56 protein-coding genes, 1 tRNA gene and 1 pseudogene are annotated in these 56953 nt (G+C 49.1%); 7 read left to right on the top strand and 51 right to left on the bottom strand.

What is annotated here, in order from left to right; all coding sequences use genetic code 11:
- Positions 1–85: 85 nt before the first annotated feature.
- From H8S44_RS07400 to H8S44_RS07315, 18 genes are all read right to left on the bottom strand, one after another.
- On the bottom strand, positions 86–652 hold the full coding sequence (locus H8S44_RS07400) for a hypothetical protein (protein WP_186871909.1): 567 nt from the start codon (positions 650–652) through the stop codon (positions 86–88).
- Positions 653–744: 92 nt separating this feature from the next.
- Entirely contained in the window at positions 745–924 is a 180-nt protein-coding gene (locus tag H8S44_RS07395) for a FeoB-associated Cys-rich membrane protein (protein ID WP_186871908.1), read from the bottom strand.
- Positions 921–1196 (bottom strand): Fur family transcriptional regulator, encoded by a 276-nt coding sequence (locus tag H8S44_RS07390; RefSeq protein WP_243167514.1) that lies wholly within the window; start codon positions 1194–1196, stop codon positions 921–923. Before H8S44_RS07390 ends, H8S44_RS07395 begins: the two co-directional genes overlap by 4 nt.
- A 186-nt stretch (positions 1197–1382) precedes the next feature.
- Entirely contained in the window at positions 1383–1793 is a 411-nt protein-coding gene (locus H8S44_RS07385) for a flavodoxin (protein ID WP_158365277.1), read from the bottom strand.
- 93 nt (positions 1794–1886) lie between these two features.
- Complete coding sequence (locus H8S44_RS07380) at positions 1887–2456, bottom strand: DUF3793 family protein (protein WP_186871907.1); 570 nt, start codon at positions 2454–2456, stop codon at positions 1887–1889.
- Positions 2456–2734 (bottom strand): DUF2325 domain-containing protein, encoded by a 279-nt coding sequence (locus tag H8S44_RS07375; RefSeq protein WP_186871906.1) that lies wholly within the window; start codon positions 2732–2734, stop codon positions 2456–2458. The genes H8S44_RS07380 and H8S44_RS07375 overlap by 1 nt, the downstream gene beginning before the upstream one ends.
- A 353-nt stretch (positions 2735–3087) precedes the next feature.
- Positions 3088–4350 carry a zinc-binding dehydrogenase gene (locus H8S44_RS07370; RefSeq protein ID WP_186871905.1) on the bottom strand — a complete coding sequence of 421 codons (1263 nt, stop codon included), beginning with the start codon at positions 4348–4350 and terminating at the stop codon, positions 3088–3090.
- Between the two features lie 30 nt (positions 4351–4380).
- The gene (locus tag H8S44_RS07365; protein WP_186871904.1) at positions 4381–5559 is read right to left on the bottom strand and encodes a PHP domain-containing protein; all 1179 of its coding nucleotides are present in this window, start codon (positions 5557–5559) and stop codon (positions 4381–4383) included.
- A gap of 25 nt (positions 5560–5584) precedes the next feature.
- Positions 5585–6457, bottom strand: coding sequence for an SDR family NAD(P)-dependent oxidoreductase (locus H8S44_RS07360; RefSeq protein ID WP_186871903.1), 873 nt, complete (start codon positions 6455–6457; stop codon positions 5585–5587).
- Between the two features lie 277 nt (positions 6458–6734).
- Positions 6735–7127 carry a heavy-metal-associated domain-containing protein gene (locus H8S44_RS07355; RefSeq protein ID WP_186871902.1) on the bottom strand — a complete coding sequence of 131 codons (393 nt, stop codon included), beginning with the start codon at positions 7125–7127 and terminating at the stop codon, positions 6735–6737.
- Between the two features lie 130 nt (positions 7128–7257).
- Positions 7258–9423: a ferrous iron transport protein B gene (feoB, locus tag H8S44_RS07350; protein ID WP_186871901.1), complete on the bottom strand. Its 2166-nt coding sequence runs from the start codon at positions 9421–9423 to the stop codon at positions 7258–7260.
- A 73-nt stretch (positions 9424–9496) separates the two neighbouring features.
- Positions 9497–9718, bottom strand: a complete 222-nt coding sequence (locus tag H8S44_RS07345; protein ID WP_186871900.1) for a FeoA family protein — start codon at positions 9716–9718, stop codon at positions 9497–9499.
- An 80-nt stretch (positions 9719–9798) separates the two neighbouring features.
- Positions 9799–10023: a FeoA family protein gene (locus H8S44_RS07340; RefSeq protein ID WP_178038680.1), complete on the bottom strand. Its 225-nt coding sequence runs from the start codon at positions 10021–10023 to the stop codon at positions 9799–9801.
- Between the two features lie 380 nt (positions 10024–10403).
- Positions 10404–10979: an SMC-Scp complex subunit ScpB gene (gene scpB, locus H8S44_RS07335; protein WP_186871899.1), complete on the bottom strand. Its 576-nt coding sequence runs from the start codon at positions 10977–10979 to the stop codon at positions 10404–10406.
- Positions 10980–10982: 3 nt separating this feature from the next.
- A complete protein-coding gene (locus H8S44_RS07330) occupies positions 10983–11786 on the bottom strand; it encodes a segregation and condensation protein A (protein WP_186871898.1) in 804 nt (267 codons plus the stop codon).
- A gap of 2 nt (positions 11787–11788) precedes the next feature.
- On the bottom strand, positions 11789–12592 hold the full coding sequence (locus tag H8S44_RS07325; protein WP_186871897.1) for a metallophosphoesterase: 804 nt from the start codon (positions 12590–12592) through the stop codon (positions 11789–11791).
- 60 nt (positions 12593–12652) lie between these two features.
- Entirely contained in the window at positions 12653–13855 is a 1203-nt protein-coding gene (locus tag H8S44_RS07320) for a D-alanyl-D-alanine carboxypeptidase family protein (protein ID WP_186871896.1), read from the bottom strand.
- Positions 13856–14184: 329 nt separating this feature from the next.
- Positions 14185–15573, bottom strand: coding sequence for a citrate/2-methylcitrate synthase (locus H8S44_RS07315; RefSeq protein ID WP_186871895.1), 1389 nt, complete (start codon positions 15571–15573; stop codon positions 14185–14187).
- Between the two features lie 171 nt (positions 15574–15744).
- On the opposite strand from H8S44_RS07315, the gene H8S44_RS07310 reads away from it, so the two are divergent.
- Positions 15745–16218, top strand: a complete 474-nt coding sequence (locus H8S44_RS07310) for a pyridoxamine 5'-phosphate oxidase family protein (RefSeq protein WP_186871894.1) — start codon at positions 15745–15747, stop codon at positions 16216–16218.
- An 11-nt stretch (positions 16219–16229) separates the two neighbouring features.
- Here H8S44_RS07310 and H8S44_RS07305 read toward each other — a convergent pair whose 3' ends face one another.
- The 10 genes from H8S44_RS07305 to H8S44_RS07260 form a co-directional block, all read right to left on the bottom strand.
- Positions 16230–17825, bottom strand: a complete 1596-nt coding sequence (locus H8S44_RS07305) for a xylulokinase (protein ID WP_186871893.1) — start codon at positions 17823–17825, stop codon at positions 16230–16232.
- A 161-nt stretch (positions 17826–17986) separates the two neighbouring features.
- Positions 17987–18886, bottom strand: a complete 900-nt coding sequence (locus tag H8S44_RS07300) for a mechanosensitive ion channel family protein (RefSeq protein ID WP_243167513.1) — start codon at positions 18884–18886, stop codon at positions 17987–17989.
- On the bottom strand, positions 18883–21210 hold the full coding sequence (glgB, locus tag H8S44_RS07295) for a 1,4-alpha-glucan branching protein GlgB (RefSeq protein WP_186871892.1): 2328 nt from the start codon (positions 21208–21210) through the stop codon (positions 18883–18885). The genes H8S44_RS07300 and glgB overlap by 4 nt, the downstream gene beginning before the upstream one ends.
- 48 nt (positions 21211–21258) lie before the next feature.
- Complete coding sequence (locus tag H8S44_RS07290; RefSeq protein ID WP_186871891.1) at positions 21259–22053, bottom strand: Cof-type HAD-IIB family hydrolase; 795 nt, start codon at positions 22051–22053, stop codon at positions 21259–21261.
- Entirely contained in the window at positions 22050–24038 is a 1989-nt protein-coding gene (ligA, locus tag H8S44_RS07285) for an NAD-dependent DNA ligase LigA (protein WP_186871890.1), read from the bottom strand. The genes H8S44_RS07290 and ligA overlap by 4 nt, the downstream gene beginning before the upstream one ends.
- Positions 24039–24053: 15 nt before the next feature.
- The gene (locus H8S44_RS07280; protein WP_186871889.1) at positions 24054–24818 is read right to left on the bottom strand and encodes a pseudouridine synthase; all 765 of its coding nucleotides are present in this window, start codon (positions 24816–24818) and stop codon (positions 24054–24056) included.
- A 133-nt stretch (positions 24819–24951) separates the two neighbouring features.
- Entirely contained in the window at positions 24952–26286 is a 1335-nt protein-coding gene (gene gdhA, locus H8S44_RS07275; RefSeq protein WP_186871888.1) for an NADP-specific glutamate dehydrogenase, read from the bottom strand.
- A 202-nt stretch (positions 26287–26488) separates the two neighbouring features.
- Positions 26489–26923: a hypothetical protein gene (locus H8S44_RS07270; protein ID WP_186871887.1), complete on the bottom strand. Its 435-nt coding sequence runs from the start codon at positions 26921–26923 to the stop codon at positions 26489–26491.
- 74 nt (positions 26924–26997) lie between these two features.
- Complete coding sequence (locus H8S44_RS07265) at positions 26998–28032, bottom strand: SH3 domain-containing protein (RefSeq protein ID WP_186871886.1); 1035 nt, start codon at positions 28030–28032, stop codon at positions 26998–27000.
- Positions 28033–28235: 203 nt separating this feature from the next.
- Positions 28236–29126, bottom strand: a complete 891-nt coding sequence (locus tag H8S44_RS07260; protein WP_186871885.1) for a DUF5688 family protein — start codon at positions 29124–29126, stop codon at positions 28236–28238.
- Positions 29127–29357: 231 nt separating this feature from the next.
- Between H8S44_RS07260 and H8S44_RS07255 the strand changes: the two genes are divergently transcribed.
- Positions 29358–29430 (top strand) — tRNA-Arg (locus tag H8S44_RS07255).
- A 41-nt stretch (positions 29431–29471) separates the two neighbouring features.
- Here H8S44_RS07255 and H8S44_RS07250 read toward each other — a convergent pair.
- Complete coding sequence (locus tag H8S44_RS07250) at positions 29472–30107, bottom strand: DedA family protein (protein WP_186871884.1); 636 nt, start codon at positions 30105–30107, stop codon at positions 29472–29474.
- 196 nt (positions 30108–30303) lie between these two features.
- Between H8S44_RS07250 and H8S44_RS07245 the strand changes: the two genes are divergently transcribed.
- Complete coding sequence (locus H8S44_RS07245; RefSeq protein ID WP_186871883.1) at positions 30304–31110, top strand: SseB family protein; 807 nt, start codon at positions 30304–30306, stop codon at positions 31108–31110.
- Between the two features lie 131 nt (positions 31111–31241).
- On the opposite strand, the gene ychF is transcribed toward H8S44_RS07245, so the two are convergent.
- The 8 genes from ychF to H8S44_RS07205 all read right to left on the bottom strand — a co-directional run bounded on the left by ychF (position 31242) and on the right by H8S44_RS07205 (position 38066).
- Complete coding sequence (gene ychF, locus H8S44_RS07240; protein ID WP_186871882.1) at positions 31242–32339, bottom strand: redox-regulated ATPase YchF; 1098 nt, start codon at positions 32337–32339, stop codon at positions 31242–31244.
- A 75-nt stretch (positions 32340–32414) separates the two neighbouring features.
- Positions 32415–33611: a tyrosine-type recombinase/integrase gene (locus H8S44_RS07235; RefSeq protein WP_006858658.1), complete on the bottom strand. Its 1197-nt coding sequence runs from the start codon at positions 33609–33611 to the stop codon at positions 32415–32417.
- Between the two features lie 107 nt (positions 33612–33718).
- Positions 33719–33967, bottom strand: coding sequence for an excisionase (locus tag H8S44_RS07230; protein WP_006858659.1), 249 nt, complete (start codon positions 33965–33967; stop codon positions 33719–33721).
- Positions 33968–34374: 407 nt separating this feature from the next.
- The gene (locus tag H8S44_RS07225) at positions 34375–34632 is read right to left on the bottom strand and encodes a helix-turn-helix domain-containing protein (RefSeq protein WP_032509957.1); all 258 of its coding nucleotides are present in this window, start codon (positions 34630–34632) and stop codon (positions 34375–34377) included.
- Positions 34613–35053 carry an RNA polymerase sigma factor gene (locus H8S44_RS07220; protein WP_118523597.1) on the bottom strand — a complete coding sequence of 147 codons (441 nt, stop codon included), beginning with the start codon at positions 35051–35053 and terminating at the stop codon, positions 34613–34615. The genes H8S44_RS07225 and H8S44_RS07220 overlap by 20 nt, the downstream gene beginning before the upstream one ends.
- A 456-nt stretch (positions 35054–35509) precedes the next feature.
- Positions 35510–36025: an immunoglobulin-like domain-containing protein gene (locus tag H8S44_RS07215; protein WP_118530746.1), complete on the bottom strand. Its 516-nt coding sequence runs from the start codon at positions 36023–36025 to the stop codon at positions 35510–35512.
- Between the two features lie 56 nt (positions 36026–36081).
- Entirely contained in the window at positions 36082–37404 is a 1323-nt protein-coding gene (locus tag H8S44_RS07210) for a HAMP domain-containing sensor histidine kinase (protein ID WP_055039177.1), read from the bottom strand.
- Positions 37392–38066, bottom strand: a complete 675-nt coding sequence (locus tag H8S44_RS07205) for a response regulator transcription factor (protein WP_022215892.1) — start codon at positions 38064–38066, stop codon at positions 37392–37394. The genes H8S44_RS07210 and H8S44_RS07205 overlap by 13 nt, the downstream gene beginning before the upstream one ends.
- Positions 38067–38289: 223 nt before the next feature.
- Between H8S44_RS07205 and H8S44_RS07200 the strand changes: the two genes are divergently transcribed.
- The 4 genes from H8S44_RS07200 (at position 38290) to H8S44_RS07185 (ending at position 41266) form a co-directional block, all read left to right on the top strand.
- On the top strand, positions 38290–38649 hold the full coding sequence (locus H8S44_RS07200; RefSeq protein ID WP_025578915.1) for a helix-turn-helix transcriptional regulator: 360 nt from the start codon (positions 38290–38292) through the stop codon (positions 38647–38649).
- A 244-nt stretch (positions 38650–38893) separates the two neighbouring features.
- Positions 38894–39223 (top strand): plasmid mobilization protein, encoded by a 330-nt coding sequence (locus tag H8S44_RS07195; RefSeq protein ID WP_118408367.1) that lies wholly within the window; start codon positions 38894–38896, stop codon positions 39221–39223.
- Positions 39184–40530: a relaxase/mobilization nuclease domain-containing protein gene (locus H8S44_RS07190; protein WP_118530745.1), complete on the top strand. Its 1347-nt coding sequence runs from the start codon at positions 39184–39186 to the stop codon at positions 40528–40530. Before H8S44_RS07195 ends, H8S44_RS07190 begins: the two co-directional genes overlap by 40 nt.
- 73 nt (positions 40531–40603) lie before the next feature.
- Positions 40604–41266, top strand: coding sequence for a hypothetical protein (locus H8S44_RS07185; protein WP_182426774.1), 663 nt, complete (start codon positions 40604–40606; stop codon positions 41264–41266).
- Between the two features lie 131 nt (positions 41267–41397).
- Here the strand turns inward: H8S44_RS07185 and H8S44_RS07180 are convergent, their stop codons facing one another.
- The 14 genes and pseudogenes from H8S44_RS07180 to H8S44_RS07115 form a co-directional block, all read right to left on the bottom strand.
- Positions 41398–41763 carry a cysteine-rich VLP domain-containing protein gene (locus H8S44_RS07180; protein WP_118408363.1) on the bottom strand — a complete coding sequence of 122 codons (366 nt, stop codon included), beginning with the start codon at positions 41761–41763 and terminating at the stop codon, positions 41398–41400.
- Positions 41760–41972, bottom strand: coding sequence for a transposon-transfer assisting family protein (locus H8S44_RS07175; RefSeq protein WP_005933795.1), 213 nt, complete (start codon positions 41970–41972; stop codon positions 41760–41762). The genes H8S44_RS07180 and H8S44_RS07175 overlap by 4 nt, the downstream gene beginning before the upstream one ends.
- On the bottom strand, positions 41969–42913 hold the full coding sequence (locus tag H8S44_RS07170; RefSeq protein ID WP_118523592.1) for a hypothetical protein: 945 nt from the start codon (positions 42911–42913) through the stop codon (positions 41969–41971). The genes H8S44_RS07175 and H8S44_RS07170 overlap by 4 nt, the downstream gene beginning before the upstream one ends.
- 3 nt (positions 42914–42916) lie before the next feature.
- Entirely contained in the window at positions 42917–46744 is a 3828-nt protein-coding gene (locus H8S44_RS07165; RefSeq protein ID WP_118530744.1) for an antirestriction protein ArdA, read from the bottom strand.
- A gap of 130 nt (positions 46745–46874) precedes the next feature.
- Positions 46875–48965, bottom strand: a complete 2091-nt coding sequence (locus H8S44_RS07160) for a DNA topoisomerase 3 (protein ID WP_118530742.1) — start codon at positions 48963–48965, stop codon at positions 46875–46877.
- A gap of 66 nt (positions 48966–49031) precedes the next feature.
- Positions 49032–49700, bottom strand: a complete 669-nt coding sequence (locus tag H8S44_RS07155) for a hypothetical protein (protein WP_055222878.1) — start codon at positions 49698–49700, stop codon at positions 49032–49034.
- A gap of 67 nt (positions 49701–49767) precedes the next feature.
- Positions 49768–49956, bottom strand: a complete 189-nt coding sequence (locus H8S44_RS07150) for a transposase (protein ID WP_011861109.1) — start codon at positions 49954–49956, stop codon at positions 49768–49770.
- Positions 49953–50681: a DUF4366 domain-containing protein gene (locus tag H8S44_RS07145; RefSeq protein WP_182426773.1), complete on the bottom strand. Its 729-nt coding sequence runs from the start codon at positions 50679–50681 to the stop codon at positions 49953–49955. Before H8S44_RS07145 ends, H8S44_RS07150 begins: the two co-directional genes overlap by 4 nt.
- Entirely contained in the window at positions 50671–50940 is a 270-nt protein-coding gene (locus H8S44_RS07140; RefSeq protein ID WP_118530738.1) for a DUF4315 family protein, read from the bottom strand. The genes H8S44_RS07145 and H8S44_RS07140 overlap by 11 nt, the downstream gene beginning before the upstream one ends.
- A 31-nt stretch (positions 50941–50971) precedes the next feature.
- Positions 50972–53047, bottom strand: a complete 2076-nt coding sequence (locus H8S44_RS07135; RefSeq protein WP_408609367.1) for a C40 family peptidase — start codon at positions 53045–53047, stop codon at positions 50972–50974.
- A gap of 10 nt (positions 53048–53057) precedes the next feature.
- Positions 53058–55493 carry a VirB4-like conjugal transfer ATPase, CD1110 family gene (locus H8S44_RS07130; protein WP_118530736.1) on the bottom strand — a complete coding sequence of 812 codons (2436 nt, stop codon included), beginning with the start codon at positions 55491–55493 and terminating at the stop codon, positions 53058–53060.
- Positions 55441–55845: a PrgI family protein gene (locus tag H8S44_RS07125; RefSeq protein WP_118530734.1), complete on the bottom strand. Its 405-nt coding sequence runs from the start codon at positions 55843–55845 to the stop codon at positions 55441–55443. Before H8S44_RS07125 ends, H8S44_RS07130 begins: the two co-directional genes overlap by 53 nt.
- Positions 55846–55866: 21 nt before the next feature.
- The gene (locus H8S44_RS07120; protein WP_002610323.1) at positions 55867–56736 is read right to left on the bottom strand and encodes a VirB6/TrbL-like conjugal transfer protein, CD1112 family; all 870 of its coding nucleotides are present in this window, start codon (positions 56734–56736) and stop codon (positions 55867–55869) included.
- Positions 56737–56752: 16 nt separating this feature from the next.
- Positions 56753–56836: pseudogene (locus tag H8S44_RS07115) on the bottom strand (Maff2 family mobile element protein); the annotation flags it as partial.
- Between the last annotated feature and the right edge of the window lie 117 nt (positions 56837–56953).

The following is a 56953-nucleotide window of genomic DNA, read 5'->3' as shown; positions in this document are numbered from 1 at the left end:
TTATTCGGGTGCACAAAAATACCCTCCTTACTGGTTGTCCAGTAAAGAGGGTACATATCACTTGCCGGAAGGGATTTTATGAAACTTAATTTTCCAAAGCCTTATAACTTTTTGACAGGAAAATGATGTACATGATACCTGCCACCAGACCCAGGATCACGGTAATGACACTGCCTGCGACCGCCAACACTGTTCCCAGAACAGGAATCACGGCCAGAATTGTCAAAATAATATCCACCACATAGCAGCCCAGATTGATCTTCCATACGGAACGTCCCGTATCTGCCACATCCTGGCGGTTATGGCTCTCCATCACCTCCGCCACAGACAGGCAGACCGCCCGGACAATCAGAAGCGCCAGAATATCATTTACAACAGAAAAAACCGTAGCAAAAACTCCCGTGCCAGCCAGATTACCGATTACCCTTATGACCATCTGTACAATAGTAAGTGTAAAGGCTGTTTTGCAACCTTCAATGTCTTTTCCTGCACTGTTCAATCCGATCAGTGACATAATTGCAAATACAAATACTCCGATCAGGCCGATTACTCCGATGAACGGAATCATCATAAGTACCACGCAGATAATAGCGCCTACCTGGGCTGTGAACATTTTTTTGAGGCCGGATGCGGCGTTTTCATACTGAAACATAATAACTCCTCCTTTTTCTTCAATTTCTTTGAGTATATCATGTTTTTCGACGTTTTTCCAGCTTTAATAGTCGCGTCCGCACTGCTTCCGGCTCACTTTTTCGGCTTCGCCGGAGCACCGCATCCACAGCTTCCACCGCAGCTTCCGCCGCAACCCGCACACATACTGCAGGTACTTCCGCAGGTCTTTTTATTATGTATCAGAGTTCTGATACAGTAAGCCGCAATGATTACCACGATTGCTACTACGATGATGTCTGCCAACATACTCATGCACCTTCTTTCAAGCTTCCGATTCGATACATATTTCTCCGATCAATGACTCCGGCTTCTTCCAGAGTCTTGATCATACGGTATACAGTGGCGATGCCGACTGTATGATCTTTTTCTCTTACCTGATAATAGATTTCTTTGCAGCAGGAACAGTCATTCTCCAGAATGGTGCTGATAATCAGCTTTCTCTGCTTTGTAATCCGGAATCCCTGCTCCCGCAGACGACCGAGAATCATCTCCTGACTCATATTCTTCCATTCCTCTCCTGACATTTTATCTCCTATCTCATGTGCCTGCAAGGTTTTTCTGGAATGCAGTTTATTGATAATAACTCTCAATTTCTTTTTTCCAACACTTATTAAAACACACCCATAGAAGTTTGTCAATACTAATTGTTTGTTTTGACTAACTTTGTGATATAGCAGAAGGGTCCTTTCGGACCCTCCGTTTTTACGATTTTATACCAGCTTTTTCGCAAGTTCTGCCAGATTTGCCTGGTCCTCGTCGCCCGGCTCGTTGTTGGCAATGACGGTGCCGACCACTTCTGCTCCGGCCTCTTTCATGCGCTCTTCCCATTTGCGCATCCACTCGCCGTCGCCCCAGTCGTAGGAACCGAACAGCGCTACCTTTTTACCGGATACGGATTTCTCCAGTTCTTCTACGAACGGCTCTACCTCGCCCTCGTCCAGCTCCTCGTCGCCCATTGCGGATGCGCCCAGCGCGAAACTGTCCTCGCCTGCCAGGTCTGCCGGGGATACGGTGGACAGCTCGCATACCTCTGCTTCGCCTCCTGCGTTCTTGATCTCCTCGCCCAGCATCTCTGCCATTCTCTCTGTGTTTCCTGTGCTGCTCCAATATACTACTTTCATGATACTCCTCCTGATTTTCTTTCCTCTTATTTTTTATAATTTCTATAAAAAGCTGTTGCAGCCTTCTATGCGTCTTGTACGCGTTCTCGCGCTTTATGCGGCCGCCTGCGCCGCGCAGCATTCCCGGAAGCTTACACCTGCCGCCAGCATGGTGGTGAGCGCCGTCTTCAGTTCGTCGTAAAGCCGAAACAAGGCTCTCGCCTGCTCCACATCTCCGTAGACCTTCCAGTAGCCGCTTTCCAGGGCGTCCTTTCCCTGATGTTCGATGAAGCCCTTAATATCCGCCAGGGGATATTCCAGAAACAGACCGATTTCATGGGGAAATGTGCTTCCGTGCTTCTGATAGCTCTCGTACCGCTCCGCCAGCAGTTCCAGCTGCTCCTCCAGGATTTGTCCACCATAGCCGTGTTCCTTCAGAAAGTTCTGATGCCCTTCCCGCTGCAGATACTGTTCCAGACGCTCTCTGTCGTAAAAGAGGATGTGGCAGTATTTTTTACAGCCGCAGAGCTTCACCCAGGAAATGCCGCTGCCTGTCAGTACCTCCGGCAGCGCGTCCATCAGTTCCCGTCTGGCCGCCACCAGATTGGCTGCTTTTTTATGACAGAACACCGGCGCACAATGGTTGGCCAGAAGCTTCTCCAGTTCCTTTCCTGCCCCGGCCATTAGCAGTAGCTCCCGAGAATCTCTTCCAGCGCCGCCTGGCTGCTGGTGTGGCATCGAATCACTTCAATGTTATTCTTCTTGGCTTCCTCCAGGGCACATTTGACCATTTTATGGGATACGGTGTTCGTGAACAGCACAAACAGATCCGGTCTGCCCACCTGCTTTTTCAGATCGCCTGTCATCTGGGTAAATACCTTTGCCTTACATTTATGCGCCTTACAGATGTCATGGTACTGACGCACCATCCGGTCGTGTCCTCCGATAATCACAATACTCATACGCATGCCCTCTCTTTCCTGCTGTAATTGTCCTGGCTTTGTTGGTTAGTGTCTGCTAACTCTTCATCTTTTAAAAAGAATCCATTCCAAGGATTCCCTTATGTTGGTTTTATTATGTACTCAAAACATTTTCCATCTATCTGCTTTGAATGATTTTTTAGTTAGTTTTATCTAACTTATGTAATTATCCTATCATACTTACAGAAATAGCGCAAGGGGATTAATTGATACTAATTCTCAATAAACTATCATTTTCTCACAGTTATTGAAAAATCCTATCGGCAACACTCAGAATCAAATTCCGCAAAAAGAGCGCATCCCACAGGAAATGCGCTCTCTGTCTGTATTTTTCTTTAGATAGCCGGTGCGTGCTCCAGCAGATACTTTTCTGCCTCTGCGTTCCACAGGCCGTTGGTCTTGGCTACGATCTTTGCCAGCTCCGCGAACATGGGATCCTCTTTGCCCTTCTCCTCGAAGTCCGCGATGGCGGTCAGGGGCAGGGAGATATGGGTATAAATCAGTTTCTTTCCGCCCGGTACCTTCGGCAGATTCAGGGTGGTCTCTCTTGCCACGTTCAGGCCGCCGATATGGGTCACCAGGATGGCCGGATCCAGCTTGCCCTGTCCGATCATGGAAAGACACTCTTTCATATCGTCCGTATTTCCACCGGAGGTTCCGACTACGTGCGTTCCCGCATAGTGAACATTGTAGAAGTTAAAAGGCGCGGAGAAAGCCGGGTTGGAGGGGCCTGCGAAGAAGTTCAGGCAGCCGTCCTGTGCCAGAATGCTGTCAGCCAGCTCTACAACCGGTGCAACCGGTGCGAATACCAGCACGTCGTTGAAGCCTTCGCCATCGGTGAAGTCCATCATAAACTTATGGGCGTCCTCTACCTTGCCTGTGTTGGCATATACCAGCTTGATACCCTTCTTAGCTGCCTCTTCCGGCGGAAGCACCTGTGCCGCGCGCTCCAGTCTCGCGTCGTCGATATCGGTAACTACCAGGAGAGACGGACATCTGTCGCAATGTGTGATGTAATCGATAGCAGCCAGTCCCATGGGGCCTACGCCTGCCAAAATCGCCATCTTGCCGCCCTCTACGATTCCCATATCATGCTCATATTTTCCTCTGGTTGCATGATACATGGCGTGGAAGGTACCTGCTACGCAGGACAGGGGCTCTGTCAGAGAGCCGCCGAAGAAGTTGTCGCTGTCGAAATGAAGCAGACAGCCCATCTCCATGACCTCATTCGGAATAATAATGTAAGTAGCGTCGCCGCCGATATACTCATAGGAATATCCCGGAGCTGCCAGGCTTCCCTTGTAGTTCAGAGCCGGCTGGATAGAGAATTTCTCACCCTCCTTGAACTCATGGGCCCACTTGGCTCCAACCTTTACCAGGTCGCCGCAGAACTCATGGCCGATGATAACCGGGTGCTCTTTGATGTTTTCCGGAACACGCTTGTGGTCCTCGCCCTGCATAGCCGCCTTATAGGAAGACATACAGATACTGTCAGATACAACTCTTGCCAGAATCTCGTCGTCCTTAATCTCCGGAAGCTCATACTCGTCCAGACGTAAATCTTCTTTTCCGTAAAGTCTTAATGCTTTTGCTTTCATAGTTCTTCTCCTTTTATGAAATCTATGGGGTTAATCTACTTTCTCTCGTTCAATCAGTTTCCAGGTGGCGTCCACCAGATGCTTAAACCGGGGCTCCTCCAGCTGTTTACAAATCATACTCTGACGGGAGGAATTCACATCCTCGCCGGAGATCTCCGTCATGCCGTAGTCCCGGCACAGTTTCTGAAGTCTGTCGATCTGCTCCTCTGTATTCCGGGCCGGCATATAGGTAACGCCATGTACCCCCTCTTCTTTCAGCATTTCGAACAGCTCATCCAGGAAATCGTCCTCGAACTTCGCCGCCTTCTTATCACCCGTGACGGAATTCGTCACATCGCCCAGATAGGGATAGCAGAGAATCGCGCCCACCTCGTCGGCCAGCTTCACCAGCTCCGCAAAAGGCATGCACTCGTCGGTGGCCGGCACATAAATCTTTGATACCAGCTCCGCCTTCATGACGCCCAGCAGGTCATAAATCAGGTGCGGATTCTCCGGGTCGGAAAGCCGGACCCTCGCCGTATCATTCAGCGTGATGCCAAGCTCCTTCTCTACGAAATCCGCGCAACCGCCCTTGGGCGCTTTGCAGAGAATCTTCTGGCTTAACGCGCAGAGCAGATGGCGCTCCGTAATAGAGCCGCCCTTTGTAAACTGGGAAATGGGCACCACGTCCCGGTCGAAATCAATCGCAATGCCATAGGGCTTCATCAGCTCATTGATATTTGCCACCATCTTCCGGTTCCGCAGGTTTCTCTTTTCCCGTAAGGGAGCGAATACCTCATCCAGGCGCCGGAAGCCCGTTGCCGGAATACTGTGAATGGCCATATAACAGATCCCCGCCTGATCCGGATTGTTCAGCTTCCTGCCGGCCATCTTCGTGGCAGACAAATCTACTCTGCATTCCATACCGCAGGTGGTGCCGATACCGGCTATCTTACCTGCTTTCCGGAATTCCTCGGCTCCGGCAATACTGTCGTGATCCATGATTCCCGCAGTCTGAAGTCCTTCGTCCCGGGCGCAGTACACCGCTGCCGTAGGCGAATAGGGAGAAAAGGAATAAATCGTATGTATGTGATTATTGGCAAACTGAGGCTTTACTTCCGGCTTCTCTTTCTCGCTGCCCAGAAGAATGGCCAGATTGGCCAGGCGCTCTTCCGGCGTCGGCGCGTTCAGAAGCTTTAAGACCTCCTGCCGTTCCACAAATTTGTCCATAAAACCCTCCAAGTAAATCCGCTGTTTAGTTCAGCATGGTCTGGCCGCCGGTCACCGGAATCGCCTGACCTGTCTCAAACTGCTGCTCTACTGCATAGAACAGAGCCTTTGCCACATCCTTCGGGGTGCATCCTCTGTGAATCGGGGACTTGGAAAGGTAGTAATCCTTTACATCCTGTACAGTCTTCGCTCCCGGAACCTTGCCTGCGTTCAGATACTGTACAAAAAGTCCTCTTTCCGGATCGGACCACAGAGGACCGTCATAGAAGTTGCCCGGGCAGATGGAATTTACTTTAATATTCGCGGAAACCAGCTCCAGCGCAAAGCTCTGGGTCAGGCCGATGCCGCCGAACTTGCCGCCTGCGTAAGCGCTGTTGTTCTTGGATCCTACCAGACCGGACTTGGAATTAATCTGGATAATATCGAACCACTGCTCCGGATCTGCCTCATGCTGTGCCTTCATAATAGCAGAAGCATACTTGGCAGCGTTGAAATATCCGATATAATTTACTTTGGTTACAAATGCAAAAGCTGCCGGATCCATATCGTCCAGGCTGCCTGCCTTCAGAACGCCTGCATTGGATACGAAGATATCGATGCCGCCGAAATGCTCTACCGCATCGCATACCATCTGCTCCATGGAAGCCGGGTCAGATACATCCACCTTCAGACCTACCGCGCGATCTCCAAATGCCTTTGCCGCTTCCTTCGCCTGATCTACGTTCAGGTCTGCCAGGACCACGCTTGCTCCCTCATGGTACATCTCTGTCGCGATACCCAGACCAAAGCCCTGGGCTCCTCCGGTTACGACTGCGATCTTTCCTGCCAGACGGCCTGTGGTCTGCGGACGGTTATGAATGTTTTTCTTGGCATATTCCTTTGCTTCTTCCAGATTCATACTGAATTCCTCCTTTAATCTGTGTGATTTTCTTATATTTCTGATGATTCATCCGTGTTTTATGGTTTTATTATAGCATCATTTCAACATAAGTCAATATAAATATAAATAAATCCAACATAAAAGCAACACTTTTTTGAAAGCAAACAAAAAAGACGCTCCGGCAACAGTCTCGGGGACTACCTACAGAAACGTCTCTCTCTATAAAATCTTTCTGATAAAATCATCTGTCCGGATCCGGCAGGCTCGGCGGTGCGCCTTCTTATGACAAGCGGTTTTATCCCACAGTCACATCAGAAACCGTATATCCCAGCGGATCGATCCCGGCATGGAGCGCCTCTGTGATGGCGTCTGCGGACATCGCTTCCGGCAGATAGAAAATGGCCTGGGCTTTCACATGGGAGGCAGACAATCCTTTGGCCTGGGGAAACTGTTCCCGGATAGCGTCCTTGATATGAGCCTCACACATGCCGCACATCATACCGTCGATCCCGACGATAACCTCGGTAAGGCCTGCGGTTTTGGCGGATCGCTTCCGAGGCTTCGCATCGGCCTTCGGTTTTTCGGGCTTGAAGAAGCTGATGACGATGCGGACTGCCACCACGGCCAGAACCGCCAGCAGAATCAATACGATCTTATCGGTGCTGTTTACAGGGACATTTACATTCATAAAAACCACTCTTTCCTATTTTTCTGAAATACCATATGGGGGTATATTTTTTTGTAAAGGTTACGCCCGCTGTCTCAGACAACGAGCGCTACCTTATGGCTTATGATTTACTTATGTAATGGTTCTCTGTTTATGCGCCTGCCTTAGCCGCTTTTCCCTCAGAAACTTTCTTCTTGTTGGGATCCGGACGGAACAGCAGGTACAGCAGCACTGCCAGTACTGCCAGTGCTACGACTGTAAATACGTTGAATGCTACCTCGCCAATGGCCAGACCTACCAGCTGATATACAACCAGTGCTACGCAGTAAGCCATCAGGTTCTGGAACAGGATAGCGAACCAGAAGAACTTACGGTTGCCCATCTCCTTCGCCATGGAGGAGATAGCTGCCAGACACGGTGAATCGAACATGTTGAACAGCAGGAAGGATACTGCTGCGATTCCGCTGGGGAAGAATGCAGCAAATGCGTCGTGCATGGATACCTCGTACTCCTCCACCTCAACAGCCAGAGAGGACAGCAGACCCATGGTAGAAACGATACCCTCTTTTGCCACGAAACCGGACAGAGAGGAGGCAACTGCCTGCCAGGTACCGAAGCCCAGCGGAGCAAACAGCGGAGCAAGTACGCCGCCGATCACAGCCAGCAGAGAATCTGCGGAATCTACCAGTCCGAAGCTTCCATCTACGAAACCGAAGGAACCAAGGAACCACATCACTGCACAGCAGAGGAACAGGATAGTACCGGCCTTCTTGATGAATGCCCATACACGCTCCCATACGTGAAGCAGTACGCCCTTAACAGAGGGAACATGGTATGCCGGAAGCTCCATGACAAAGGGAACCGGGTCGCCGGCGAACATCTTTGTCTTCTTCAGAATGATACAGCAAACGATTACCATGATGATACCAGCGAAGTACATCACCGGAGCCATCCACCACGCGCCGCCCATCAGGAAGCCTGCAATCAGTGCGATAACCGGCAGCTTCGCGCCACAGGGAATCATGGTTGTGGTCATCATTGTCATACGACGGTCGCTCTCGCTCTCGATGGTTCTGGTGCCCATGATACCCGGAACACCGCAGCCGGAGGAAATCAGGAACGGAATGAAACTCTTTCCTGACAGACCGAAACGACGGAATACACGGTCCATGATAAACGCCACACGCGCCATGTAACCGCAGTCCTCAAGGATGGACAGGAACAGGAATACGATAGCCATCTGCGGAACAAATCCGATGGGAGCTCCCAGGCCGCCCAGGATACCGTCTACCACCAGGGAGATAACCCAGTCGGAAGCGCCTGCATTGGTCAACAGAGTCTCAGCGCCGCCCTGCAGCCACTCGCCAAACAGAACATCGTTGGTCCAGTCTGTTACCACCGTACCGATGGTGGATACTGCAATGTAGTAAACAAGGAACATAACAACCGCGAAAATCGGCAGAGCCAGAATACGGTTGGTTACGATCTTGTCAATCTTATCAGAAGTGGAAAGCTCACCGGCTTTGCGCTTTTTGGAAACGCACTCTTTTACCAATTCCTGGATGTACAGGTATCTCTGGTTCGTAATGATACTCTCAGCGTCGTCGTCCATCTCCTTTTCGCACTCTTTGATGTGCTCTTCCAGATGGTTCTTCAGATCAGCGGAAAGCTGAATGAGCTCCAGAGCCTTGGAATCCCGCTCAAACACCTTAATGGCATACCAGCGGAGCTCTGTGGCGTCTACCAGGCCCTGGATAGATTCCTCGATATGGGCGATGGCATGCTCTACGCTGCCGGTAAATACATGGGGAAGCTCTGTCTGCTTACCCTTCTTCGCTTCTTCGATACACAGCTCCGCTGCCTTCTTGGTCGCGTCGCCCTTCAGCGCACTGATCTCAATGACCTTGCAGCCCAGCTTCTTCTCCAGCTTTGCGATATCGATCTTGTCGCCGTTCTTTCTTACCAGGTCCATCATGTTAATGGCGATAACCATCGGCAGACCTACCTCAACCAGCTGTGTGGTCAGATACAGGTTACGCTCGATGTTGGTACCGTCGATGATATTCAGAATTACATCCGGCTTTTCCTGTACCAGATAGTTTCTGGTTACGACTTCCTCAAGTGTATACGGACTTAAGGAATAGATACCCGGAAGGTCCTGGATGATAACGTCCTTATTTCCTACCAGACGTCCTTCCTTCTTTTCTACCGTTACGCCAGGCCAGTTACCAACATACTGGTTGCTGCCTGTCAGATTGTTAAACAATGTTGTTTTGCCGCAGTTCGGATTTCCTGCAAGCGCAATTTTAATTGACATGTCTTCCCCTTTTCCTGATCCTTTCATCCTCTGGATCATAATTTGATTTGAAATGACGCTTCGTCCTTAAAACTTACTCCATCTCCAGGATATCCGCATCTGCTTTACGCAGTGAAAGCTCGTAGCCACGGACAGTTACCTCGATGGGATCTCCAAGCGGCGCTACCTTACGCACATAGAGCTCGGTACCCTTTGTGATTCCCATGTCCATAATGCGTCTCTTCAGCGCACCCTCTCCATGGATCCTCACTACTTTGGATGTGGCTCCTACCGGAACATCTCTTAAGGTTTTCATCTTTCCACTCCTCCTTCTGGCGATCATGTTGTATCTGTTCTTACCGAACGGTTACTTTCATGTTATCTTCACGCCGACCCTTAGGTCTGCGGTACAACCATCACTTTAGAAGCCATCTGACTTGTGATCGCAAGTCTGGACTCCTTCACGTTCACGATGATATTGCCATCTCCCAGCTGGGAAATGATAGTAATATGAGCGCCTGCTACAAATCCCAGATCTTCCAGATGTTTCTTGGCTTCTTCATTACCTCCGACTCTGGCAACCATAAGCTCATCGCCGGCCTTTGACATTGCTAATGGCATCATGATCGATCGCTCCTCTCTTCTTCTGTTCGTTTTATCTCTTTGAGCCCGCCTGGCACTTCTGCCCCGGACGCAGTTAGTTAATATTTACTAACATCGGGTTCTATTTTATCGCAATCAATTTTGATTGTCAATATCAATAAGAAATTTTTATTAGTTTATCCTAACCTTATAGGGACATTTTTTTCCTATTTGTAAGATTTGCCTCATTTTTCCCGTTTTTCCGGCCGTTTATCAGGAATAATCACCTCCACGGCCTCCTTTCCTGTATACAGGATCCGGAATTCTATCGGAATTTCCTATTCCATAAAAAAAGGCCGGAACCGGATATGCATATCTTCCTGTTCCAACCTCTTTTAAATCTGTCTTTTTCTGCTCTCTTAAACTGTGGTTCCAGCCTCTTCCTCCGCTGCTTCTTTAAAACCCTCCAGCTGCTCCGGCGTGGCCTGGGGCAGCTCTCCCACAGAGCTGACGCCGAAGCGGCGCAGGAACTCCTCGGTGGTTCCGAATAAAATAGGACGGCCCGGAGCGTCCATGCGTCCCACTTCCTCGATGAGGCCGTATTCTATCAGCTTATTTACCGCGTGATCGCTTTTGACCCCGCGGATTTTTTCTACTTCCAGACGTGTCACCGGCTGCTTGTAGGCCACGATGGAAAGGGTCTCCAGCAGTACTTCCGTCAGGATCTGCTTCTTCGGTTGCTTCACCACACGAATCAGCTCCTCATAATGCTCTCTCTTTGTACAGAGCTGCCAGGCACCTTCCAGCTCCGTCAGCCGGATACCCCGCTCCTCTTCCTCATACCGGAGCGCCATGCGCTTCAGGATATCTTCCATCTCCTGATTCTCCAGTTCCAGTGCCTCCGCCATTCTTTCTGTCTCCACGGAATCTCCCACCGCGAAAAGAATGGCCTCCACTGCAGCGCGGATCTCCGTCTCTGTTCTCTTCTCTTCCACTTTTTATTCCTCATGCTCCCGGGACTGTGCGTGTTCTTTTCCTTCTCCTGTCCCGGCTCCGTTTCCGGCTTCTATGTAGATCTCCCCGAAGGTTCCCTCCTGATGGACCGTAAGCTTTCCCACCTTCATCAGCTCCAGCACGGCCAGGAAGGTCACAATCACCTGCATTTTCCCGTGTCTGCCTGAATTCTGCAAAAGCTTCCGGAAGTTTGTCCGGGGGCTTCTGGTCAGCTCTTCTTCCACGTAGGTCATCTTGTCCTCCAGACTGACCTCTTCCTTTTCGATCTCTCCGAACTTGCTCCGCACCGGGTCGATCTTATCCTCCGACCGGCGCAGCACCGCCTGAAACACTTCGTTCAGCCGTCCCAGGGTCAGATCCCCAAGAAGCTCCTCCAGATTCACCGGTGCTTCATAGGCTTCTACCTCTGGCGGAATCTCTCCTGCCCGGTATAGGCTCTGACCAGCCATGGTCTGACGTTCCTTCAGCTCTGCCGCCATACATTTATACAGCTTGTACTCCAGCAGGCGTTCCACCAGATCGGCCCGCGGGTCGATCTCCTCACCTTCCTCGTCCACCTCGGCCGGGAGCAGCATCTTCGCCTTGATCTCAAGCAAAGTGGCCGCCATGACCAGGAACTCGCTCATGACGTTCAGATCCTTCCGCTCCATGGCGCGGATATACTCCATGTACTGATCGGTGATAGTTACGATCGGAATATCGTAAATATCGATTTTATTACTCTCTATCAAATGCAAAAGAAGATCCAGCGGACCTTCAAACGCAGGCAGCTTTACGGGAATTCCCATCTTTACTCTCCCTTCAGGCGGATCACCGACAGCTCGGCCGGATTGAAAATCCGGATATTTACTGTGTGGGTTCCCAGTCCCCGGCTCACCACCAGATCCTTTCCAAACTTCCGGAAATGGCCCGCATCATATCGGGGAAACAGCTTCACCTGGGGCGTGATTACGCCTCCGATGCCCGGTATCCGGATGATGCCTCCGTGCAGATGGCCCGAAAGGGTCAGATCCGCTCCCCACAGGGCGTAGGAGTCAAAGTAGACCGGATTATGTGACAGCAGGATATTATAGCGACCCTCATCCGGCTTTCCCAGGGCCCTGTACAGGTCTTCCTTCCGGAAAATGGCCCTGCAGAACTTCTTATAATAGGGCTCCGGCAGCTCATATCCGAAGATCTCCATCTTCAGCCCCCGGATCTCAAAGTCTACGCTTTCATTTTCCAGCAGGGTCACACCGTATTCCTTCAGCTTCGCCGTATATCGCTCATACATGGTTCCGTAATGCTCCGGGTGAAGCCGGAGACGGTACTCATGGTTTCCGTTTCCATAATAAACCGGAAGCTCTGCCTCCCGCAGACGGCGCATCAGCTCCAGAGCCGGAGTAAAGTCCGCCCCGGGGCGCCCCACCAGCAGGTCTCCTGCCACCAGAACCGCGTCCGGCTTCTGTGCCAGAACCGCCTCCGCCAGCCGCTCATTCCCGGGCCCGTAGCTGAAGTTATGCAGATCCGCCAGCATCACGAACACCGGTCCGGCCGCCCCGGCCGGAAGCTTCGCTGTATTCACTTCATATTCAAATACTCTAAAATCAGACATGAAAACAGACTACCATATTTTTACGAAAAATGCAATGGCACAGCGCCGATTCTCCTTCGCTCACAGCAGCCAGTATCCAAAGCTCTTCTTCACGTAATGCAGGTAGTCGGCCCGGTCTATGGAGGTTTTGGCGGTGATTTCCACGGTTCCGATTTCCTGGCCGTCCAGGTAGTAAACCAGCTTTCCGATCTGCTGATCCTGTTCCACCGGCGCTTCCAGTTCTTTTTTTGCGTACCATTTTTTCTCAATACCGGCCAGATCCTGGCCACCGGTGCTCAGATAGGTAAAGGGCGCTCCGTACTCTCCCTCCACGGTCTCTTCCACGCCGCCTCGCACCGGCACGGTCACCAGGGGCAGCTCTTCTTCCTCCCGGTACAGACTGCATTTGGCGTAACCATAGTTTAAGAGGGCTGTGGCGTCCGCAAAACGGCCTTTGGGATCCGGAGCAGCCATGATGACGGCGATCAGCTCGATTCCGTCCTTTTCCGCGGTGGCTGAGACGCAGAATTTTGCCTGGCTGGTGGATCCGGTCTTAAGTCCGGTGGCGTAGGGGTACTGTCGGATCAGCTTATTGGTGTTAGTCAGGCCGAATTCTTCGGTGCCCCTCCTGGTGGTGTGGGTGATATTTTCCATCCAGATAGTGGAATAATTATGAATCTGAGGATATCTGGTGATCAGTTCCCGGGACATGAGGGCGATATCGTAGGCGCTGGTCACATGACCCTCGGCGTCCAGACCGCAGCAGTTGACAAAATGGGTGTCCTTCATGCCCAGTTCCTGCGCCCGTTCGTTCATCATTTCCACAAAGAGGCTTTCGGTCCCGGCCACGTATTCGGCCATGGCCACGGAGGCGTCGTTGCCGGAAGCCACGGAGATACATTTGATCAGAGTGTCCACGCTCTGGGTCTCGCCCGCCTCCAGGAAGACCTGGGAGCCGCCCATGGACGCGGCATATTCCGAGGTGGTGACTGTATCCTCCAGGTGAATCTTCCCCTGGGCGATGGCGTCGAATATCAGAAGCAGCGTCATGATCTTCGTGACGCTGGCAGGAGGCAGCTTCTCATGGGCGTTCTTCTCCAGAACCACGGTTCCGGTGGATGCCTCCATCAGAATGGCCGAGGGCGCGGAGATTCCCAGCGTATCCGTTTCCGCCGGGGCAGGCTCTGCATCCGCAGTGGTCTGCACTTCTTCCGCGTACACACTCAAAACAGGGGATTGCAGGGCCAGAAGGACGGCTAAGAGAAGGGAGAGGAATTTTTTCATGGGGTCACATCCATGCACGAAATGATTAGTTTATTTTATGGGAGGTCGGGAGAAAATATACGCAATGTGCTGAGAGATTATACGTTCCGACCTTTTCCACCCGCCCACCTTGATAGCCTGCATCCCAGCCGTGACAATAAAATAGCGCTCAGGAACGGTAGCTGATTTTTCGTAGGGACGAGCGGGCTGGCAGCACCTGAAGGAGGCCTGTCTGAGGGCCTTCGGCCCGAGTTGGCCGGTCAGGTGCGTATAAGCCGCCCGCGAGGAGTAGAAAAATCTGCGTGTTCCTGAGCGCTATTTTATTGTCACGGCTGTACACAGCCTATCTCTTATTTTTCTTCTTCCTCCGCATAAGCCTTCTCTCTCTCATCCAGATCCAGATAAGGCACATGATGACCCACATACTTGTAGGCCGGACGAATAATCTTACCTGCATTAACGATCTCCTCGATCCGGTGGGCGCTCCAGCCGGAGATACGGGAAATGGCAAAGATCGGCGTAAAGAGCTCTTCCGGCAGGCCCAGCATACTGTATACAAAGCCGCTGTAGAAGTCCACATTGGCACAGACAGGCTTCAGCAGTCTGCGGCCGGACATGAGGCAGTCTCCTGCAATGCGCTCCACGCGCTCATAGAGATTGAACTCTTCCTCCAGACCCTTTTCCTCGGAAAGCTTTCTCGCATATTCTTTCAAAATTACCGCACGGGGGTCAGATTCCGTATAGACCGCATGGCCCATTCCATAGATCAGGCCTGCCCGGTCAAAGGCCTCTTTTCGCAGAATCCGCTGAAGATAAGACTCAACCATGGTCTCATCCCGCCAATTGGTCACATGGGCCTTGATATCCTTGAACATCTCCTGTACCTTCAGGTTCGCACCACCGTGCTTGGGTCCTTTCAGAGAGCCAAGAGACGCTGCCACTGCGGAATAGGTATCTGTCCCTGTAGAAGAAACAACATGTGTGGTAAACGTGGAGTTGTTACCACCGCCATGCTCTGCGTGAAGCACCAGGGCCACATCCAGCACCTTGGCCTCCAGCTCTGTGTACTGTCCGTCCTTTCGTAGCAGGCGCAGGATATTCTCTGCCGTGGAGAGCTCCGGCTTGGGATTTCGGATAATCAGGCTCTTATTCAGATGATAATGACGATACGCATGGTAGCCGTATACGGAATACAACGGGAACTGGGCGATCAGCTGCAGGGACTGCTTCAGAATATTGTGGATGGAGATGTCCTCCGGGTTCTGATCATAGGAGTACATGGTCAGCACACACTTTTGCAGGGTGTTCATCATATTGGAGCTGGGAGCTTTCATGATAACGTCCCGCACGAAGGTTTCGGGAAGCTCCCGGTAGATACCAATCAGATCGATAAACTCCCGCAGCTGCTGTCTCGTGGGCAGTTTGCCAAACAGCAGAAGGTAGGTGGTCTCCTCGAAGGCAAACCGACGGTTGGCTTCGCCGCGGATCAGATCCTGCACATTGACGCCCTGAAAATACAGTTCGCCGTCGATGGGAACCCGCTCTCCGTCGATGTAACCGAAGGAAACCACGTCAGAAATCTCAGTCAGTCCGGTCAGGACGCCCTTACCGCCGGAATCACGCAGACCTCTTTTTACATCATAATCCGCATACAGCCGAACATCAATCTTACCGGAACGGCTGCTGTATTCTACCAGTTTGTTAAATTTCTCATCTACCAGCACATCGTCTTTCTTCATATTATATCCTCCTCGTTGTCTGCCACATAAGAACGTCTATCCTTTATAAGCGGACATTTTAATCTATTATAGCGGAAAAGTACTGGAATGGCAAGATGGAAAAAAGGCTTTTCAATTTCGCTGATTATTGTATAATAACAGTATCAAATCCCTTCAGGAGGTATTCTGTTTATGCGAAGAAAAGACCGTGAAATCACAGATTTTAATGAAATCATCGAAATTATTAAGAAGTGCGACGTATGTCGGATTGCCATGAACGACGGGGACTTTCCCTACATGGTTCCGCTGAACTTCGGACTGGACATACAAGACGGGCAGGCTTATCTCTACTTTCACGCGGCCCTGGAGGGCAAAAAGTTGGATCTTCTGAAAAAAGACAATCGGGTGACCTTTGAAATGGATTGCGGACACAACTTCATTCTCTATGAAGAACGCATGAGCTGTACCATGGGCTATGAAAGCGTCATCGGACACGGAACCGTCGAGTTCCTTCCCGAAGAAGAAAAACTCGACGGTCTGAAGATTCTCATGCGCCACTACCACGCAGAGGATTTTAAGTTCAATACCAAGCCTGTAAAGGTCACCACCGTTATGCGGATGACCATCCTGGACATGACCGGCAAACGCCGCAACAATATTCACTGAGTCCCTGCGTTTTAATTCAGGTGTTCCACCGCGGCCCGCTCGATGGCCAGGCCCTCCCGGTAGCGTTTCTGGAATTCATCGAAACCCTTGACATCCTCCGGATCCGGGGCAAGAGTTTCGCCCTTCTCGCCTGCGAATACCCGGTTGTTCAGGTAATCGCCCAGACTCTCGCCATCCTTCTTTTCTTTCATATAAGCTGCCAGCAGGGCAATACCCCAGGCGCCGCCTTCTCCTGCGGTCTCCATAACGGTAACCGGAACGTCCATAGCCGCCGCCATGATGCTCTGGCCCACGCCCTTCGTCTTGAAGAGTCCGCCGTGACCCATGACTTCGTCTGCCTGTACGCCTTCTTCCTTGAACAGGATATCCAGACCGGTTTTCAAAGCGCCCAGCGCTGTATACAGATGTGTTCTCATGAAGTTTGCCAGCGTAAGCTTCGCGTCCGGTGTGCGGACAAACAGCGGTCTTCCCTCTTCAAAGCCTGTCAGATGCTCGCCGGAGAAATAGTTGTATGCCAGCAGTCCCCCGCAGTCCTTATCTGCATCCAGGGCCTTGCGATACAGGGTACCGAACAGCTCGTTCATATCTACCTTCATGCCAAAGCTCTCGGCAAATTCCTTGAAAAGTCCGACCCAGGCGTTCAGATCAGAGGTACAGTTGTTGCAGTGCACCATACCTACCAGACTGCCGTCCGGCGTCGTTACCAGGTCAATCTCCGGATGAACCTTCTTTAAGTCATGCTCCAGTACGATCATGGCAAATACGGAGGTACCTGCGGATACATTACCGGTTCTCTGGGCTACGCTGTTGGTGGCCACCATTCCGGTACCTGCATCGCCCTCCGGCGGACACATGGGAATGCCGCTCTCCAGAGCCCCAGAAGGATCCAGAAGCTTTGCGCCTGCCTCTGTCAGCACGCCTGCCCGCTCTCCCGCATTCTGTACCTTCGGCAGGATTTCACGAATCTTCCAGCCAAAGCCCTTGTCAGCCACATTGTCCTGGAACTTATCCAGCATTTCCCCGTTAAACTGCTTGGTAGCCGTGTCAATCGGGAACATACCGGAGGCCTCACCTACGCCCAGGGTCTTCTCTCCGGTCAGCTGCCAGTGAATATAGCCTGCCAGCGTGGTCATAAAATCGATTTCCGGCACATGCTCCTCGCCATTCAGAATCGCCTGATACAGGTGAGCAATGCTCCATCTCTGGGGAATATTGTACTGAAACAGTTCGGTCAGCTCCCGGGAAGCCTCACCGGTAATGGTATTTCTCCAGGTACGGAAGGGAACCAGCTGCTTTCCATCCTTATCAAATACCAGATAGCCGTGCATCATGGCGCTGATTCCGATGGAGCCCACCCTGGTAAGCTCTGCGCCGTATTTTTCCTTCACGTCCTCTTTCAGGGAAGCGAAGCTGCCCTGCAGTCCCTTCCAGACCAGATCCAGGGGATAGGTCCAGATACCGTTGCGAAGCTGGTTCTCCCAGTCAAAATTGCCCACTGCGACAGCCTTGTAGCTTTCATCTACCAGTACCGCCTTGATACGGGTGGAACCCAATTCAATACCAAGGGATGTTTTTCCATTTAAAATAGCATCTTTTACTGTATTCACGCTCTTAGCCTCCACTATTATTCGTGTATTTGCCGTTTTCAAACGAACTTCTACTCTATTTATACATCAGTTTGCACAACTCATCAACGAGAAAAAAGAAAAGCAGTACAACTTTTCGCATAAAGTTGTACTGCTTTTTTATCTTACATTTTTCCTGTCCGCTACTGCTTCAGATTTACATCCAGCTGGTTAAAGGGAATCTCGATTCCGTTTTCATCAAAGGCTGTCTTTATCTTCTCCATCAAATCCCATCGGACGGTCCAATAGTCCTCTGCCCGCACCCAGCAGCAGATTTTCAGGTTCACCGCGCTGTCTGCCAGCCCGTCTACCACCACCATTTTATCCTGATCCTGCATAACGGCAGGCTGTTCCTCCAGAAGCCTCAGGCAGACCTCCTTTGCCAGCTTCAGGTTGGCGGTATAACCGATACCTACTACAATATCGATCCGTCTTTTTTCCTCGGCCGTCACGTTGATCAGGCTACTGTTGGAAAGCGTGCCATTGGGAATCACGACCTTTTTATTGTCTACCGTCAGTAAGGTAGTGTAAAACATCTCGATCTTGGTCACTTTTCCTTCCAAGTTGCCTGAGGTATAGATGATATAATCCCCTACCTTGAAGGGCTTGATCAGCAGAATCAGTACACCGCCCGCAAAATTGGAAAGGCTACCCTGGAAGGCCAGACCGATAGTCAGACCTGCGGACCCCACCAAGGCCATCACCGAGGTGGTATCCACTCCGATGCCGTCCGCCAGGAACATGATCAGCAGGAAATACAAAAGCAGCTTGATCAGGGAGTCCATAAACTGCATAACGCCCACGTCTGCCCCCGCCCGCTCCATGGAGCGGCGCACAATTTTGCGGACCAGCTTAATCAGTCTGCTGCCCACAAGGAATAAAAGAACGGTCAGCAGAAGCCGGATCCCGAAGCCGATAGCTACCGGAAGATATTTATCCAGATACTCCTGGGTTTTGCTGATCTGCTGAGTTACGTTTTCTATATTTTCGGTAATCTGTGTCGCAAGCTCCGGAGAGTCCGCAACGGTCGCTAAAAACATCATGCTTTCTTCGTACGTCCCTTTCCTGAAGTCGTTTTTGTAGTCGGTTTTTCAGCCTTCTTCGCTGCAGCCTTCTTTCCCGTCGGCTTTTTCTCCTTTACCGGCAGCTTATCCTCCGTACAGGTAAATACTGCGATTCCCATGGGCGGAACCGTAATCTCAATGGAATCCTCAAAGCCGTCGCACTCGGATTTCTTTGAGGTCTTCACACGCTTATTGCGGACATCGCTGCCGCCAAACTGCTCATGATCGCTGTTGAAGATCTCCTTATAACGTCCTTCAAAGGGAACGCCCAACTTATGCTTCTCATAGACCAGCGGGGAGAAGTTGCAGACCACAAGCAGTGTCTCCGCTTCCGCTTTCCGCAGGAATACCAGCATATTTTCATTGGCAGAAATATTATTGATCCACTGGAAGCCCTCGGGGATGCAGTCCCGCTCGTAGAGGGCCGGATGGGCCTTCACCAAAGCGTTCAGGGCCTTCACATAGCCCTGCATGTCGCTGTGATCCTGGTACTGCAGGAGATCCCAGTCCAGACTTTCCTTTTCATTCCATTCGTCAAAGGTGGCGAACTCCTGTCCCATGAAAAGAAGTTTCTTACCCGGATGCACAGCCATGAAGCCATAGGCCGCTCTCAGGTTGTTGAGCTGAGAATCCCGGTCGCCGGGCATTTTACCCACCATGGGGGATTTGCCGTGAACCACCTCGTCGTGGGAGAGGCTTAAGACGAAATTCTCGCTCCAGGCGTAGATAAAGCTGAAGGTCAGCACTCCATGATGATAACCCCGGAATACCGGATCATAGTGCATATAGCCCAGAAAATCATTCATCCAGCCCATGTTCCATTTGAAATCGAAGCCAAGCCCTTCCTGCTCCAGCGCTCCGGTTACCTTCGGCCATGCCGTAGATTCCTCTGCGATCAGGATAGCGCCGTCCTTTCGTTTCTTGTAGATGGAATTCAGATGCTTCAGAAACTCGATTGCCTCCAAGTTCTCCTTTCCGCCATAGATATTTGGCACCCACTCGCCCTCGTTTTTGCCGTAATCCAGGTACAGCATGGAAGCCACCGCGTCCATGCGAATGCCGTCGGCATGGTACTTTTCCGTCCAGAACAGCGCATTGGCGATGAGGAAGTTCTTCACCTGGGGACGGCCATAGTTATATAGGAGGGTTCCCCAATGGGGATGGGTTCCCTTACGCGGATCAAAATGCTCATAAAGGCAGGTGCCGTCAAAGCTCGCCAGACCAAAGGCATCCTTCGGAAAATGGGCCGGAACCCAGTCCAGAATCACGCCGATCCCCTGTCCGTGCAGGTAATCCATGAAATACATGAAGTCCTCCGGCGTGCCATAGCGGGCCGTAGGCGCATAATAGCCCGTTACCTGATAGCCCCAGGATTCATCCAGAGGATGCTCCATAATGGGCATCAGCTCCACATGCGTATAGCCCATTTCTTTTACGTAAGCGGCCAGCATCGGAGCCAGCTCCCGGTATGTATAAAACTCCCGACCGTTCTCTTCCTCCGGGTCCGGCTTCCGCCAGCTTCCCAGATGCACCTCATAGATCAGCATGGGCTCCTTTTTGTAATCTTTGCCTTTCCGCTGCTCCAGCCATTTTTCATCGGTCCAGGTAAAATCGCTGAGATCCGCGATCACAGAAGCTGTATCCGGCCGCAGTTCTGCCGCGTTGGCGTAAGGATCGGCCTTCAGCATGGGCAGACCCTGACGGGTCTTGATCTCATATTTATAGCAGGCTCCGGGCTTCAGTCCCGGGATAAACAGCTCGAAGATCCCTGCCTTTGGAATCCGGCACATGGGATGACGCCGTCCGTCCCACAGATTGAAGTCGCCAACCACGCTGACGCGTTCCGCATTTGGGGCCCATACGGCAAAGTAAATACCATCCACACCGTCTATGGCCATGGGATGGGCTCCCATTTTCTCATAAATGGTATAATGAATGCCCTGTTCAAAGGCTTCCAGATCCTTTTTTCCGAATACCTGAGGATGAAACCGGTAGCTGTCCTCCAACTCCTGTCGGTCCCCATTGTCATATTCCACCAGAAAGGTATAAGCCGGAACCGTCTTTCCCGGAATCAGTGCCGCGTAAAATCCGCCCTCATCCGCCTGCTCCATGGGGTACTCCGTGGCACCATCCGTTCCATGTACCTTTATGGTCACTGCTGTGGCTGTGGGCTGAAACGTCTGAATCAGGATGCTCCCCCTTACCCTGTGCGGACCCAGAATCTCCTGGGGTTTATCCTCCTCCGAGTAGACCAGTGCCTCGATCCGCGGCCAGTTCATCATTTCATACAGCTTCTTCTCCATACCTTTCTCCTCCTTATCCAATCCGCCGGCTACTTTTCTCCGGCGGCTTCAGATCAGTCCGTATCGCTCCAGTGCGTGCATCACACCGTCTTCCCACATGGGCTCTGTGGTGTAGGGGGCTCCCTTTAAAATGCTCTCTTCCGCATTGCCCATGCCGGTTCCATACTGTACATATTGTAACATTTCCATGTCGTTTGGGCCATCCCCAAATGCGTAAGTATTACAGAGGGGAATCTCCAGCTCCTCCAAAAGGATCCGGATGCCGTCTGCTTTTGAGATACCTTTGGGCATCAGTTCCGCAAAGGGCTGCCGCTCATAGCGGGCGATCTCAAAGGCCCGGTCAAGCTCCGGCAGCATGGCCTCAAAGGCCTCCGAATCAGGAATCTGTACCGTAATCTTGCAGGCCCGATCTGTCATGGGCTCCAGCTCCTTTAAGCGCTCCGGATACTCCTCCTTCAGCCGCTTCAGAATCCGAAACCAGGTAAAGGCCTCGCCCTCCATCCGACAGCTCAGATACTCCGGCCCCTCCAGGACCACGCAGCAGCCCGCCTTTTCCAGTCTGGGAATCATATTCAGCAGCAGACTGTTTGGCAGCAGCTCATTTCGCAGAATCTTCCCGCCATACTCCGCATAGGTGCCGGCTCCGGCGATGATCCCATCGTGCTCCAGCTCCAGCATTTCCGGAAACAGGGAAGCCACCGGGCGGCCTGTGCAGAGAATGACGCAGTGTCCGTTCTCCCGCAGCCGGTGCAGGGCTTCCCTGCTGCTGTCCGGCGTTCCCTTTCCAATCTCATAAATGGTTCCGTCCAGATCAAAAAATACAATCTTTTTCTCACTGCTCATAAATTCATAAACTCCTCTTCCGAAATCACCGGGATTCCCAGTTCCCGGGCTTTTTTATTTTTTGACGAACCGGAGGCGGTATCGTTGTTGATGAGATAGTCTGTCTTTCCGGTGACGCTTCCGGTCACCTTTCCGCCCCGCCTCTCGATCTCTTCCTTCAGCTCGTTCCGATTGGCATAACGGTTCAGACTACCGGTTACCACGAAAACCTTCCCCTTCAGATCCTGCTCTCCGGCCGTTTCTTCCTTTATAAGGGTCAGCTCCGAAAGCAACCGGTAAAACCGTTCCTTCTTTCCGGTATCCTGAAAGTACCCCACAAAACTTCCGGCGATGACCGCCCCGATGCCGTCGATGGCCGCCAGAGCCTCTGTATCAGCTGCCAGCACTGCTTCCACTTCATCCCCGAACTGCCTGCAGATCAGTTTCGCCCCCGACAGGCCGACATTCGGAATGCCCAGACTGTAAATGACCTTTGCAAGGGTGGTGACCCGGGCCCGCTCAATGCTGGCTGCCAGATTTTCATAGGACTTTTCGCCGAAGCCCTCCATCTCTACGATCTCCGCTCTGTGGGCATCCAGCTTGAAGATATCTGCAAACTCATGGATAAAGCCTCTTCCGATGAACTTCTCCAGAGACGCCTCAGACAGGCCCTCAATATTCAGAGCGTCCCGGCTGACAAACAGGGTAAAGGACTTGATTTTCTTGGCCTGACAGTCCGGATTCGTGCAGTACAGGGATTCCACGTCATTCACCTTCCGGATCTCTGTGGCTCCGCCGCAGACCGGACAGACCACCGGAATATCTCTTACGCCGCTCCGGGTTTTGTTCTCCGCAATCTGCGGGATGATCATATTGGCCTTATAGACCTCTATGGTATCCCCTACGCCCAGCTCCAGTCCCCGCATGATGCTGATATTATGGACACTGGCGCGGCTGACTGTGGTGCCCTCCAGCTCCACCGGTTCAAAGACGGCCACCGGATTAATGAGACCGGTTCTGGAAGGACTCCACTCGATCTCTGTAAGCCTGGTCTCCCGGATCTCGTCGGCCCATTTGAAGGCCATGGAATTCCGGGGGAACTTGGCTGTTCTTCCCAGGGACTCGCCGTAGGCAATGTCGTCGTACAGGGCCACCAGACCATCGGAGGGATACTCGTTCGTCTCGATGTGCTCCGCAAACCAGTCCATAGCTCCTGAAAGGGTCGCTCCCGTCACGATCTGATACTCCACCACGTCGAAGCCCTGTTCCTTCAGCCACAGGAACTGCTTCTCCCTGGAATTCTCAAAATCCACGCCTTCCGCCCGAACCAGGGCAAAGGCAAAGAAATGCACATTCCGCTTCGCGGTAATCTCATTATTCAGCTGACGCACGGACCCGCTGCAGAGGTTCCGGGGATTTTTATATTTGGCGTCCGCCTCTGGAATCTCCTCATTGATACGTTCAAATTCCCGATATCCGATGACTGCCTCTCCCCGGAGTACCAGTTCTCCCCGGAAAGGAATCCGTAAGGGCACATTTTTAAAGACCTTCGCATTGTTCGTAATGACCTCTCCCACCTCGCCGTTTCCCCGGGTGACCGCTTTAAAAAGCGCTCCGTCGCGGTAGGTCAGCACGATGGTCAGACCATCCAGTTTCCAGGAAAGAAGGGTACGGTGATCGCCGATCCATGCAGCAAGCGCCTCCCGGTCCTTGGTCTTGTCCAGGGAAAGCATGGGGCTTTCATGGCGCTCCTTGGGCAGCTCACTTAAAACCTCATAGCCCACATGAACCGTGGGGCTTCCTGCCAGAGTGGTTCCGGTCTCCCGCTCCAGAGCCGTCAGCTCATCGTAAAGAGCGTCGTACTCGTAATTGCTCATAATCTCCCGGGCTTCCTGATAGTAGGCCCGGCTGGCTGCGTTCAGTCGTTCCGTCAGCTCCCGCTGCCGCTTCTTCTTTTCTTCTGTTGAAAGATTCTGTATCTGAATATTCTGTTCTGTCTGATTCATCTGATTTCCCGCTTTCTAATTCCTGGAGTCCTTCAAAAGTTCTGTCAGCTCCTCCAGTTCCCCACCGTTGATCTTCCGCCAGGTGCCCGGCTTCATGCCCTTCAGTTCAATATTCAGAACTCTCACCCGCTTTAAAGACTCCACCTGATAGCCCAGGGTCTCGCACATGCGGCGGATCTGCCGATTCAGCCCCTGGGTCAGCACGATGCGGAAGCTGCATTTTCCCAGCTTCTCCACCTGACAGGGCCGCGTCACCGCATCCAGCAGTACCTCGCCCTTTTCCACCTTCCGGATCCGCACACCGAAGGCCATCTTTTTTAAGAAGGGCTCCGTCACCGGTTTGTTCACCCGCACCAGATACTCCTTCTCATGGTGGTTCGTGGAACGCATCATCCGATTTACCAGACTGCCGTCGTTGGTCATGAGAATCAGGCCTTCCGAATCCTTGTCCAGACGTCCGATGGGGTAAACGCGGCTTGGGTATCCCACATAATCCACGATATTGCGCTTTTCCCGCCTGTCTGTGGTGCAGATGACACCGGGAGGCTTGTATACAGCCAGAAGTATCTGCTCTTCTTTCTCTCCGCCCAGGATAGTATCACTCACCTGGACTCGCTGACCCGGACGGATCCGCTGACCGGTTCTGGCCGGCTCCCCATCCACCAGCACCTTACCGGCTTCTATCAGTCTGTCCGCTTCCCGTCGGCTGCATACGCCGGCTTCACTCAGATATTTATTTAAACGAATGTCTTCTGTATTCTTTTCTATATTCTCTCCCATAATCTCCTCCCGCCCGTGTTCTTTACGGGTTTTCGCCCGCTTTCCGCGAAAAAAACAGCAGTGGTGAATGAAACATTCACCACTGCCTATTATACTGGATATTTCCGTCAGAAGCAAGAAATACATCCTGTGATTAGCAAACGCCCTGGGCAAGCATAGCCTTCACGACTTTCTCAAAGCCTGCAATATTTGCGCCTACCACATAGTTCTTTGCGTAACCATAGCGCTCTGCTGCGTCTGCCGCATTGTGGAAGATATTTACCATGATGTTCTGAAGCTTTGCGTCTACCTCCTCAAAGGTCCAGTTGAGGCGCTCGCTGTTCTGAGACATCTCCAGTGCTGAGGTCGCTACACCGCCTGCGTTGGACGCCTTACCCGGAGCAAACAGAAGGCCATGCTCCTGGATATACTCGGTAGCCTCCAGAGTGGTGGGCATATTCGCGCCCTCTGCCACTGCGATGCAGCCATTTGCAACCAGTGCCTTCGCGTCGTCCAGCAGAAGCTCGTTCTGGGTCGCGCAGGGAAGAGCCAGGTCTACCTTTACGTTCCATACGCCGCGTCCCTCATGGTACTCAGAGTTCGGACGATACTTCTTGTACTCGGTCAGACGCGCGCGGTTCACCTCTTTGATCTCCTTCAGAGCTGCCACATCGATGCCTTCCGGATCGTATACCCAGCCGTTGGAGTCGCTGCAGGTCAGAACCTTGACGCCCAGCTGTGTTGCTTTTTCGATGGCGTAGATCGCCACGTTACCGGAACCGGATACGGCTGCGGTCTTGCCTGCGATATCAATGCCGTTGGCTTTCAACATCTCTTTTGTGAAGTACAGAAGTCCGTAGCCGGTAGCCTCTGTTCTTGCCAGGGATCCGCCGTAAGAAAGACCCTTTCCTGTGAGGACGCCCTCATAGAGGCCGGTCAGTCTTTTGTACTGTCCGTACATATAACCGATTTCTCTTGCGCCTGTTCCGATATCGCCTGCCGGAACGTCGGTATCTTTTCCAATATGTCTGTAAAGCTCTGTCATGAAGCTCTGGCAGAATGCCATGACCTCTCTGTCAGACTTGCCCTTCGGATCGAAATCGGAACCACCCTTGCCGCCGCCGATGGGAAGTCCGGTCAGGGAATTCTTGAAAATCTGCTCAAAGCCCAGAAACTTGATGATTCCCACATTTACGGACGGATGGAGACGAAGGCCTCCCTTGTAGGGTCCGATGGCGCTGTTGAACTGTACACGGTAACCTACGTTTACCTGAACCTGTCCCTTATCATCCACCCACGGAACCCGGAACTTGATCTGACGCTCCGGCTCAACCAGACGCTCCAGGATCGCTTCCTTGCGGTACTGCTCCTCATGAGCTTCCACCACCGGACGCAGAGACTCCAGAACCTCTTTCACTGCCTGATGGAACTCCGGCTCGCCCGGGTTCTTTGTAACGACTTTCTCGATGACCTCATCAACGTAAGACATTTGTGTTTCCTCCTCTAATCTTCCCTTTTCGTATACTTTTTTGCACCACTCTCTTTTTGAGCACAAAAAAAGGCGTACCAAAATAGAAACGCGCTTTACGCTTCTTTTCGACGCCTTTGTCGTAGCCTATTATGCCATGATCTTTTTTCCTTTGCAAGGTTTTTTTGCACAAAATCCAAAAAAATTTTCCCAGACCTTATTTCTATAAATAATTTTTCAGGCATTGGATGTTCTTTTCTTCAAAATCCATCAGTTCCTCCGCCAGTTCGCAGTAATCCTTTCGGGCACTTTTGTTTTTCTTCACCGCTTTCATCAGATCCGTGATCCGGTCGGCCTGTTCCTCGATCATCAGCTCCGCCACATGCTCTGTACTGGTATTCAGCATGGTATTGGCCTGCAGGGCGGTCCAGTGCATGGCCCGACCCACGGCAGTCTCCTCCTCCGGTCGGCTGCTGGCATCTCGAATCTTCTCCGTCACCCGATCCTCGAAATTCTGGAACCGCAGGGCCTGTCGGTTCAAATCCAGCGCCAGATCCTCGTCATACACCTTGCTTATCACCGTATTGATGGCCTCCTGCGCCTTTTTACTGCTGCGGTACGCCTCGTTCAGCACCGCCATATCCGCGCTTGTCAGCATAAAAAAATCTCCTTTCCCAAAGCCTTATGGCTTTAGGATATGGAGATTTTTTCAGAATATTCTAAGTTTTGTCCTTACTCCAGGAACTCTGTCTTGCAGTAACACTCTTTGCCATTGTAGCTGATCTTACTCCAACCATCGTCGTAGCTCTCAATCTGGGTCACATGCTCGCCCTGGTATGCCGTCCCCAGATTCTCCGCGTCGGTGCTGGGCTCGGAACGGAGCCGGACGCTCTCGGTAAACCGGGTCTCACGGTTCTGGGCAGTGGCGTTGCCCTCAGAAGCAGTCTCCTCTGAAGCTTCTTCCGCCGGCTGTTCCTCCTGGTTTTCCTCTGCAGTCTCCTCCGGCGTGGTCTCCTCTTCCTCTACAGCAGTCTCCGCGGAATCCTGAGCGATCTTCCGATAACGCTCTTCCTGCTTTGCCAGATTCTCGTCCGCGGCCTTAGCCTCCTCGTACTTGGTCTTTACCTCCTCACGAAGGGCAAGTACATCGTCCTCCTGGGCCATCTTTTCCACATATGCGTTCAGTTCCTCGCTGGCTTCTCCGTTCAGAATACAGAGCTTACCCTCGTCATTGGTATAGACATACAACGGGGAAAGTCCCGGCGCCGGGGTATCAATCTGAGAAAACTTCAGCTCATAGTATACAAATACAAGATAGGATCCGTCTTCCAGCCCCTTTTTGGTATAACAGGAAATATTCTGGTAGCCCTCCACCAGATCCCGGGAACGGAGAATCCGATTCTGCTCCTCCTCGCTGATCTCATCCACTACAGAGGCCAGACCTTCCATATCGCCTGAGGACATATCATCGTAATACTGCTGAACGATGTCGTTCACCTCCGGATAGGCGTCCTGCTCCAACGGGTTACTCTCCGCTGCCTCTGCGCTTCCATCCGTGTCTGCCTGCTGCTCCGCTGCTGTCTTCACCGCAGTACCGTCGCTGTCGGTCTTTTTCTTTCCGCTGCTTCCGGCCAGGCTCGCTCCGGCCACAACCACCAGACACAGGGCAATACATCCCACCGCTGCCTGGCGCTTATGCTCTACGACCCAGCTTCCCAGCTTTTCCTTATCCAGAATTTCTTTTATATGCTCTACAGAAAATTTCATGTCTGCCTCCTGCTATCTGTATTCTATAACAGGTAATTCCGCTGGAATTCCCTGTCACAGAAAGTTTATCACGCTACGATTAGTTACATACAATTAACAAACGTAACAATTTCGTAACAAATCGATTGTAACAAACTTGAAAGCAAAAGGCAACCATTATTTGTGATTATTTCGTGACTATTTCGTAAAAAAACTATAAACTACTATGATTCCACCAGGGAAAGCTGCCCGGAAATGGGCGAATAATAATAGATATTGTCGGATAATACCTCGGTTTCCCGTACCTGGGTTTCATTGATATCCCGCACTATGGACTGCAGCTCCTTTGTGTCCTCCACAGCCGAGGCCGGAATGAGAATCACTTCATGGATACTGCTGGGAAGCACATAGTAGGCCTCCCCCAACCGATCTCCGCAGCTTTTTAATACGCCCTCGTAGAGGATACAGACTGCTCCCAGGCTCCTGACCGTATTCGTCAGCACATACATGGGCACGTCCGCCTGCCCAAGCGTCTCCTGACCCCCGGACAGCTCCTTGATCATCACCGACATTTCCTCCAGCCTGGCGGGCAGCAGTCGTCCCGCATTGGCTCTCGCATCCCGGTACAGCTCTCCCATGGTACAGTCCCATAGCTTCAGATGGCTGTTGTGAATCAGCACTGTGGCGTTTCCCACCGGCGTCTCCCGTAGATAACAGTAGAATACGATGGCCAGATCCAGAAACGGCAGATGAGGCACCTTCTGGAGCAGTTCCCGGTTCTTTTCGTAATTCACCAGCTTGTACACCACCCCCTGGCGTACCTTCTCATAATCCGAGAAAAAGCTTACATCGAAGTTTTCCTCCAGCTCGCAGTCCTCGCAGCACTCCAGGATCTCCTCATAGATCCCACGAAGGGAGCAGCCGTCCAGATACTCCCGGTAATAGGCCTCCAGATAGATGGTGGGCGCCACTCGATGCCCCTGCTTTCGGATGGACAGTCCATCCATAATGATCCCGTTATTTTTCTCCATAGGGATCAGATCCAGTTTCGTTCCGCCAGGCAGGGATTCCCGCAGAAATCCCGTCACGGAACTTACAAATTCCTGATAATTCATACGCTTGTCCTTTCTGACTTCTGATTTTATCGTTCGCTTTCGTTCTTCATCCGCCTGTCCGGATCGGTTGTATTTTCGTTGGAAATTCTGCGGCGAACCGCCGCTTGAATGGAAGATATTGTCATTATACTGGAATTTTTTTACTTATGCAAGCTTTTTTTACTGGAATTTTTTTATTTTTCCACTTGCATTCCCCCATTTTTTGTTGTAGAATATTCGGGTAGTCAAAACGCATCTGTAGCTCAGTGGATAGAGCACTGGCCTCCGACGCCAGGTGTCGCTAGTTCGAATCTAGTCAGATGCACTTCTACATTGATCAGGATAGCGTCAGGCAGCAGCCTGGCGCTATTTTGCTGTTCTATTATTTTTTTGTTCATCCTTCCGTTTCCCCCGAAATCCCAGATAGGCGCTGCAGGCGCTAATGCCCAGAATAATCAGCATTACATGAGAATACTCCCCCGCCAGGAAGGTAATATACTCCCAGGACTCTCCCATAAAAGCCCCCAGGGAAATGAGCAACGTATTCCAGATCACTGTGCCCGCCGTAGTATACAGGAAGAATTCCGGCAGCGCCATACGGCTCATGCCCGCCGGAATGGAAATAAGGCTTCGGACCACCGGCACACAACGGCAGAAAAACACCGTCTTTTTTCCCCTTTTCCGGAACCAGTCGTCTGCCTTCCCGATATCCTCCTCTTTCAGACGGAGAACTTTTCCCACTCTCCCTGATACCAGACGCCTCAGCCTTTTCTCATCCAGAATCCGTCCCACTCCGTAGAGTGCCGCCGCCCCCGCCAGGGAACCCAGCGTGGAAAAGAAAATGGTCCCCGCCAGGGTAAGCCCCGTGTGAATGGTCAGAAAGCCGCCAAAAGGCAGAATTACTTCCGAGGGTATGGGAGGAAACAGATTTTCCAGCAAAATCAGGAAAAAGATCCCCGGATATCCATACTGCTCCATGACTCCCAGCACAAAGCTTTTCACTTTTTCGCCTCCTGCCTTGCTCTTGCCTCATTTTATGCAGGGAAAACCGGAATCATCCCTGTTCTTTTCCCGCTTCCTCCTGAAGATTTTCAAAGATTTTCTGAATATTTTTCAAGGGCACTGTTCAAGCGAACTTTCTTCTGTTAAAATAATAATAATTATGGCCGTCTCCGGCGGCAGAAAAGAGGTTTTCAGAATGGAAACAGACAATCGACTGATGATATCGAATTTACAGAAGCTTGATCATTTTTATTCGCTGATGTCCCGGGCCACGAATCTTCCCTATACAGAATGTGACGCCGAAACCTTCGACGATCAGATTTTCATTTTTACCGAGGAGGCGGATGCCAATGCCATGGCGGAAAAGCTGAACGCAGACCGCTATCCCGTCACCGTGGCCAATTTTGACCGGGTGAAAATGCAGGCCCTCTACACCGGCCTCTATCTCACGGGCGTGAACCGGGTGGCCTTCCACAACGGCTCCGGCCTTTGCTATCTGCCTCTGGCCTCCATCGTAACCATCAAAAAGCCTGAACAGAAACCCGGTATGGCTCCGGTCATGAACGATTCCCTGCAGATGACCGCTGTATATTTTCTGCAGGAACTGCGCCGTCCGGACGTGGAAAATTCTCCTGAGCGGACTTCAAAGCTCCGGGAACTGGAGCAGGAGCTTATCGCCAATCTGCTCCGTTCCCGCTTTATCGTGGCGCTGGACACCACTGACGTGAAAGGGACACCGGATCTGTCCAAGCCCAACCCGGATCTGAAGCTTCCCTTCCTGAAGAACCAGTCCAGCGATACAATGCAGCCCATCTTCTCGGATCTCTGGGAGTTTGAGAAATTCCGGGTTAAAAATCCCCGGAAGCTGCAACCTCTGGCCCTTCCCTTCCAGAAGCTGATCCCCTCCCTTATTCAGGATATCCGCGGCTATGTGCTGAACCCCATGGGCTTTAACCTGATGCTGCCGAAAGACCGGGTGGAAACGCTGATAAAACAGTCATAACCTGCAGGCTGTTCCGCCACCCCGGCTCAACTGAAATTTCAAAAAAAGAAAAAAAGACTGCGGTTCCAACCTCTGTCCTGATGGTGGAACCGCAGTCTTTTTATCTTACTGCATTTTATACTTGCTATCTTTTATACATTAAACCGGAACAGGATCACATCGCCGTCCTTGACCACGTAGTCCTTTCCTTCCAGACCCACCAGACCCTTTTCCTTGGCTGCGGAGTAGCTGCCGCAGTCCAGCAGATCCTGATAGTTTACCACCTCGGCGCGGATGAAGCCACGCTCGAAGTCAGAGTGAATCTTGCCTGCTGCCTGGGGCGCTTTGGTTCCCCGGGTGATGGTCCATGCGCGGGTCTCGGTCTCCCCTGCGGTCAGGTAGCTGATAAGACCCAGCAGATGGTAGCTTGCGCGGATCAGCTTGTCCAGTCCGGACTCCTTCAGACCCAAATCCTCCAGGAACATGGACTTTTCATCATCGTCCAGCTCGGAGATCTCCTCCTCGATCTGGGCGCAGATCACAAAGACCTCGCTGCCATTCTCGGCTGCATACTTGCGGACAGCCTCCACATGAGGATTGGAAGCGCCGTCGTCGGCCAGATCATCCTCGCCTACATTTGCCGCAAAGATCACCGGCTTGTAGGTCAGCAGATTGTAGCTTAAAAGCCATGCCTGCTCGTCCTCGTCGTCGGTGGTGAAGCCGGACGCCATTTTCCCGTCCTCCAGCCATGCTTTCAGGCGGTTCAGAAGCTCCAGTTCCTTGGCCAGGGCCTTGTCGTTCCGGGCGCCGCGGACGGTCTTGGAGATACGCCGCTCCAGAATCTCCAGATCGGAGAAGATCAGCTCCAGATTAATGGTTTCGATGTCCCGGATAGGATCTACGCTGCCGTCCACATGGATGACATTGGGATCCTCGAAGCAACGGACCACGTGTACGATGGCATCCACCTCACGGATATTTGCCAGGAACTGGTTGCCCAGGCCTTCGCCCTTGGACGCGCCCTTCACCAGACCTGCGATATCCACGAACTCGATGACTGCAGGGGTCACCTTGGCGGAATGGTACATATTCGCCAGCAGTCCCAGACGGGCGTCGGGCACCGCCACCACGCCCACGTTGGGATCGATGGTACAGAAGGGATAGTTTGCAGACTCCGCGCCTGCCTTGGTCAAAGAATTAAACAGGGTACTCTTGCCGACATTCGGCAGACCCACGATACCTAATTTCATTTTTATCTTTACCTTTCCGAAAACCCTTTATTTATGCGGGTTTTCGCCTTTCTCTATATTTTTATTACACCCTTTTTACACCCTTTTTTCAACTGTGGGTGTAGCTGCTTCAAATTGCTGAACAGCTTTTGCAAGGGACTCGTCCGTAACATGGACATACCTGTCCATTGTTGTTTTAATACTTGCGTGTCCTAATAGTTGCTGTAAAACTTTAGGTTGTACGCCGCGTTCAATCGCGCGTGTAGCATAAGTGTGTCGTAAGGCGTGCATACAAAAACGCTTAATACCAGCTTCATCACACAATTTATATAAATGTGTATCGTAGGAACTGTTTTTAGCAGGTTCTCCTGTTCGCCAGTTGATAAATACCAAATCCCGCATGACAAGACATTTCTTTTCTCCCGTTCTGCTGTCTGTGTACTCCAAAATCTGTGAAAGCATTTCAGACTCTTTCCGGGTATCTTTTTCATCATAACAACTTTTTAGGATTGTATATGCGCGTTCTGTAAGCGGAATAGTGCGATAACTTTTTTTCGTTTTAGGCGGACCGGCACGCCAATATCTCCGGCTGTGTCGATACTCTAAACTCTTATTTACAGTTAAAGTACGTTTTTTCCAATCAATAGCGTCCCATGTCAGACCAATCAATTCAGCCGTTCTCAAACCCGTTTCTAATAACAAAGCATACTGTCTATAATTATGAGAACGCTCTGCGGCTTCAAGAAACTTTTCCTGTTCCTCAACGGTTAAGTATTTAATATCATCTACTGCCCGGACTGGTTTCGTATATCGAACACCATTCATAGGGTGCTTTGCAATAATATCATTCATAACTGCTGATTTGAACATAGTTCCCATTGAAATATAGGTCTGCCGGATTGTTGAGCCTGCATATTCTGTTTCCATTCGATTTAAGACAGCTTTACAGTGCATAGGTTTTACATCAGCTATACACATAGTTCCTATCAATGGTTGAATATTTTTTTCGTAACGCTCACGATAATTTCTTATCGTATTTGGCGCAAGGTCACAAATGATATTATCAATCCAATAATTGAACCATTTGTCTACTGTCATATCAGGCGCAGTAACGATTAGATTATGTGTATCTTCATACTTTGCGTCAGCAAGCCATTTTTTTGCTTCGGGCAGCGTTTTGAAATATCCATTTTGACGCGCACCATTTTTAGCATAAAATCTTGCGAAATACAAACCGTCCTTTCTTTGACAAATACCTTTTCCACACTCTTTGCCTTTTAAATTTTTTCCCATGACGGACTCCTTTCACGTTAAAAAAAAGAGTCCAACGCAAATATAAAGTATATCACAAGGACTCCGTTTTTTCAATCTTAACAGACAAATATTTCAGCTATTAAAGGCTATATAATCAATTCTCGGCGAATGTATTCCTCAAATTCTTTACGCTTCACTAACTTTCGTGTTCCAACATATAAAACAAAAGGGCAGTTTGGCTGTTTTAACATGGAGTCAATCTTATTGATACCTATGTTGCTATATTCAGCCGCTTCCTTTATTGTTAATGTTATTTTCAAATGAATAGGAACTTTTACTTCTGTTTCCTTATATAAATGCAGTTCTTTTTCTTCACTGCTATTTGATTTATTCATTAGAATTTCCCCCTATCTTTTTTCAATTTAACAAAAAATAGGCTCGTCAGACGGTCTTAGCAAACCTCACAAGAATTTCACTTCCGCATGGTTCTCATGCAGCTCTACCCGTTGCCTGCGACGCTTCTAACGCTCGGACTACGGCGGTAAAGGAGTATCATTATACCGATATATGGATTGTGGCGGCAGAGTTGCTAAGTCTGCTTTGGAACACTGATAATTCTCGCTCGTTTTGTCCCTCCTTTCGGTCATGGCGTATCAGCCCAACGGCTCCCCATATATCGAATGTATCCGATTTGCCTTATACTGCGTCGCCGTTCTATTGCGCCGCTTTCTTTGTCAAAGAGCAGGGGGCTGTTCTGCGATATGGAACGGAAAAGGGGGAAGCGTTCCAATACCGCGTTGCTTTATTCAGCCCTAAATGTGAGGATTGCCCTCATTAGTTTTGCTTGCAGCCTTTCACGTATTTCTTCGTCTACTCCAAAATAAACATTTCCTCGCTCATCATAGAGCTTCCGCATGGAAAGACTTGCTATGTAGCCGCTGAAATGCTGCAATACAATCTTCATTGCATCCGGGTCGCCTTTGCTCGCCGCCAAAATAACGGGATAGGGAACAAGGGCATTTTCCGGGTAGTCGTTTTGATTACCATTCAATCCATTCATCAGCGTTTTCCTCCAAATATTTTTTTAACTGCTCAAAGGAGCTTGTCCGGCGATACTGTACCGTACTTCTTGAGATATTGAGCTGCTTTGCGATTTCTATATCAGTCAATCCCTCAAAGTAATACAGCAGTACAATTTTGCGCCGTTCTTCGGGTAAAGCCCGGATAGCTTCAAGTAGCAGTTTTGGGGTTATTTCTTTTCCTGCCATTTGATAAGACGGCTCTGCTTCTTCATCTTGAAAATACTTATCGACGGTATAAAGCTGCCGTTCCTCATACAAGGCAAGGTCGGAAAAAGTAACTTCCCGAACTCTGCGCCGACGAATTTCTTCATGGGCGTTGCACGCTTCATTGTGCAGCACTGATTTACAGAACTTTTGAAACGTACATTGCTTTTCAAATTCCCTGCGATTAGGTGTCATGGTGTTCACCTCCTTTCTGCCGAAAGGCGGTAGTACCTCCCCTTTTCGCGGGATAATACAGGCGACTTTTTGCTTTGCCAAAAAGAGGGCAAAGTTTTTGAAAAATCTTCTGTAAAATGCGAAATGCGCCTGCCTGCAAAATGCAGACAGACGCATAGGAAATAACAGCAGTATTTGATTGATTTGATAGTTCATCTACATAGCCGGAATACCCCGTCGGTGGATAATGGCTTTTTTTGATAGTAACCCATTAGGGTATAGAAAAAAGGACATGGCGATACCTCCTTGATACCGTCGTGTCCCCAAATAGCAGGATTTTAATATGTCCTCTGTTTTAGATTTTCAAAAGAAAACGACGGTTTTGATTGTTATTTCAAAACCGCCGTTAAAATGGCATGAGAACTTTCTACTTCATAAGCGGTTTTTTTTATTTCATGCTTATGAAGTAGAGAATTTTTACTTTATCGTAAATTCGCAAGATAAATTATATGTATCGTAATCCCAATCTCTTTCACTTTCAAAGAACGCAAATTGTTTAATCAAACGATAGTGTCCAGCAGGCAATTCTCCATAAAAACTTTTAACATCAATTTCTAATGTTAATCGTTCGTTAGGCTTAATAAAACAATCCTTTTCATTGCTCTTTGAAGGGTCATCAAGCTGTTCAAGTTGATACCAAGTGCCGGATTGTTCAGTTTCTATTTCAAAATAATTTGGTGAATATCGGTATTCTTTATCAGAAGTATTTTCTATTATAAATGAAAGGTGTTTTAAGTCTAAATCCTTTTCTGCACTCATTGAAATTTTCAAATCGTCCAAAGTGTCAAGTGCTTCTTCACTTCCATAAGGAGAAACCTCATATTCTTCGGAATAATCTTGTACTACATGATTATCACTGTCCTTTGTTTGACTACACCCAACAATACACACCGATAGCAATAAAGTTAGAAACATACATATTATTTTTTTCATTTGTCATTATCTCCTTTCTTTTAAATTTATAATAGCAATAAAATGTCTATTTTCAATCAACTTTCATTGCAATTTATTTTCACTGTAACACATGCTCCCCCTGCTTTATTATTAGCAATTTGGATATTTCCGCCATGTCTTTCACTTAAAATCTTACTAATATTCAGCCCTAACCCCAAATGTTCAGTAGATATATCTTTTGATGATTTATAAAATGGTAATGTTGCTTTTTCAATCTCAATATTTTTAAACCCGCAACCATCGTCTGAAACAGATATAACCAAATTATTATTCTCTATTACTACGCTAATAGCAATATCACTTTTTGCATATCTAATACTATTAGAGAGTAAATTTTCATAAATCTGCATGACTGTATCTAAATTGATAAACAAGGTTATATTATCACCGCTTGCAGTAATTGAAAAATGTTTGTCATAACAAAGTGCTTCTGCTGTGTTATTAAAATTATCAATAAGTGAATGAAATGTAATCTGTTGTCGTGGAATATCAATATCCTCTAACCTGTATAAGTTCGTCATAGCATTTACATATTTTTCAAGACGTGAAATATTTTTTGACATTACTGATATTTCGTCTAATATTTCTTCTTGTGATACTAAGCCTTTGGGAATAAAGGAAAGCAACATAGTAGCATGACCCTTTAGTAAAGTCAAAGGAGTGCGTAAGTCATGTGAAAAAGCAGCATTCAAACGGCGCTGTTCAGCAAATTGTCTAAACATAGTTTCATTATTCTTCGACAAACAATCTTTCATTTTTTCAAAGGCGTGACAGAGTTTCCCCATTTCATCATTTAATGGATATGATAATGTAAAATCTAAGTCATTTGCTTCAATTTTATGATACGCATTAGTTAATAGCTTAATGGGTTTTGATAATTTTTTTTTATAAAAAAATGTTACACAACATATCATACTAATAGATAATACGATAGGAATAATTGCAATATTTAATGAACCTAAAGCACTGTCAATAAGCCTATCCCGGCTTGTAAAATTAGGTAAAACTTCGATATATGAAACATGGTTCGGATAGACATATTCGTGTACTGGGCGTTCTTTTTGATAATCAACATTGAACTTGCATATCTCGTTTCCTTTCGTGTCAAATATTGTATATTTTGTTTGGTCATTACTATAAGTGGCGGTAAATGAGCCATTTTCCGGTATATCATACCTTGTTGACATATTTTCATACTTATAGTTTAAATTTATTCTGTATCTGTCAACCATTGAAATTAAAAATATACAAATAATTATTCCAATCAACAACGAAAACAAAGCATAAAGAACAAAGGACATTCTAATACTCATGCTATTTAACCGATTGAACAATCTGCTTCTCTTTAATTTTTCCATTTATATCCGCACCCCCAAACAGTTTCAATGTAAGGTCTATCGCCTAAAGATAAAAATTTTGCCCTAATACGTCTGATATGTTCTGTAACAACTGTATTATCACCAATGCCGTCTAATCCCCAAACTTTTTCATAAATAGTTTCCCGGTCAAAAACAATTCCTTTGTTTTGCGAAAGGAAAGATATTATATCAAATTCTTTTTTGGTAAAAGCCATATCCTTATTATGATAAAACACAATACGTGAGGAATAATCTATAACCATATCTTCATCAAATTGCACCTTTGAAGATGTATTGTGTCTTTTTTCTCTGCGAAGATGTGCTGCAATGCGAGCTTCTAATTCATCAACAGAAAATGGTTTTATTACATAGTCGTCTGCGCCAATAGAAAATCCTTTTATTTTATCACTATCTTCAATGCGTGCTGTTAAAAAAATTATAGGGCATGAAACATAATCCCGTATTCTTTCACAAACAGTAAATCCATCAATATCTGGCATATTAACGTCTAACAAAATAATGTCAGGTTTTTTTTCTACTTCTTTTAATGCAGCATTTCCTGCTGTTGCAGTATATACCGTATATCCAAGTTTGCTGAAATAGCAATACAGCATTGATACAATTTCTTTTTCATCGTCTACAATTAAAATACTCTGCGCCATAAATATACCTCCCTTGTAAATATCTGATTTAAGATTATCAAACAAAAATCTATTTCTAATCAATTTCTTTAATTTTCGATGTCATTAGATATTATATATGGCAGTATGAGTGATAGCAACCTTACTCTGCACGTTTTATGCTCTATTACTATCAATACTATGATATGTGTACTCATATCTTGAAAGAAAGGTGAACGGTAAAATGTAACTGGGTGAAATGATTATGAAGCAGAGTAAAGAGAAATTTGATTTTAAGGCTTTCGGACAAGCCATTAAAGCAGCAAGAAAAGCAAAGGGAATATCACGCAATCAGTTAGCCGACACGCTGAATATTGCGCCCCGATATATCGCGTCCATTGAGAACAGCGGGCAGCACCCAAGTTTACAGATTTTGTATGAGCTTGTAACCCTGCTTGACGTATCAGTAGACCAGTTCTTTTTCCCGGAACGGGAACAGGAGAAGTCCACACGCCGCCGTCAGCTCGATACCATGCTTGACACTATGAGCGAAACGGACTTAAAAATCATGTCTGCTACTGCAAAAGGCATAGAGGAAGCCAACAACGACAGGACGGGGGAATAAAGTTCCCTCGTTTTTGTCTGCATAAAGTGATTGAAGCGTCGCAGGATTGCGGCGTTTTTCTTTTGCACTTTTTTTGGCATACTGGAAGTTTCGTTGTAGTGGTAAGTGAGGAAAAAACTTTCTTAGCAAGCATAGGAAAAGAGTACCCTTTTCCGTATTTTCGCCCTCCCGTCCTGCGGTGTGTCGGTTGAAAATTGCTTGTTGGGAAGTGTCCCAAACCCTCGGAATGGAAAGGAGCGATTGCATGAACGGACGCAAAAGAAAAATACAAATCAAATTCTATGTAACAGAGGAAGAAAGGACATTGATTGAACAGAAAATGAAGCTCGTCCCCACCCGGAACATGGCGGCGTATCTTCGCAAGATTGCCATTGACGGGTATATCATTCAGACAGACCATAGCGACATAAAAGCCATGACAGCAGAGATACAGAAAATCGGGGTCAACATCAATCAGATTGCAAAGCGTGTCAATGCGACAGGCAGCGTCTACCAAGAGGACATAGAGGAAATAAAGGGGGTGCTTGCGGAGATATGGCGGTTACAAAGATTAAGCCTATTAAAAGCACGTTGAGCAAAGCCCTTGACTATATCCAAAACCCGGATAAAACAGACGGGAAAATGCTTGTGTCCTCCTTTGGGTGCAGCTATGAAACGGCAGACATTGAGTTCGGATTTACGCTTGCACAAGCCATAGAGAAAGGGAACAATCTCGCCCACCATTTGATACAGTCCTTTGAGCCGGGAGAAGTAGACTATGAGAAAGCCCATGCTATCGGAAAGCAGCTTGCCGACGCGGTAACAAAGGGACAGCATGAATACGTCTTAACTACCCACATAGACAAAGGGCATATCCATAACCATATCATTTTTTGTGCGGTCAATTTTGTTGACTACCATAAATACAATTCCAATAAGCGCAGCTACTACGGCATACGGAACATGAGCGATAAGCTGTGTCGGGAAAACGGGCTGTCTGTTGTCGTTCCGGGCAAAGGCAGCAAGGGAAAAAGCTATGCAGAATATCAAGCGGAAAAGGTCGGTACAAGTTGGAAAGGCAAGCTGAAAATTGCCGTTGATACACTTATCCCCCAAGTGGCAAGTTTTGAAGAATTGTTGCAGCGGTTACAGGCGGCAGGCTATGAAATAAAGCCGGGAAAATATATCTCCTGTCGCGCTCCCGGACAGGAACGGTTTACCCGCTTAAAAACTCTCGGTGCAGACTATACAGCGGAAGCAATCAAAGAACGGATTGCAGGCAAGCGCACAAAGGCGGCGAAAGCTCCCAAAGAGCAGCGCGGCGTATCGTTGCTTATTGACATTGAAAACAGTATCAAAGCACAAGAGAGCCGGGGCTATGAACAGTGGGCGAAAATCCATAATCTGAAACTGGCTGCAAAGACTATGAATTTCTTGACAGAACATAAGATTGAGCAGTACGCAGATTTAATCAGCCGGATTGAGGAAATAAATGCGGAAAATGTAAAGACAGCAGACGCATTAAAGAGCGTGGAAAAGCGTCTTACAGATATGGCGGTGCTGATGAAGCACGTTACCACCTACCAAAAGACAAAACCTGTTTATGAAGCATACCGCAGGGTAAAGGATAAGGACGCATACCGGGCAAAGCAGGAAAGCAGTCTGATACTCCATGAAGCGGCGGCAAAGGCATTGAAAGCGGCGGGCGTTACCAAGCTCCCCAATCTTGCCGCCATGCAGGAAGAATACGGGAAACTCCAAGCGCAGAAAGAAGCCCTTTACGCTGATTATGGAAATCTGAAAAAACAGGTCAAGGAATACGACGTTATCAAACAGAACATAGACAGCATTTTGCGGCAGGGGAAAGAGCCGGAACGGGAGAAAGGAAAGGAACGGGAATAAAGTTATAATTGTTTACTTATTCTTAATTTGCTATAATTATTTGCAATAGATTAAGTAATCGTGAGGTGCTTTTATGGAAAATGAAATATTGTTGGAAACAAAAGAATTATTACAACGGTTGGTTGAAGCAGTGGAAAAGCTTAACTCAGCTCCAAGTGAGGATACAATTATTGCATTTTTTGCTCTGGTAGCTGCATGGATTACGATTGCTTTTCTATTAGTAGAACGGCATGAAAAAAATCGCCCCTATCTTCAAATTTCTTTTGAATTAGTTCGCTCAACTTTAGCGTGTATTGTATTAAGAAACACTGGCTCTTGTCCTTTAGAAATAAAAAGTTTAGAATTTAGCAAAAATTTCACACAACAACTTTCTCCCGAAGTACAAGAACGACTTAATAAGAAAAGCAAAACTAATATAGCTGTTTTTCCAAATCGCCAGTGGGTAATATCTTTTGATGTAAATGTTTTTGATATTTTGAAGAAATTTGAAGTAAAAGAGGTGGAAATCAACTACTGTTATTCCAAAACAGGAAAATACAAACGGAAGTACAAAGAAAAAATATCTATTGACTTTGAAGAATATAGAGGAATATTAGATTATATTTCCGAATTAGACGAATTTAAAAACAGCGTAGACAAATTAAACAAATCAATGATACGTTTTATTGATATTTCTAAAATTGATGATAGTGTTGAACAACGAATAAAAGAACAGGGTGCAGACAGCCAACAATAGGCTGTCCGCGCCCTGTTTTGTATTTAGTATCTGTTACGCAGTAGAACCCCGATTTTAAGAGAAAAGGTATTCCGTATCGCTTATGCAAGTTTCGTGTCTGTTATGCCCCGTAAATCAAGGTTTTTTTGCCCCTACTGCGTAACAAAGGCGCGCCGTTTTCTCATGCGCTCCGCTGCCTGTCTGCGGGTAATACGCTTCCGGCAGTCCGGGCAGTATTTGACGCTGTTAGACTTTGATACAAAGAACGTGCCGCACTCGGTACAACGCTTTTTGTCCTCGGTTTTGAAAAGCTCTGCATGCAGCAGCTTATCAAGAGGAAGTACGGCAATCTGAAACCACTTGCATAGAAGCGAATAGGAAATAAGCTGCGGGCATACACATTCCTCCCCGTCGTCCAGTAAGATACAGTGTCCGCGCTCGCAGTTGCAGCACTCCTTTTTTACAAGGCTGTTGACTTTCCGGCTCTGTGGCGGCGTGAGCCGCTTACTCCCGGTCATACTTCATCAGCGGCGAAAATGGCAAGCTCCGCATACTCGTTTTCTGTTAGTGGGGAAATTTTCTGTAAGGTGCGTTCTGCAAAGGGGCGCATATCCTCGTCCATGAACGGCAGCGCAGCCGTCATATTTTCCATAAGCTGTGCTTTGCTTCCCTCATGGTAAATACTCAACAGGTTCATTTCTTCAACGGTCAGTCTAATCATGCTCATACCTCCAATTCGTGATGCTTTGTTTTTGCTGTCTTTTTCGGGACTTTTTGGGATTTTTTTGTTTGTAACTGCGCCCGGACAGAGGGAGGGGACTGTTTCATCTCTTTATTCCTCTCGCTTTTATCTATCAACGCATAAACTCCATGCCTGCCCTCCAACGTAGATAAGGAAAGGCTTTTGTAAGGGAGCATGGAAAGCAGCCGTTCCATATCCTTATCCGTTGCCAGTGGAACAAAGTAGGGAGAAAGCTCTACCGCACAATGGGTTTTTTCGGGGCTATCCGGTTCTCCAAGCCCTTTTACATTTTCCACAATCCGGCGGGCTTCTGCTTCAATCCGTCTGTCATGCAGGGCGGCGATATGTAACTGAAAATCCCTCTGCGTATGCGGTGTTCGTTTTTTCTGCTGTTCCCTCAAAAGGCTTTTTAAGGCTTCCGGGTCGTTTGGCTGTGCTTCAAAACGTATAAACTTTCCAAGTTGCGGGTCAGTGTCCCCGTCAAAATATTGTCCGGCAGGCTTTGTCAGCTCCCCATGCTCATAAATCAGCGTGTAGTTGTCGGCAGGGATTGATTTTTCGATTACTTCCCGGAAATGCTGCAAATAATCCAGTTCATAAAGATTGCCCTTGATTTTTCCCTGCTCTGTGCCTGTCAGTTCCACCGCATAGGCAAGGATAGTATCGCGGGTCTGTTCCCCGTAAAACCGCCATGTATTATGCTGCCTTGTATCCTTTAGAAAAACGTCCCGTTCCCGGAAGCAGCACGTCCCGGACGGGCGGGAAAACCACAAAAGCCGTTTGTCCTCCGGGACAGGGCTTACCGCCGCTTTCTGTAAAATCTGTTTGTCTATGTCAAAATCGCTCTGATAAAAAGCGGTGTTCTGTTTCATTATGGCTTCAAGGGAAGCGATAACGTCCACATTTTCAAATTTTTGTAACTTCATAGGTCAGCTCCTTTCCAAATCCTGTGTTTTCTGTCTTGCCTGTTTCTTCGTCGTCTGTTCTTTCGCTGCTTTAAGCTGCGCCCGGATAGAGGGCTTTTCCTGTTTGGCAGGCTTGCCGCGTCCCTTATCGGTTTTCAATGCTTCGGCGTATTCTGCAAGGGAAATCTGTTCCCCGGCTTTCGCCTTTTCCTCCAGTTCCGCAGCGGTCGGGGTGTTGTTTATCTGCCCGTCAATCATATTGTAATTTTGCTCGGTGGTCTGCTCGGCAGCTTTCAGATAGTTTTCCGGTTGCAAAAACTCCGGCACTTCCTTATAACCGAAGTTGTCTACATAGTGGGCGGTGTCCTGCCCGTTCTGATGAAGCACCACCACGTCAGAAACGGAAAGGCTATGTCCCTTAAAATCTTTCGGGTGGTCGATATTAAAGCGGGTGTAAATATCTTCAAGGGAAGTCCCCGGCGTAAGCTCTGCGGAATAGACAAGCGCATAGTTTTTCGGGTCTACCCGGTGTCCTGTGGCAGTCAGACGGTCGTAAGGTTCAAAGCGCAAGTCCCTTGTTTCGTCCCCACCTTTTATCTGAAAAATGGAAAAGGTGTCTTTGTCCTGTGGGGCTTCCTGTTCCGGCTGCTCCTGTGCGGGTTGTTCCTGTGCAGCTACCTTTTGCTGCCGGATATGCGCCCGCTGTATCTCGGTCGGCTTTTCCCCGGTAAGGGGTGCAATGGCTTTCACATAATCAGCCGCATAATAGGCGTTACTGGTAAGCTGCCGCTGCCATGCCCCTGCTTTTGGCGACCAACGGAAGCCGTTACTTTTTAAGGCTTCCCGCGTGGCTTCGTCCGGCTTATCCTCAAAGAAGATTTGCAATCGGTTCGCTTCGGTGTTTGCTTCCACCTTGCCGCCGTCAAATTCCCAACCCACAAAACCGATTTCTTTTTGCTGTGAAAGGGATTTGATACGGTCTTTCACGCGCCGGATTTCTGCGCTGTTATTGGATAACGCCCAAGTCGCAAAGGGCTTGTCCTCCAAATGCCAACTGCTCGCCATATCTGCTTTCAGTTTTTCCAGTTCCTCCGGCGGTAAATGCGGGCAGCCGTCAAGGGTATTATGCTTACGGTAATAGGCGTTTACGGCTTTCATGGTTTCCTGTGATTTTTCAAGGCTTTCCAGTTTCTTTTCTAACTTCTGTACTGCCTGTGGGTCGTCTGCGCTGATACCTCCCATGCCGGTACTGCGGATTTTATCAAGAAGCCCCTGTATGTCCTGCCATTCCCGGTAATTGCTGTCGCGGGCTGCGTTCTGCTTTTCTTTCTTCCTTGTGGGGAAGTTAGAGCCGCCCGCAATCAGGATAGAAGGAACACGCGCGTCAATCTCATAGCCTTTGTTCATGTTCGCCGCCAGTTTCCGGGCGTAGGTGTCAAGCAGGCTGTCGATTTTATCATGGTACATCGGGTCTACCCGCTGTTTCTGCCTTTCTGCAAGCTGTACGGCTTCATCTACATAATGCCTGTATTCAGCCGTCGCGCTGCCTTGCTTATAATCGGAAAAACTGTTCATATCCTTTGCACGTTTGGCGGCAACTTCATTGATAGTGTAATAAGGGGCGGGTGCAGCCTGTTCCGGCTGTGCTTCTTTTTCCTGTACCGGGGCTGTTTCTTCGGGAAGCTCCTGCGCGGCTGCTTCTGCTTCGGACTGTTTGGTAGCTTCCTGTGCGGGATGCGCCTGTTCGGTGGTCTGTTCCTTATCCTGTGCCTTTTGGATTTCTGCAAAATGTCCGTCTATGGTATCAATCAGCTTTGCGGCTGTGCTACGGATTGTTTCAAGAGAGCCTTTTAATTCTGCAAGTTCTTTTCCGCTGCTCCACCCGGCGATATACCCAAAAGAATAGTCCGACGTATCAAGCCCGTAATGTTGGCAGACAGCATAGGCGACGCTTTCCGCCTGTACCTCGCGGGTGCGGCGGTCGGGGCGTTCCGGCATGGCAAGGGCGGTATCATGCAGCGTGGCGTGGGCGATTTCATGGATTGCGGTCTTGATATTCTGCAATTCGTCCATGCCCTCGTTGATGAAGATACGCTTTTCCTCATAATTGCAGCGTCCTTTTACGCCGCCGCTTAGTGCTTCAAATCCCATAGCAAACGGGGAAGTCTTTTCAAGGGCAGCGAAAAAATCCTTGTATTGTTCCACGTTGCCCGTAAGCTCATAGGTAAGGGCAGGAAGTTCTTTTCCCTCGGTCTGTGAAATATCAAAGACAGATACTACACGAAAGGCGGGTATCTTTATTTCTTTTTCTTCGGTAACAGGTTTCCCGTCCCTATCGAAAACAGGCTTTTGGGTGTCCGGGTCGATTTTTTCCACCTGCTTCTTGACGGTAAACGGGGACGGTGCAAGTATCTTGATAGCTTTTTCTCCGGGCTTTACATGGCGGTCAAATTCCTTTTCCCATTGTTTATAGCCTTTCACAAGATTGCCGCCCTGCATGGCGATAAGGATTGTATTGTTAAGGCTGTAATCATGGAATTTTGACATGGTACGCAAATAATCGGCGTAACGGTCGCTTTCATACAGTCCTAAAATTCCCTGTTCCAGTCGGTCGGTAATCTCTTTCATTTTATCGGCGGGCTTTTCAGAAGATAGGATAATCGGGAGAACCGGGGGCTGCTCTGTGACGGCGGTCGGTATGGCTGCGGAAGCGTCAAGGTCTGCCTGTTCCTTTTCCTGTACTGGCGGCTGCGGAGTTACCCGGTATTCCTCCGGCACGTCGCGCCCGTCGTACCACTGTGTAAAGGTGTTGCGGTTATTGTAGATATAGCCCTGCTCGGTAAATCTGCCCCCGTCATTGATAGCAGCGTCCCGCCCGTATTCCTCATACATGAAATATTTTTTTGCTTCTTCGGGCAGCTCCAACTCGTCCAGTTCCTCAATCAGATAATGCCCGTAATCTTCCTCACTCTGTACGGACGGATAAAGCCAGTAACAATCAAGGTTTTGTGCAAGGTTGATAATGTCCTGTAAGTCCCTTGTATGGTCGCCGTATGCCATAGCTGCAACAAATTTTTCTCGGTCGTCGTCAAACTGCATTTTCAAAAGTTCGCTCAAATAGTTCAGCTCGTCAAGGCTTTCAAGCTCGGTCAATTTTCCTGCCAGTCCTACAATAGAGGACTGGTATTCTGTGATATGCAACTCCCCGTAGTTTTTGCCGTCTATCCCGATACGGTCAAAGACTTCTTTCAAATGCTCGGCAGTCGTGGGGAATGATACCCATTCGCCCGCAGGTCTGCCCTCGGTGTACTTTCCAAGATTAGAAAGATACCCGCTTAAAATCGTTTCTGCCATGCGTTCACTCCTTTCGTTTTCAATCATGCGGTGCATAAGCGCGTAGTCCTCTATGCTCATGCTCCCGTCAAATAGATAAGGGTCGGGTTCTTCGCCGTCCCGGTAGGCTTTTTCAGAGAACGGCAGCCCCGCAGCGTGGGCGGCGGCTCTTGCTTCCTCGATAAGCTCCGGCGGCAGCCTGTCGTCGTGGGCTTCGATAAATTCCCCGATATTGCTATATCCGTTTTCGTAGTGGCGGCGCACCCCGGCGGTCAGCTCGTCAAGGTTCATATTCTCGCCAAGATAGCCGGAATAATAGCCGTTTACCACAACGGCGGCAGGGTCAGCCTGTTTAATTTCTTCCATGCGGCTTCTGTCCTCCGGGTAGAGGTAGTCGCCCATTTCAAGGTGGAAATATTCAGCGTTCCAAGAACGTCCCGTTTTCCAAAACGCCACCCAAGCGATACCGTCTTTTAATTCTTCTTGATAGTCCTTTACGGTGTCCCGTAAACTTGCCATGTGTAACCTCCTTTCTGCTGTTTCAGAGGGTTTGGGAAACTTCCCAACAAGCAAAAATCCCCGCCGTTCTCGGTAGAGAAAGCAGGGATTTTACGGAAAAGGGTACTCTTTTCCTATGCTTGCTATTCAGTTATTTTTTCTTCGGCAGTTCAATGCGGTAGTTGACATATTTCCCGCCCGTATCAGCCAATACGATAGTTCCGTCGTAGGTTTTGCCCGTCTTTGGGGAATAGAGCTTTTTCACATTTACTTTGCCGGATTTTAAGAGTGCAGCGGCAATCTTCGGGGTAAAGGTTACTTTTCGTTCTTCAAAGAAACGGTCATTTTTCCACATGGTAAAGATACATTCTTTATTGCTGCAATAGTAGCTTTTCTTTCCCTCATAGACAGGAGAACCGCAGCGGGGGCAGTTTCCCAACGCTTCCCGTTCCGGCTTGAACATCTGCGCTTTATCATCAGAAAGAAACGGATAGGTCTTTACCAGTTCCCGCGCCATATCCTCGATACCCTCCATAAATGCGGCGGGGTCTGCCTTGCCTTTTGCAATCTGCGTCAGATTGTTTTCCCATTCTGCGGTAAGCTGCGGGCTTGTCAAAGTGTCCGGCAGGACACACACAAGATTGATACCGTCCTTTGTGGGAAGTAGCTGCTTGCCTTTTCGCTCCACAAAGCCGCCCTTTACCAGTTTTTCAATGACGGCGGCGCGGGTGGCGGGAGTTCCAAGCCCTTTGCGTTCTGCGTCCGGGTCGGTGTCCTCACTTCCGGCGCGCTCCATAGCAGAGAGCAGCGACGCTTCGTTGTGAGGTTTTGGCGGTGTTGTGTCATGCTCCGTTACCTTTGCCGTCGGATTTTCAAAGGTCTGTCCCTCGGTAAATGGCGGCAGGGTCTTTTCTGTGTCACTGTCTGCGTCGTCCGTTTCGGGCTTGTTCTTTAAGGCTGCCCTGTATCTTCGGTCAATCTCTTTCCACCCGTCGGACAGCACCGTTTTTCCCCTTGCGATAAAAGACTGTCCGGCACATTCAAAAACTGCTGTAACCGCTTCAAAGGTATGCGGTGCAACGGTCGCCATGAGCAGACGCGCCCCGGCAAGGGTAAGGATATTCCTTTCGCTTTCCGGCAGCGCGGCAAGGTCAGTCTTTGCAAGCTCCATAGTCGGAATAATGGCATGGTGGTCTGATACCTTTTTACTGTTCAGCACCTTTCCAAGCTCCGGCGTGAAGTCTTTTCCCGCCATAAAAGAAAACTTTCCGCAAAGCAGCTTGATAATGCCCGCCGCTGTGTCGCCCATGTCGTCGGTCAGAAATGCGCTGTCGGTTCTCGGATAAGTAAGCAAACGCTTTTCATACAGGGCTTGTGCAAGGTCAAGGGTCTGCTTTGCGGTATAACCGAACAGGCGGTTTGCTTCCCTCTGTAAAGAAGTAAGGTCAAAGAGCTTCGGCGGGGCTGCGGTCTTTTTCTCTTTCACAAGGGAAGTGCAGGCTGCCCACGACGCTTCGCAAGCAGCTTTCAGCCTGTCAGCTTCGGAACGGTTAGACAGTTTTTCACTTGCAGCTTCCGCTCCGGATAAGGCAAGGCGCACATGGTAGTATTTTTCTTTCTTGAAAGTGGTAATCGCTGCGTCCCGGTCAACAAGCATTTTTAAGGTCGGGGTCTGTACGCGTCCCACGTTCAAGGTGTGGTTGTAAAGGACAGAGAAAAGACGGGTGGCGTTGATACCGATAAGCCAGTCAGCCTTTGCCCTGCACAATGCGGAAGCAAAGAGCGCGTCGTATTCCTCGCCGTTCTTCAGACGGGAAAAGCCCTCTTTGATTGCGCTGTCCTCCATAGAGGAAATCCAAAGGCGGCGCATAGGTTTCTTGCAGCCCGCCATTTCATAAACAAAACGGAAAATGAGTTCACCCTCGCGCCCTGCGTCGCAGGCATTGACGACTTCGTAAACATCTGCCCGGTGTATAAGCTCCTTTAAGGTCTTGAATTGCTTTTCCTTGTCAGCCGCAACGGTGTATTTCCATTCCTGCGGCAAAATCGGTAAGCTGTCATAGCTCCACTTTTTATATTGTTCCCCGTAGGTGGCAGCTTCCGCAAGCCCTACCAAATGTCCCACGCACCAAGAAACAAGATAGCCGCTTCCTGTGAGAAATCCGTCTTTCTTTTCCTTTGCCCCAAGTACGGCAGCGATTGTCTGTGCCACACTGGGCTTTTCTGCGATAACTAAAATCAATGATAAATCCTCCTTTCGGGTAAAAGAAAAGAGCAGCCATTTCTGGCTACTCTACAAATAAGCTATCTATTGATAGTCTTGAATAAATTTTAAAAATTCATCTCCGTATTTTGTGGTTCTTTTTGCTCTTGCAAGTTCTGTTGAAACAGGTGTATCAAAATCTACAATGCTTATTAAACTGTCTGAACAAAGCTGTCCTGCAATATGTTTTACAAACATTATATCATCTGCAAAGCAAGGAAGTTTCTCAATAATTCCTTTTATCGGGTGTTCTGTTCCACCAATCGTCCGAATTGTTGTTCCACTTCGCTTAATAACCTTTTCATTGTAATTATCTTGTGCGAAATATTTTAGCAACATTATATGACTTAATGTATAACTTCCAAGTAATGACAAGTAAAAAAGTTTTTTATCCGTTGGTATATCTATATTGTTTGCAGAAGAATAAAGTGCATTAGCAAAAAGCTCTTGCTTTTCTTTCTGATATGCTCTCATTGCTCCCATAGTTGCAACTTGAACACAAGAATAGAACGCCTCATCTTGTGCCAATTCATCTATTGAGCGTGGAATTTTTTCTAATATTTCCTCAACTCTTTGCTTCCACTCATTCATTCGTTTATCAGCCACATACCCTTGTGCCAAACTTATATACTCGGCTAAAAAACCACCTCCGGGGAATAATGATACAGCCCCTTTTCCAGTTGCTATTAAAGCGTCTGTTAATTTATTTCCCAATTCATCAGCTCCTTTGCTATATGATAATTATTTTACCACACAAAAAGAAGTTTCTCCACATTTCTTTTCAGCGTTCCGGCTCGGTTTCTTTTTTCTTCTGTACCTGTTTCAGACAGTACCCCACACAAGGGGACTGTCCCTTATAAGGGCAGGAAGCGCAAGCCGGGGGATAAGGAACGGGCGGCGCATTATCACGCCGCCCGTTCGGTTTCTGTATCATCATCTTTTCAAAGGGATTGTCGGTAAACAGGGTCATAGGGTTTCTTCCCCCGTTTCTTCATCTTCGGGAGTTTCCCCGGTATCTGCTTCCGGCTCGTCCTCGTCGTAATCCTCAAATTCAAAATCTTCAAGGTCGGTATCGCCCTTTACATTCTGCTTCGGCTTCATAAACTTAAAGTAGCAGAACGCTGCGCCGCCACCAAGCAGGGCAAAGAGGACTAAGGCAAGCACCACACCGGGATTGCCGCCTTTTTCTTTCGGTTCTTCCGGCTGCTCAGTTGGTGTTGGGGTAGGTTCTTTACCTGTGCAGCCTGTCATACTGGTAACACATACCGGGCAGGACGTGTTTACCTTTCCGGCTTCGCATTTTTCCGTACAGTTACAGATTTCCGGCTTTTTGGCAGCTTCGCCGTTTTCGGTCAGTGCCATAAGGTCGGCTTCGTCCACTTGATTTAGGAAATGTACGGTCTGTTCGCCCTCGGCGGCGCGATCAATGAGGATATAGAAATAGTTGCCGCTTTTGGTGGTAACAGTGATAAGCTGCTTATTGCCGCCGTAATCGTCAACCAGTGTTGCGTTTCCCTTTGGGGTAAGGGGCGGCGTTTCCTCTTTTTCCTCCACAATCACGCCGCTGTCATTAGTTGCGTCCTCTGCGGGCGGCTCTGTGGCTGCGCCCTGTGCATAGGCAGGGACAGAAAAACCGCCCATAAGGATAAGGGCGGCACAAAGGGCAGTCATGGTCTTTTTCAGTTTATTCTTCATCTGCATTTTCCTCCTGTTCTTCGTAGTCTGCTGCTTCGGTAACGTGTGCGGCGTTCATGCCGGGAATACCGCCGCCGGACAGCATAGCGTTAAGTTTCTGCGGGGTCAGTCGCATAGCTCGTACAAGCTGTACGATTTCAAGGTTTTCCGCTTCGGTTTTCTGCACTTCCAGTCCTTTTAACTTGTTCTGATACTCTGTGATTTTCTCGCGGGTCTTTGCGATTTCCTTATTGATACGGTCGATTTTATTGTTTGCCATAGGTCATTTCTCCTTTCTTTTTTGGACTGCTTTACCAGTTCATCAGCCCGTAGCCTTTGATACATTGATAGTTAAGGTCATAGCTCTTTATCTTGCAGGCGTCGCCGGAATTGCCCTCAACGGTATAGACGCGGCTGCCGTCCCTGCCAAGCACAAGCCCCACATGGTCGGCAACGCCGTCTAAATCCCAATCGAAAAAGATTGCGTCGCCCGGTGCGATATTCTCATAGCCGCGTGCGCCCCATTGTCCCCTTGACTGAAACCAAGGGACACCCTGCCATTCGCAGCCCGCAAATCGGGGTTCGCTTTTTCCGGCTTGATTGTAGCACCATGATACAAAACAGGCGCACCATTCCACGCGGCTGTTAAAGCCGTACCAAGACCAGTAAGGGTAGCCGCCCACATTTCCGACTTGCTGCTTTGCAAGTTCCATAAGCTCTTGATTTCCGGGGCGCGTACCGTTTACAAACTCCACGCCGCTTAAATCCTCGGACGGGCTTCCGTCGGGAGAACCGCCGCCAAAAATCAGCGGTTTGTTGCCGCTTGTTTCCAAGTACACATGGAACATTTCAAGCTGCTGTGGCGTAAGAAGTTCCTCCGCAAGCTCGGAAATCGGCTTATATGTCAGTTTCACATTCAAGATGTAATACTCATAAGGGACTTCCTCGGTGGTGGTTTCCCCGGTTTCCGGGTCGGTACTTGTTTCGGTGCGGTAGCGTATTTCCACTTCCTCGGTCAGCGTCAAGGTGTACTGCATGGAAAAGATACGTTCAAGCTCTGCCTGTGCGCTCTGCGGGGTGTAGCTCTGCAAGAGGGCGGTCAAGTAAGACGCAAGTTCGTGGGGGTTATGTCCGATACTGTCAAGGTCATAGCGGTATTCATCATAGCCGGGGTGGGTGTTTTCGATATTGTCAATCTCACTTTGCAGGGCATTTTCCATAGCGGCGTAGTTCTGTTCCGTTGCCACAAGGTCGCTGTCCTCGGACGTGTAGGACGTGCCAAGCACCCCGTTTGTCAAGCCCGAAAACATAGCCCCACAAGAGGACAGCCCTGCGGAAATCATAATAAAGAGAAGCAGCGCGGCAACTGCAATCAAAATGCCCGCCGGGTGTCTTGCCGCAAATGCGGCGGCTTTCCTCGTTTCCTCGGCGGTTTTCTTTGCCGTCTTTCTTGTGGCTTCTGCTGCGGCTTTTGCCCCTCCTTTCTTTGCCGCCTTTGCATACTGGCGTTTTATCTGCTGTTTCTGCATGAAACGGGAAAGAGGGTTAGAGGTAAGCTGCGGATTGTCGCGCAGGGTCTTGTGATACTGGAAGTTGACGTTTGCCTTAAATGCTGCCTTTTCTGCATTTGCTGCTTCCCGGTAGGGTTTCAGCTTATGGCTGCGGTAGCCCTGTTTTAACTTCCGCGCTCCGTATTTCGCGCCGCGCTCGGCAAGTTCCTCTGATTTATGCGCCCCCTCAACGCCGGAATTGTCCTTTTCAACCGAATGTATCTTGTTATGGACGAAAATCCCCGCTTCCTGTGCGGGGCGGGACAGCGGGTTTCCCTTTTTGCCGCCGGGTATCGGTTTTTCCTGTTCTTCAAAGCGTAAGCGGGTCTTTGCTTTTCCTGTGACTTCCTCAAAGGTGCGTTCCTTAACCAGTTTCTTTTGCTTTGGGATAGCTGCCTTTGCCGCGTCCAGTCGGTCAGCGGCTTTGTTTGATTTCTCAATATAGCGTTCCAGTTCCGGAGCGGCAAGTTCTTCCTCGGTAAACTGCAAGCGGGAAGATGTTGTTTGTGCGGTGGCTTCCTCCTGTGCCTTGCGTACCGCTTTTTTACTGGCTTTGCGGGTCTGCGCTGCTTCGATATGCTCCATAACGCGCTCTGCTGTGGCGGTGTCCCTTGCGGGGGCAGCCCCCGGCGCGTGGGGTAACGGGGCAGTTTGGGACGGTACACCTTGAAACTGCGTCCCGTCCTGTGTGGTTTGCTGCTCCGGGGACTTTTGAAAATCTGCGTCCTGTTCCCGTTTACTGATACGCTCGGCGGTCTGTTTGGTTTCGTTTACCTCGATAAGCCCGTCGCGGGTCATTTTCTGTGTGATTTTATCGCGGGATTTATATTGCTTCATGGTCTGCACCTCACTTTCCGCTTTCGGAAACTTCCTCCGGCTTCGTTGTCATTACCCGGTAAAGCTCGGTATCTTTCGGGAAGCGGTCTACAAAAGGCAGCACCACATTTCCATAGAAGATAAGCCCCTCGCCCGCTTCGGTGTGGGTAACATACTTCATCTGCTGCGGGGAAATATTAAGCTGCTTTGCAAGGATAGTACGGTCGCCCTGCGCTTGATTGAGCATGAGGACAAAATCACTGTTTTCAAAGATATTTTCCACCTCGCGGCTTGCCAAAAGGTCTTTGACGTTCTGCGTAATGGCTGTGGGGATACCGCCCCATTTACGGAAACGCTTCCAAATCTCCACGCTGTAAGCGGCGGTCTGTTCCTCTTTTAAGAGCAAGTGAAACTCGTCCATATAGTAGCGGGTGGATTTCTTTTCTGCGCGGTTTATCGTTACCCTGTTCCATGTCTGGTCTTGCACAATGAGCATACCTAACTTTTTAAGCTGCTTCCCAAGCTGCTTTATATCAAAGCAGACAAGGCGGTTAGAAAGTTCCACGTTGGTTCTGTGGTTGAATACGTTAAGGCTGCCGGAAACATACAGCTCCAATGCCGCCGCGATACGGGCAGCTTCCGGCTCCGGCTGTCTTAACAGCTCGTCGTAAAGGTCGCCCAAGATAGGCATTTTTGCCGGGTCTGGGTCTGCAAGGAACGGACGGTACACATTTCTTACAGCCCTGTCAATGACGGTCTTATCGACAGGCTGCAAACCCTCCTTGCCGCCAATGACAAGCTCGCAGAGGGAAAGGATAAAATCAGATTTCAAGGCTAACGGGTTGTCGTCCTCGGAATAGTTAAGGTTTATATCCATAGGGTTTACATACTGGGGCTTGCCGTCAATGCCCCTGCCCGTAGGGGAAAGCCGTATCACTTGCCCGTTCAGACGCTGCACAAGGGAAAAATACTCGGCTTCCGGGTCGCAGATGATAATGTCGTCGTCAGTAATGAGGAAAGCATTTGTCATTTCCCTTTTGGCGGCGAAACTCTTACCGCTTCCCGGCGTTCCCAAGATAAGCCCGTTTGGGTTTTTGAGCTGCTTTCTGTCGCAGAGTATCATATTGTTAGAAAGGGCGTTCAAGCCATAGTACAGGGCTTGCCCCGTCTGAAAAAGCTCCTGCGTGATAAAGGGAATGAAAATAGCGGTGCTTGATGTGGTAAGCCCCCGCTGTATCGGGATAAGGTTTTTCCCAATCGGCACACTGGATAAAAGCCCCGCTTCCTGCTGATAGTCAAGGCGTGTCAGGCGGCAGTTGTATTTCTGTGCGATACCCGCCGCAGCGAAAATGTCATTTTCCAGTTTCCGCTTCGTGTCTGCCATGTTTACCACAAGGAATGTAAGGAGAAACATTCGCTCGTTGCGGCTCTGTAAGTCCTGCAACAAGTTCTTTGCTTCGCTGCCAAAGGTGGCAAGGTCGGACGGGATTATATCCATGTCATAGCCGCTTCTAACCGCTTTTTTCTGTTCCTCAATCTTCATCTTGTCAAGGTCTGTGATTTTGCGCTTAATGGTCTTGATTGCTTCCGACTGGTCGATACTGCGGATATGTAAGTTGACGATTACACCTGTTTCCAAGTCCAGTATGTCAGCAAGCATACGGTCGTTGAGTTCCGGCGCAAGGATTTCAAGGAAGCTCGCCGCGCCGATTTTACGCCCCATGCGGAAATATCTGCCCTCGCCAAAACGGAAAGAGGACGGGGCGATAAAATCCTTTGTAGACAGCCCCGACGGGGTAAGCCAGTCAAAGGAAAAGGAGAACGGCTCGCCCTCCGGGTGGAATACCCCATGCAGCACCTTTAAGCGTTCATAGCCGGATAAGGGGCGGGCGGTTACGCCAAGCACCTTGAAATTGTTAAGCACGTCGGTTTCGATACGGGAAAGCCTTGACTTTGCAGCCGCCTTGTTATCGGCTTCAACAGTAAAGGTAATGTATTTGTGCTTCACAAGCCCGTTGTTGCCTTTACTAAGCTGATTTTTCAGCATATCCGAATACTCGGTGCGGATAGAGTTAAAAGCGTCCTCCTGTGCGGGGATAGAGATTGCTTTTTCTGCCTGTTCCCGCTGCGTTCCTTGATTGATGAAAGAAAGCTGCACGCTCACGCTCGCGTCAAAGTAGTTGAGGAAATCGCACCAGTTTTCAAAAATGGCGGTCTTATCGTCAGCCTGTGCAAGCTGATAATTGATGTCCTCGAACACGACGCACTTTGAATATCTCTTTTCCGTAACCTTGCAGATACCGTCCGGGTACATGGCAAGGTAGGGCATGGTCTGCTGTGCGGTGCGGGCTTTGCCGTCGCCTTTAGCCTTTCGGATAGCTTCGGCAATCTGTTTCTTTTCGGCGCGGGTCAGCTTACGCCTGTTTCCTGCGGCTTCCCGCGTCTTTTTTGTTTGTCCTTTTGACAATCGCTGATACCTCCTTTTCTAAGTTTTGCTGCTTTTCCAAGACAGCGTATAGGTTTTCGGTTCTGTAAGGTCGCTCCTTTGGGCGGGTAAACTTTGTCTGAATGATGTTCTTAACCACCACTTCAAGGGGCTGTCCATGCTTTTCATACATGGCAAGCAGGAAGCAGGGGAGCATGACGACAATCATCGCCATAGCCGCAAGATTTGTCCCTGCGCTGCCTTTGAGCAAAAAAAACAGCGGCAGTCCGATTAAGAGAGCCGCCGCAAAACAAACGATTTGCCGCTTTGTCAGATTGAAAGCGACTTTTGTTTTGACTTTGGATAGGTCTTTGGGTACAGGTACATACGCCAAGAAAAAACCTCCTTTCTGCCCTTAGTGGGCGTTGAATATGGATTTTGCCAGTGTGCCGGATTTGAACAGGGAAAAACAGAGGATAACCGTATAGGCGGCAAGGGAAAATACCGCGCTGTGCAGATTGTCTGCGATTATCATATCGTTTACCAGTACGGCGTAAATACCGACACATATCATAATGAGGAAGCCTTGAAAACCAAGAGCGAACAGCCCTTTTAGGTAGTTGTTTCCAATCTGTCCCCATTCTCTGTTGGTCATGGTCGCAAATGGAATAGGCGATACCGAACAGTAAAGGTAAATCTCTATCATTCTGCCGTATAGGATAACGGTTATCAGTACGGACATGATTTTCATGCAAAGGCTCACAAGGCTTGTTTCAAGCACAAGTAAGAGCAGTTCGGGGATTTCCATATCTTCAAGCCCCTCCTGCATGGCGGCAAGGGCTTCGGCAACGTCGATATTCGTATCGCCGCCGATAACCCCTGCTGCGCCGGAAACGATATGCTGCGCCATATCAAAGACCGCCATTGTGATGTTGAACGTGTTGGTTACGATAAACACCGCGACAAAGGCTTTGAATATCCACTTAAAGAACATGAATGTTTCTATGTCGTGCATATTGTTCTTTTCCGTTACCATGCTGATTAGCTCGTAGCATAGGACATAGGTAATGACAAGCCCCGCAATCGGGACGATTACATTTTCAGAAAGGGTCTGTATCATGCTGAAAATGTTGGCGTTCCACCCTTGCGGGGTCTGTCCTACCTCGTTTGCGATAGTCCCGACTTTTTCGTTTACGTCCCCGAACATAGTTGACAGATTACCGTTTATCGCTCCGATAAGGATTTCCTTTATCCATTCGTTAATCGCGTCAAGTATGCTCTGCATAGGCAGCTACCCGCGCTTAACCGAACAAGCCGGAAAGCAGAGGTACAAGGATAGTGCCGATAAGGGCAACACCGCCGCCTGCCATGAGCTGTTTTATCCCCAATTAGGTGTAAAACTCTGCTCGATGGCGGGCGGCGGCGTACAAAAAATCTATATGGTGTTTTTAAGAGAACCGTCCCGGCGGGACAGGTCAGGCAGTGACCTGTTCCACCTCTGG

This window comes from Anaerosacchariphilus hominis (genome assembly GCF_014290175.1).
In the GTDB taxonomy this organism is placed as follows: Bacteria; Bacillota; Clostridia; order Lachnospirales; family Lachnospiraceae; genus Laedolimicola; species Laedolimicola hominis.
The sequence above is the reverse complement of the archived record's forward strand: the minus strand, read 5'-3'. Positions and strand labels throughout refer to the sequence as shown.

What these genes read in the sequence shown, in the direction of transcription:
- H8S44_RS07245 (WP_186871883.1), top strand. Translation starts at nt 30,304, where the DNA reads ATGGAAACAGACAATCGACTGATGATATCGAATTTACAGAAGCTTGAT.
- H8S44_RS07215 (WP_118530746.1), bottom strand. Translation starts at nt 36,025, where the DNA reads ATGAAAAAAATAATATGTATGTTTCTAACTTTATTGCTATCGGTGTGT.
- H8S44_RS07315 (WP_186871895.1), bottom strand. Translation starts at nt 15,573, where the DNA reads ATGAAGAAAGACGATGTGCTGGTAGATGAGAAATTTAACAAACTGGTA.
- H8S44_RS07165 (WP_118530744.1), bottom strand. Translation starts at nt 46,744, where the DNA reads ATGGCAAGTTTACGGGACACCGTAAAGGACTATCAAGAAGAATTAAAA.
- H8S44_RS07325 (WP_186871897.1), bottom strand. Translation starts at nt 12,592, where the DNA reads ATGTCTGATTTTAGAGTATTTGAATATGAAGTGAATACAGCGAAGCTT.
- H8S44_RS07195 (WP_118408367.1), top strand. Translation starts at nt 38,894, where the DNA reads ATGAACGGACGCAAAAGAAAAATACAAATCAAATTCTATGTAACAGAG.
- H8S44_RS07355 (WP_186871902.1), bottom strand. Translation starts at nt 7,127, where the DNA reads ATGAATGTAAATGTCCCTGTAAACAGCACCGATAAGATCGTATTGATT.
- H8S44_RS07395 (WP_186871908.1), bottom strand. Translation starts at nt 924, where the DNA reads ATGAGTATGTTGGCAGACATCATCGTAGTAGCAATCGTGGTAATCATT.
- H8S44_RS07145 (WP_182426773.1), bottom strand. Translation starts at nt 50,681, where the DNA reads ATGAAGAATAAACTGAAAAAGACCATGACTGCCCTTTGTGCCGCCCTT.
- H8S44_RS07190 (WP_118530745.1), top strand. Translation starts at nt 39,184, where the DNA reads ATGGCGGTTACAAAGATTAAGCCTATTAAAAGCACGTTGAGCAAAGCC.
- H8S44_RS07220 (WP_118523597.1), bottom strand. Translation starts at nt 35,053, where the DNA reads ATGACACCTAATCGCAGGGAATTTGAAAAGCAATGTACGTTTCAAAAG.
- gdhA (WP_186871888.1), bottom strand. Translation starts at nt 26,286, where the DNA reads ATGTCTTACGTTGATGAGGTCATCGAGAAAGTCGTTACAAAGAACCCG.
- H8S44_RS07270 (WP_186871887.1), bottom strand. Translation starts at nt 26,923, where the DNA reads ATGCTGACAAGCGCGGATATGGCGGTGCTGAACGAGGCGTACCGCAGC.
- H8S44_RS07390 (WP_243167514.1), bottom strand. Translation starts at nt 1,196, where the DNA reads ATGTCAGGAGAGGAATGGAAGAATATGAGTCAGGAGATGATTCTCGGT.
- H8S44_RS07225 (WP_032509957.1), bottom strand. Translation starts at nt 34,632, where the DNA reads ATGAATGGATTGAATGGTAATCAAAACGACTACCCGGAAAATGCCCTT.
- H8S44_RS07360 (WP_186871903.1), bottom strand. Translation starts at nt 6,457, where the DNA reads ATGAATCTGGAAGAAGCAAAGGAATATGCCAAGAAAAACATTCATAAC.
- H8S44_RS07385 (WP_158365277.1), bottom strand. Translation starts at nt 1,793, where the DNA reads ATGAAAGTAGTATATTGGAGCAGCACAGGAAACACAGAGAGAATGGCA.
- H8S44_RS07340 (WP_178038680.1), bottom strand. Translation starts at nt 10,023, where the DNA reads ATGCCATTAGCAATGTCAAAGGCCGGCGATGAGCTTATGGTTGCCAGA.
- H8S44_RS07320 (WP_186871896.1), bottom strand. Translation starts at nt 13,855, where the DNA reads ATGAAAAAATTCCTCTCCCTTCTCTTAGCCGTCCTTCTGGCCCTGCAA.
- ligA (WP_186871890.1), bottom strand. Translation starts at nt 24,038, where the DNA reads ATGAATCAGACAGAACAGAATATTCAGATACAGAATCTTTCAACAGAA.
- H8S44_RS07375 (WP_186871906.1), bottom strand. Translation starts at nt 2,734, where the DNA reads ATGAGTATTGTGATTATCGGAGGACACGACCGGATGGTGCGTCAGTAC.
- H8S44_RS07260 (WP_186871885.1), bottom strand. Translation starts at nt 29,126, where the DNA reads ATGAATTATCAGGAATTTGTAAGTTCCGTGACGGGATTTCTGCGGGAA.
- H8S44_RS07280 (WP_186871889.1), bottom strand. Translation starts at nt 24,818, where the DNA reads ATGGGAGAGAATATAGAAAAGAATACAGAAGACATTCGTTTAAATAAA.
- glgB (WP_186871892.1), bottom strand. Translation starts at nt 21,210, where the DNA reads ATGGAGAAGAAGCTGTATGAAATGATGAACTGGCCGCGGATCGAGGCA.
- H8S44_RS07310 (WP_186871894.1), top strand. Translation starts at nt 15,745, where the DNA reads ATGCGAAGAAAAGACCGTGAAATCACAGATTTTAATGAAATCATCGAA.
- H8S44_RS07135 (WP_408609367.1), bottom strand. Translation starts at nt 53,047, where the DNA reads ATGAAGCAATATAAATCCCGCGATAAAATCACACAGAAAATGACCCGC.
- H8S44_RS07175 (WP_005933795.1), bottom strand. Translation starts at nt 41,972, where the DNA reads ATGAGCATGATTAGACTGACCGTTGAAGAAATGAACCTGTTGAGTATT.
- H8S44_RS07180 (WP_118408363.1), bottom strand. Translation starts at nt 41,763, where the DNA reads ATGACCGGGAGTAAGCGGCTCACGCCGCCACAGAGCCGGAAAGTCAAC.
- H8S44_RS07120 (WP_002610323.1), bottom strand. Translation starts at nt 56,736, where the DNA reads ATGCAGAGCATACTTGACGCGATTAACGAATGGATAAAGGAAATCCTT.
- H8S44_RS07265 (WP_186871886.1), bottom strand. Translation starts at nt 28,032, where the DNA reads ATGAAATTTTCTGTAGAGCATATAAAAGAAATTCTGGATAAGGAAAAG.
- ychF (WP_186871882.1), bottom strand. Translation starts at nt 32,339, where the DNA reads ATGAAATTAGGTATCGTGGGTCTGCCGAATGTCGGCAAGAGTACCCTG.
- H8S44_RS07370 (WP_186871905.1), bottom strand. Translation starts at nt 4,350, where the DNA reads ATGAAAGCAAAAGCATTAAGACTTTACGGAAAAGAAGATTTACGTCTG.
- H8S44_RS07365 (WP_186871904.1), bottom strand. Translation starts at nt 5,559, where the DNA reads ATGGACAAATTTGTGGAACGGCAGGAGGTCTTAAAGCTTCTGAACGCG.
- H8S44_RS07300 (WP_243167513.1), bottom strand. Translation starts at nt 18,886, where the DNA reads ATGATGTTTTTAGCGACCGTTGCGGACTCTCCGGAGCTTGCGACACAG.
- H8S44_RS07200 (WP_025578915.1), top strand. Translation starts at nt 38,290, where the DNA reads ATGAAGCAGAGTAAAGAGAAATTTGATTTTAAGGCTTTCGGACAAGCC.
- H8S44_RS07210 (WP_055039177.1), bottom strand. Translation starts at nt 37,404, where the DNA reads ATGGAAAAATTAAAGAGAAGCAGATTGTTCAATCGGTTAAATAGCATG.
- H8S44_RS07400 (WP_186871909.1), bottom strand. Translation starts at nt 652, where the DNA reads ATGTTTCAGTATGAAAACGCCGCATCCGGCCTCAAAAAAATGTTCACA.
- H8S44_RS07380 (WP_186871907.1), bottom strand. Translation starts at nt 2,456, where the DNA reads ATGGCCGGGGCAGGAAAGGAACTGGAGAAGCTTCTGGCCAACCATTGT.
- H8S44_RS07170 (WP_118523592.1), bottom strand. Translation starts at nt 42,913, where the DNA reads ATGAAGTTACAAAAATTTGAAAATGTGGACGTTATCGCTTCCCTTGAA.
- H8S44_RS07205 (WP_022215892.1), bottom strand. Translation starts at nt 38,066, where the DNA reads ATGGCGCAGAGTATTTTAATTGTAGACGATGAAAAAGAAATTGTATCA.
- H8S44_RS07235 (WP_006858658.1), bottom strand. Translation starts at nt 33,611, where the DNA reads ATGGGAAAAAATTTAAAAGGCAAAGAGTGTGGAAAAGGTATTTGTCAA.
- feoB (WP_186871901.1), bottom strand. Translation starts at nt 9,423, where the DNA reads ATGTCAATTAAAATTGCGCTTGCAGGAAATCCGAACTGCGGCAAAACA.
- H8S44_RS07150 (WP_011861109.1), bottom strand. Translation starts at nt 49,956, where the DNA reads ATGACCCTGTTTACCGACAATCCCTTTGAAAAGATGATGATACAGAAA.
- H8S44_RS07290 (WP_186871891.1), bottom strand. Translation starts at nt 22,053, where the DNA reads ATGAGCAGTGAGAAAAAGATTGTATTTTTTGATCTGGACGGAACCATT.
- H8S44_RS07345 (WP_186871900.1), bottom strand. Translation starts at nt 9,718, where the DNA reads ATGAAAACCTTAAGAGATGTTCCGGTAGGAGCCACATCCAAAGTAGTG.
- H8S44_RS07185 (WP_182426774.1), top strand. Translation starts at nt 40,604, where the DNA reads ATGGAAAATGAAATATTGTTGGAAACAAAAGAATTATTACAACGGTTG.
- H8S44_RS07230 (WP_006858659.1), bottom strand. Translation starts at nt 33,967, where the DNA reads ATGAATAAATCAAATAGCAGTGAAGAAAAAGAACTGCATTTATATAAG.
- H8S44_RS07330 (WP_186871898.1), bottom strand. Translation starts at nt 11,786, where the DNA reads ATGGGAATTCCCGTAAAGCTGCCTGCGTTTGAAGGTCCGCTGGATCTT.
- H8S44_RS07140 (WP_118530738.1), bottom strand. Translation starts at nt 50,940, where the DNA reads ATGGCAAACAATAAAATCGACCGTATCAATAAGGAAATCGCAAAGACC.